This window comes from Mycobacterium sp. SMC-2 (assembly GCF_025263485.1).
Taxonomy (GTDB): domain Bacteria; phylum Actinomycetota; class Actinomycetes; order Mycobacteriales; family Mycobacteriaceae; genus Mycobacterium.
The window spans coordinates 2,521,551-2,577,818 of record NZ_CP079863.1 but is presented as its reverse complement, the minus strand read 5'-3'; the positions used below and the strand labels follow the sequence as shown (position 1 = coordinate 2,577,818).

Here is a 56,268-nt window from a genome sequence, read left to right as displayed (position 1 = left end):
AACAGACCGAAGGGGACGACCGGGTTTTCGGCGGTGCGCTCCACGATGATGAAGGCGAGCGCGGCGCCCATCGCCACCACGCCCGAGCCGATCGTGGTGAGCGAGACCCAGCCCTTCTCCGGCCCCATCGAGAAGGCGAACACGGCGGCGGTGCACGCCAGCGTGGCCAGCATGGCCCCGGTGGCGTCGAGCTTCATCCGCTCCCGGTTGGTCTCGCGCAGCGCGGTGCGGGCCAGGTAGATCATCACCAGCCCGATCGGTACGTTCACCAGGAAAGCCAGCCGCCAGGACACCTCGGTCAGCGCCCCGCCGACCACCAGGCCCATCACCGAGCCGATCGCCGTCATCGCGGCGAACACCGCCGTCGCGAAGTTACGCGCGGGCCCCTTGGGGAAGGTGGTCGCGACCAGGGCCAGCCCGGTCGGCGAGGCGATGGCCGACCCCACACCCTGCGAGAGCCGCGCGATAACCATGGTCGCCTCGTCCCAGGCCACCGCGCACAGGACCGAGGAAATGGTGAACAGCGCGACGCCGACGATGAAGGTGCGCTTGCGCCCGATGGTGTCGCCCAGCCGGCCACCCAGCAGCATCAGCCCGCCGAAGGTCAGCACGTAGGCGGTGATCACCCAACTCCGGCCGGCGTCGGACAGGCTCAGCTCGTTCTGGATCCTGGGAAGCGCGACGATGGCGACGGTGCTGTCCATGGTCGCCAGCAACTGCATGCCGCCGATGGCGATCACGGCTGCGATGAAACGACGAGACGGCAGCCAGGCCGGATAGTACTTGCTGATGCGATTGAAGGCGGTCTCCGCCGGGCGCGCGGAGCGCACCGGGGCCGGACGATCGGGGCGCGCGGACGTGAATTTCCGCACCGCGCGCTCTGAGTCGTTGAGAGCCGTCATAAAGGGTTACCTTACAGTAATCTTAAGAACCGTTTAAAGCCCGAAAGCCGCCACCGGCCCGATCACGATGATCGCGGGAGGTCGGATGCCCTCGGTGCGGATCTTTTCCGGCGTGTCGGCGAGAGTGGCCCGCAAAATGCGCTCCGCCGCAGTCGTCCCATGTTGGACCACCAGCACCGGCGTATCCGCAGGTCGCCCGCCCTTTATCAGCGCGTCGGCGAAAAGTCCGATGCGTTCGACGGCCATCAGCAAAACGATGGTGCCCGACATCGCGGCCAGCGCATTCCAATTCACTAACGATTCGGGATGATCGGGCGCCAGATGGCCGCTGACCACGACAAATTCGTGATTTACGGCGCGGTGTGTGACCGGAACGCCGGCCAGGGCGGGCACCCCTATGGCGCTTGTCACACCCGGCACCACGGTGACCGGTATCCCGGCGTCGACGCACGCCAGCACCTCCTCGTAGCCGCGGGCGAAGACGAAGGGATCGCCGCCCTTGAGGCGGACGACGAACTTTCCGGACCGGGCGCGGTCGATCATGACGTCGTTGATCGCGTCCTGGGCCATCGCCCGCCCGTAGGGGATCTTCGCCGCGTCGATGACCTCCACGTGCGGGGGCAGCTCGGCCAGCAATTCCGGCGGCGCGAGCCGGTCGGCGACCACGACGTCGGCGTGGGCCAGCAGCCGACGCCCGCGCACCGTGATCAGTTCGGGGTCGCCGGGGCCGCCGCCGACCAGCGCCACCCCACCGCGCACGACGTCGGAGCTCACCGCGCTGTCGAGGGTGATGACCCCGGTCTGCAGCGCCTCCCGGATGGCCGACCGGATGGCGGCCGACCGGCGGTGCTCGCCGCCGGCCAGCACCCCGACCGACAACCCTTCGTAGCTGAAGGACGCCGGGGTCACCGCGGTCCCCTCCACGGCGATGTCGGCGCGAACGCAGAACAGGTGGCGGCGTTCGGCCTCGGCGACCACCGCGGCGTTCACCGCGGGGTCGTTGGTGGCCGCGATCGCGTACCAGGCCCCGTCGAGGTCACCGTCGCGGTATTCGCGCAGGGACAACGTGATTCCGCTCATCGCCTCGACCGAGCGGGTGGCGCTGCGGGAGATGACGTGGACGTCGGCGCCGCTGGCGATGAGCAGGGGCAGCCGGCGCTGGGCAACCGAGCCGCCGCCGACCACGACGACCTTCTTGCCGGCCAGCCGCAGTCCGGCGAGGTAGGCGTTCTCGGTCACCGGGCAAGCCTAGTGGCGACCGCGAGCGCGGAGGTAACGCCGGGCGCTGCGGGTCGCCACCATCATGCCTAGTGGCGACCGCGAGCGCGGAGGTAACGCCGGGCGCTGCGGGTCGCCACCATCATGCCTAGTGGCGACCGCGAGCGCGGAGGTAACGCCGGGCGCTGCCACCATCATGCCTAGTGGCTATGCGTCAGCGCGGCGGGTCGCGGCATGCGCGACGAACCGGGCGACCGCGGCCGGCGCCGCGGCCGGATGGGTATGCAGATACGCGGCGTGCACGCCGCCGTGCACGACGCCGTCTCGCACGGTATCCGCTTCGTTGCCCCGGTACACCCAGGCGGGCTGGTAGCTGTCGGTGAAAGTGACTGTGGTCCGGTGGAATTCGTGTCCTACCGCCCGTTGGCCGGCGGAGTACAACGGCGAGTCGGCCACCGCGACGGCGTCGCGGTAGGCCAGCGTCAGGTCCGGGGTGAACCGCGCCGACCCGGCCAGCACCCCGCACATCGGGTGGCCGTCGAGTTCGGTGGCCAGATAGATGAGGCCGGCGCATTCGGCGTGTATCGGCGCGCCGGCGGCGGCCAGCTCGTTGATCTGCCGGCGCACGGCGTCGTTGGCCGAGAGCTCCGCGGTGAACTGTTCCGGGAAGCCGCCGGGCAGCAGCACCGCGTCCGTGCCGCCGGGCAATGGGTCGGCAAGAGGGTCGAATTCGACCACGTCGGCGCCGGCGGCCCGAAGCAGCTCGGCGTGCTCGGCGTAGGCGAAGCTGAACGCCTTCCCCGCCGCCACCGCCACGGTGGCCCCCTTGCCGGGTGTCTCCCCCACCGCGGTGACCGGATCCCAGGCCGGGCCGGCCCGGCTCGCGGCGACCGCCGCCACGGCCGCCAGGTCGACGTGACCGGCGACCAGGTCGGTCATCGCCTCGACCGCGAGCCGCGCCCGCTGCCCATACTCCACCGCGGTGACCAGGCCCAAATACCGTGTCGGGACCTCTAATTCGGCGACGCGCGGAATGGCGCCCAGCACCGCGACGCCGGCCTGTTCGCAGGCCTGGCGCAGCACGTGTTCGTGCCGGACAGAACCGACCCGGTTGAGGATCACGCCGCGGACCCGCGTCGCGGCGTCGAACGTCGAAAAGCCGTGCAGCAGAGCCGCGATGCTGTGGCTCTGGCCGCGCGCGTCGACGACCAGGATCACGGGCGCACCCAGTAGGCCGGCCACCTGGGCGGTGGAGCCTTGCGCGAGCCCGGCCGCGGAAGGCCCGATCCGCCCGTCGAAGAGCCCCATCACGCCCTCGATCACCGCGATGTCGGCGCCGCCGGAGCCGTGGGCGTACAGCGGGCCGACGAGTTCCTCGCCGACCAGCACCGGGTCCAGGTTGCGGCCGGGCCGGCCGGCGGCCAGGCCGTGGTAGCCGGGGTCGATGAAGTCCGGCCCGACCTTGAACGGCGCCACGGCATGGCCCGCGCGTCGCAGGGCGCCGATCAAACCCGTTGCGACGGTGGTCTTTCCGCTGCCCGACGCCGGTGCGGCGATGACGACCGCGGGGACACTCACCACTCGATGCCCTTCTGCCCCTTGCGGCCCGCGTCCATCGGGTGCTTGACCTTGATCATCTCGGTGACCAGGTCGGCGGCGTCGATCAACCGCTGCGGGGCATCGCGCCCGGTGATGACGACGTGCTGGTGGCCGGGCCGCGCCAGCAGCGCCTCCACCACCTCGTCGACATCCACCCATCCCCATTTCAGCGGGTAGGTGAACTCGTCCAGCACGTAGAAGTCGTGGCGCTGCTCGGCCAGCCGGCGCGAAATCTCCGCCCACCCGTCGGCCGCGGCGGCCGCGTGATCGAGTTCGCTGCCCGCCTTGCGCGACCAGGACCAGCCCGCACCCATCTTGTGCCATTCGACCGGCCCACCGACGTTGCGCTCTTGGTGCACCTGGCCGAGTTGAGCGAAGGCGGTCTCCTCGCCCACCTTCCATTTGGCGCTCTTGACGAACTGGAACACCGCGACGGAAAGCCCGACGTTCCACGCGCGCAACGCCATTCCGAACGCCGCCGTCGACTTCCCCTTGCCGGGGCCGGTGTGTACCGCCAGCACCGGCGTGTTGCGGCGGGCCTTGGTGCTCAGTCCGTCATCGGGCACCTGAAGTGGTCGGCCTTGTGGCATAGGCGGTTCCCTTTCTCAGGCCGCGTTGCGCACGGCGCGCGTCAAAGAGTCCGCGTGCAACTGCTCGAGGCGGACGGCCGGCGCCCCGAGGTGGTGGGCCAGTTGCTCGGCCAGCCCCAGCCGCACATAGGACGTTTCGCAGTCCACGACCACCGCGGCGGCGCCCTCGGCCACCAACCGGGCGGCCGCGATTCGGCTGCGGCCCAACGGGTCCGGCCCGGCGGTGGCCCGGCCGTCGGTGAGCACCACCACCAGGGAACGCCGGGCCCGATCGCGCGCCTTCTCGCGGACGATCAGTTCACGCGCGGCGAGCAGGCCTTCGGCCAGTGGAGTCTTGCCGCCGGTGTCGAACCGGGCCAGTCGCCGGCCGGCGATGTGCGCCGACGACGTCGGTGGCAGCAACAGCCGCGCCTCCTGCTGGCGGAACGTGATCACGGCGACCTTGTCGCGACGCTGATAGGCGTCGCGCAGCAGGGACATCGTCGCACCGCTTACCGCGGCCATCCGATCGCGCGCGGCCATCGAGCCCGACGCGTCCACGACGAAGATGACCAGGTTGCCTTCGCGGCCCTCGCGGATCGCCCGCCGCACGTCGTCCGGCCCGGGGCGCAACGGCCCGGCCCCGGCGCGCCCGGCGGCCGACAGCAGGGTGGCGAACAGGTGCAGCCCGTGCGCGCCTGAACTCGCGTCGTCGCCGTCGGCGGCCGCGATCACGCTACCGGTGGCGTTGCGGGCCCGCGACCGCCGCCCGGGCGCGCCCGCACCGACCCCGGGCACCGTCAGCGCCCGGGCGCGGAAGGTCTTCGACGGCGGCGCGCTGGGGCGCGGCGGCTGCGGCTTCGGCGACGTGGATGAATTATGCTGTCCCGCGGCATCTTCGGCGGACTGCCCACCGCCCGGCGGGTCGGGCTCGGGGTCGGGATCGTCGTCGCCGGCCTGCGCCAGCGCCTCGTCGAGCTGGTCGCGGTCGATGCCCGGGTCGTCGAACGGGTCGCGGCGGCGCCGATGCGGCAACGCCAGCTCGGCGGCCACCCGGACATCCTGCTCTTCGACGGACATGGCCCCGCGCCAGGCGGCGTGCGCGGCTGCGGTGCGGGCCACCACCAGGTCGGCCCGCATCCCGTCGACGTCGAACGTCGCGCACACCGCCGCGATGCGCCGTAACTCGTTGTCCGGCAACACCACCTCGCCGACCAGCGCCCGCGCCTCGGCGATGCGCCGGGCCAGCTCCGCTTCGGCGTCGGCGTACCGTTCGGCGAACGCGTCCGGGTCGGCCTCGTAGGCCATGCGCTGCCGGACGACCTCCACCCGCACGTCGACGTCGCGCGACGCGTGCACGTCGACGGTGAGACCGAACCGGTCCAGCAGTTGCGGGCGCAGTTCGCCCTCCTCCGGATTCATGGTTCCGATCAGCACGAAGCGGGCCTCATGGGAATGCGAGATGCCGTCGCGTTCGATGTGCACCCGGCCCATCGCCGCGGCGTCGAGCAGCACGTCCACCAGATGGTCGTGCAGCAGATTGACCTCGTCGACGTAGAGCACGCCGCCGTGCGCGCGGGCCAGCAGCCCCGGTGAGAACGCGTGCTCGCCGTCGCGCAGCACCCGTTGCAGGTCCAGCGAACCGATCACCCGGTCTTCGGTTGCGCCGAGCGGCATTTCGACGAGGCCGGGCCCGTCACTTTCGGTCGCGGCGGACAGCAACGCCGCCAGACCACGCACGGCCGTCGACTTGGCCGTGCCCTTCTCCCCCCGGATGAGCGCGCCGCCGATCTCCGGACGCACGGCGCACAGCAGCAGCGCCAGCCGCAACTGGTCGTGGCCGACGATCGCGCTGAACGGATACGGCTTCACGGCAGCTCCGTGAGACCGGAGCCGGGCTTGAGCATCGGGACGTGCGGAACACCGTCGTCGACGAAATCCTCGCCGTCGCGGACGAACCCGTGCTGGGCGTACATCTCGGCAAGGTATGTCTGCGCGTCGATCCGACACGGGTAGTCGCCCACCTCGGCCAGGGCGGCGCGCAGCAGCCGGGTGGTGTGGCCCTGCCCGCGCGCGCCGCGCTTGGTGCACAGCCGGCCGATGCGGAACGTCTTCCGGCCGCCGGCGTGCTCTTCCATCAACCGCAACGTGCAGATCACCTCGCCCTCGCGCCTCTCCAGCCAGAAGTGCCGGGTCTCGGCGAGCAGGTCGCGCCCGTCCAGCTCCGGGTACGGGCAGGCCTGCTCCACCACGAACACCTCCACCCGCAGCTTGAGAATCTCGTAAAGGGTCCGGGCGCCAAGGTCTTTCGCCCAGGCCCGCCGCAACGCTTCACTCATGACCGAACCCCCGAATCGGACTTCAACCCCAGCACCTCGGTGCCCCAGGACCACACCTCGTCGTACAACGCCGGCTCACGGGACAGTTCGACCCCCAGCGACGGCACCATCTCTTTGAGCGCCGGTAGCCACGAGCGGTAGCGGTCGGCGAAACACCGCGCAAGCACCTCGAGCATGGCCGCCACCGCCGTCGATGCTCCCGGCGAGCCACCTAGCAGCCCGGCGATGCTGCCATCGGCAGCGGCCAGCACGGTGGTGCTGAAGTCCAGCACCCCTCCCCTGCGCCTGTCCCGCCGGATGACTTGCACGCGCTGCCCGGCCACGGTCAATTCCCAGTCGGAATCCACTGCGCTGGGCGCGAATTCGCGCAGTGCATCGATGCGGTCCGGTTCGGACAGCCGCAGTTGGCCGAGCAGGTAGTTGACCAAGGCCAGCTGGCTGAGGCCGACACCGAGCATGGACAGCGCGTTGTCCGGTTTGACCGAGCGGGGCAGATCACTGAGGCGACCGTGTTTGAGGAACTTCGGCGACCAGCCGGCGTACGGCCCGAACACCAGCCACGACTTGCCGTTGACGAACCGCAGGTCGAGGTGCAACGCGCCGAGCGGCGGGGCTCCCGGCGCGGGAACCCCGTACACCTTGGCCCGGTGGGTGGCGGTGAGCGCCGGGTTGTCGGTGCGCAGAAACCGGCCGCCGATGGGGAACCCGGCGAAGCCCCTGACCTCCTTGATGCCCGACTTCTGCAGCAACGGCAGCGCGTCGCCGCCGGCGCCGACGAAGACGAATCTGGTATTCAGCCGGTGCTTTTCGCCGGTGCGGCGATTGCGGACCAGCAGCGTCCAGCTGCCGTCCGATTGCCGGGTCAGGCCGCGGACCTCGTGCCCGAACAGCGCGGTCGCGCCGCCCCGCACGCAGAAGCCGATGAGCTGGCGGGCCAGCGCGCCGAAGTCGACGTCGGTGCCGTGGGGGGCCCAGTTGAGCGCGGTCGGCTCGGAGAAGTCGCGCCTGGCGGCCATGAACGGCAGCCGGCGGGCGAACTCGCCCGGGTCGTCGATGAATTCGGTGCCGGCGAACAACGGGTTGGCAGCCAATGCCCGCTGCCGCCGGCGCAGGAACTCGACGCGCTGCGCCCCCCGCACGAAGCTCACATGCGGGAGCGGGTTGCAGAAGCCGGTGTCGGTCAGGATCTGGTTCTCGACGGCGTAGGCCCAGAATTGCCGGGTCACCTGGAACTGCTCGTTGATGCGCACCGCTTTGCTGATGTCGATCGAGCCGTCGGGGTTCTGCGGGGTGTAGTTGAGCTCGCACAGCGCGGAGTGTCCGGTGCCGGCGTTGTTCCAGGGACTGCTGCTTTCCGCAGCGACGGCGTCCAGCCGTTCCACTATGGTCATCGACCAGTCGGGCTGCAGCCGCCGCAGCAACGCACCCAGCGTGGCGCTCATGATGCCCGCGCCCACCAGCACGACGTCCGTCCGTGCGCTTCGGGCTAGCGATGACACCTGCTCGTGGTCCTTTCCTTGACTCTGCCGGTCCCCAGGCTATCCCGAAGCGAACCGGCCCCGAACGGCATGCGTCCCCCCATGACCAGCAAAAGCTCTAAGCTGGCCTCGTGACTGGCTGGGTGCCCGATGTCCTGCCCGGTTATTGGCAGCGCATCATCCCCCTCGGCCCCGACCCCGTCGGTGAGGGCGAGATCGTCGCGACGCTGATCCGGCGCGGTGAGCCCGCCGGACCCTCCGGGGCCGACCACGCGGTCCTGGCCGTGCACGGCTACACCGACTACTTCTTCAACACGGCGCTGGCCGATCACTTCGCCAGTCGCGGCTTCGCCTTCTACGCGCTGGACCTCCAGAAATGCGGCCGGTCGCGCCGCGACGGTCAGACGCCGCACTTCATCACCAACCTCGAGGACTACGACGCCGAACTCGACCGCGCCCTGGCGGCCATTCGCGACCAGGACCGACCCGGCAAGGTCCTGGTGTACGGCCACTCCTCCGGCGGGCTCATCGTGTCGTTATGGCTGGACCGGCTTCGCCGCCGCGACGCCGGGGCGCACGCCGGCATCGGGGGTTTGGTGCTCAACAGCCCGTTCCTGGACCTGCACGGCCCGGCGGTCCTGCGCCATCCGGTGACCTCGGCGCTGATCGCGGGCCTGTCCCGGGTGCGGTCCAGGGGGGTGGTGCGGGCACCCACCGAGGGTGGTTACGGCACCACGCTACATCGCGACTACCACGGCGAGTTCGATTACGACCTGCGGTTGAAACCGGTGGGTGGCTTCCCCATCACGCTCGGCTGGCTGCACGCCATCCGCCGCGGCCACGCCCGGCTGCACCGCGGGCTCGACGTCGGGGTGCCCAACCTGATCCTGCGTTCGGATCACACCGTGCGGGAAACCAGCGACGCGGCGTCCATGCACTGCGGCGACGCGGTTCTCGACGTCACCCTGATCGCCAGGCGGGCCGGCTGCATCGGGAATCGCAGCACCATCGTTCCGATCGACGACGCCAAACACGATGTGTTCCTGTCGCTGCCGCGGCCGCGGCAGGCGGCTTATCGTCAGCTCGACCTCTGGCTGGACGACTACCTGAACGCCGATCGCACGTCTTCGAAGAAGGGGTGACGGCGTGGAGACCTACGACATCGCGATCATCGGAACCGGTTCGGGCAACAGCGTTCTCGATGATCGCTTCATTGACAAGCGGGTGGCGCTGTGCGAGCACGGCACGTTCGGTGGCACCTGCCTCAACGTCGGGTGCATCCCGACCAAGATGTTCGTCTACGCCGCCGAAGTCGCCGCGACGATCCGGGACGCGCAGCGCTACGGGGTCGACGCGCACGTCGACCGCGTGCGCTGGGACGACATCGTTTCGCGCATCTTCGGACGGATCGACCCGATCTCGATGAGCGGTGAAGACTACCGGCGCTCGTCACCCAACGTCGACGTGTACGGCCAGCACACCCGTTTCGGGCCGGTTCAGCCCGATGGGCGCTACCTGTTGCGCACCGATGCCGGTGACGAATTCACCGCCGATCAGGTGGTGATCGCCGCGGGGTCGCGCCCGGTGATCCCGCCTGCCATCCTCGACTGCGGCGTCGCCTATCACACCAGCGACACGATCATGCGGATCCCGGAGCTGCCGGAGCACCTCGTGATCGTCGGAAGTGGCTTCGTGGCAGCGGAATTCGCCCACGTCTTCTCGGCGCTGGGCGTGCGGGTAACCCTGGTGATCCGTGGCGGCACGCTGCTGCGGCACTGCGATGACACCCTCTGCAAACGCTTCACCCGCATCGCCGCGGCCAAATGGGAACTGCGCACGCACCGCAACGTTGTTGGCGGGTCCAACCGCGGCTCAGGCGTCGCACTGCGGCTCGACGACGGGTCGACGCTGAACGCCGACCTGCTGCTGGTCGCGACCGGGCGCGTGTCCAACGCCGACCTGCTGGACGCCGACCAGGCCGGTGTCGAGGTCGAGGGTGGCCGGGTGGTGGTCGACGAATACCAACGCACCTCGGCCCGTGACGTTTTCGCGCTCGGCGACGTTTCCTCGCCGTACCAGCTCAAGCACGTCGCCAACCACGAGGCCCGGGTGGTGCGGCACAACATTCTCTGCGACTGGGACGACACCGAGTCGATGGTCACGACCGATCACCGGTACGTGCCGTCGGCGGTGTTCACCGACCCCCAGCTGGCGGCCGTCGGTCTGACCGAAACTCAGGCCATGGCAAAGGGATTCGAAATCTCGGTCGCGATACACGACTACGGTGACGTCGCCTACGGTTGGGCGATGGAGGACACCACCGGGATCGTCAAGCTGATCGCCGAGCGGAGCACGGCGCGCCTGCTGGGCGCGCACATCATGGGCCCCCAGGCGTCGTCGATCATCCAGCCGCTGATCCAGGCGATGAGCTTCGGGCTGACCGCCCCCGAGATGGCCCGCGGCCAATACTGGATCCATCCGGCCCTGCCCGAAGTGGTCGAGAACGCGCTGCTGGATCTGTACTGAGTCAGCGCCCCTGGCACTGCGGGCACAGCCCGCGCAGCGTGAGGCCCGCGGCCTCGGACAGCGCGAAGGAACTGCCCGCCATCGCATGTTCGAGCGCCGAACTGAGCTGCCGGGCGGGTACCTCGATGATCGAGCCGCATTCCGTGCAGACGGCGTGGTGGTGCGGCGCGGTGGCCATCCCGTAGGTGGTGATGCCGCCGTCGAGGGTCAGCGTGTGCAGCATCCCCTGCTCCACCAGGGTGGTCACCGTGCGATAGATGGTTGCCACGTCGGGAACGTGGGCGCCGTGCGGCAGGCACGCCTGCACCCGCTTGTGGATTTCCGCCACCGGCAGGTGCCCGTCGACCGGCTCGAGCACCGCCAGCACCTGGATCCGCGAGGACATCCGCCGCAACCCCCGGACGCGCAGGAGATCGCCGATCCGCGCGGCGGCGGAGGGGTCCAGTGCCGACGGCTTGGGCGTCACCCGCCCAGTGTCATGCCGCGGCGCCGGCCGCGCCAGTCTTCGGCCGAATTCGCCCCGGTAGCGGCCACGGTGATCCTGCAACCCACTTGCATCTGGTCGCCGACGGCACATACAGTCGTGCCGGTTGTTTCCCGCACAATGCTGGAAGGACCCCAGTGGCCAGCACTGAGCTCGACTGGCGCCCGTCATGGACGGCCAAGCTTCGCGGCGCCTTGGCGCCGGCGGAGTGGTGGCGGCTGGCGTCGATGTCGGCGATCATCGTCGCGCTCCATGTGGTCGGCTGGTTCACCCTGGTGGCGTTGGTGGCGCCGGCGCAATTCAGCTTCGGCGGCAAGGCGTTTGGCGTCGGCATCGGGCTGACGGCCTACACCCTGGGCATGCGGCACGCGTTCGACGCCGACCACATCGCCGCCATCGACAACACCACCCGCAAGCTGATGAACGACGGGCAGCGCCCGCTCGCCGTCGGATTCTTCTTCTCGCTGGGGCATTCCACGGTTGTCTTCGGGCTGGCGGTCATGCTGGCGTCCGGGGTCAGGACCATCGTCGGACCGGTCCGGGACGACTCCTCGAAACTGCACCACTACACGGGGCTGATCGGCGGGGGCGTCTCCGGTGTCCTCCTCTATGCGATCGCCCTCCTCAACGTCGTCGTGCTGGTGGGCATCCTGCGGGTGTTCGCCCGGCTGCGCCGCGGCGACTACGACCCCGAAACCGACGGGGCCGAACTGGAACGGCAGTTGGACAACCGGGGCCTGATGAACCGATTCCTCGGCCGCTTCACCAAGTCGATCACCAAGTCGTGGCACTCCTACCCCGTCGGGGTGCTCTTCGGCCTCGGCTTCGACACGGCCACCGAGATCGCGCTGCTGGTCCTGGCGGGCACCAGCGCGGCCGCCGGGTTGCCGTGGTACGCCATCCTGTGTCTGCCCGTGCTGTTTACCGCGGGCATGTGCCTGCTGGACACCATCGACGGCTCGTTCATGAATTTCGTCTACGGCTGGGCGTTTTCCAACCCGCTGCGCAAGATCTACTACAACATCACCATCACCGCCCTGTCGGTGGTCGTCGCGGTGCTGATCGGCAGCGTCGAACTACTCACCCTGTTCGCCGAGCAGTTCGGCTGGCGGGGGGCGTTCTGGAGCTGGGTCGGCGGGCTCGACCTCAACGCCGCCGGCTTCTTCATCGTCGGCGCGTTCGTCATCACCTGGGCGGTCGCCCTGATCGTCTGGCGCTACGGTCGCCTCGAACAGAAGTGGAATCCTCAGTTGCCCTGACACTGCTGCGCATCCGGGGCGTTCGGGTGTAGAACGGTGCTCATGGGCCTGGCAGTGGGCGGACGCCGGTGATCGGCGGTGCATGAGTTGTCGCTGTGCGAAGCGATCGCCGGTGTGGTCAAGACGCATGCCGACGGTCGGCGCGTCGACGTGGTGCGGGTGCGGATCGGGGCGCTTCGCCAGGTGGTGCCCGAGGCGCTGTCGTTCTGCTGGACGCTCGTGCGCGACGCCGAGGACATGCCGGAGGCCGAGCTGGAACTCGAGTGCGTCGGCGCCGAGGTGAGCTGCCGCGCGTGCGGCCGGCGATCGGAGATCACGTCGGCCTGGTCGATCTGGTGCCCGCAGTGCGACAGTTCCGACGTCGAGGTGCTGCGCGGAAACGAATTCCTGGTGACGTCGCTGGATGTCTCATGAAAAGCGCTTGGCCCGAACGGATTTGACCATGGGTAGATTTCACCGGCATGACGACGGGACCGTGCACGTCCACGAGCACGACGACCCGGATCACCGGCACGGTGATCACGGCCAGTACCGGACGGGCAAGCAGCGGGTCGACGTGCTGGAGGCGATCTTCGCGGAGAACGACCTGCTCGCCGATGCCAACCGGGCGGCGTTCGAGAGCAACGGGGTGCGCACCCTGAACCTGATGAGTTCGCCGGGATCCGGCAAGACGACCGTCTTGCAGGCCACCCTGGACGAGCTCGCCGGTGAGCTTGCCATCGGGGTGATCGAAGGCGACATCGCCACCGACCTGGACGCGGCCAAGCTCAGCGGGCGCGGCGCCCAGATCTCACTGCTGAACACCAGCAACGGTTTTGGCGGCGAGTGCCATCTCGACGCGCCTATGGTGAGCCGCGCGCTGCCGGGGCTGGACCTGGCCGCACTGGACCTGGTGATCATCGAGAACGTCGGCAACTTGGTGTGCCCGGCGGAGTTCGACGTCGGCGAGCACGGCAAGGCCATGGTGTATTCCGTGACCGAGGGCGAGGACAAACCACTGAAGTACCCGGTGATGTTCCGGTCGGTGGATGTGGTGTTACTCAACAAGATTGACCTGGTTCCCTACCTCGACGTCGACGTCGACACGTACATCGCCCACGTGCGCGAGGTCAATGCGACGGCGGCGATCCTGCCGCTCAGTGCGCGCACCGGGGCCGGGATGGGCGCCTGGTTTGGCTGGCTGCGACGATTCGCCGCGGAGGCGCCGGCCTGACGGGATCGCGCACGCCGCGCGGCGAAATACTATGCAACGGTTATCTAACTAGTTGGTGCCGCGGAACCGTTGACACGCTCGGCGGCGAGGAGTAGACCCAAAAATTAGCGCCGCGCAAGTGGGCCGACGGTCGACTCCGGCGGTGCAGGAGCCTCAGCCCGGCTCCGGAGAGCTGCAGCATGCCAACAGAAGCAGCAGTCAAAGCGGAAGAAACATTGATCCATGTGCTCTGGATTAATGCGGGGCTCAGTTGTGACGGCGATTCGGTGGCGCTGACTGCCGCCACCCAACCCAGTGTCGAGGAGATTGCCCTGGGGGCATTGCCCGGGCTTCCGAAGGTCGCCGTGCATTGGCCGCTCATCGATTTCGAGTGCGGACCCAGCGGAGGGGCGGACGACTTTCTGTCGTGGTTCTTCAAAGCCGACCGCGGCGAGCTGGAACCTTTCGTGCTCGTCGTCGAGGGATCCATCCCCAACGAGAAAATCAAGGACGAGGGCTACTGGTGCGGGTTTGGCAACAACCCCGCCACCGGCCAGCCGATGACCACCAGCGAGTGGCTCGACCGGCTGGCACCCAAGGCCACCGCGGTCGTCGCGGTCGGGACCTGCGCCACCTACGGTGGAATCCACGCCATGGCCGGCAACCCGACCGGAGCGATGGGGGTGCCCGACTACCTCGGGTGGGACTGGAAGAGCAAAGCCGGCATTCCCATTGTGTGCGTGCCGGGTTGCCCGATCCATCCCGACAACCTCTCGGAGACCCTGACCTACTTGCTCTACATGGCGACCGGTCAGGCACCGATGATCCCGCTCGACGACGCGCTGCGCCCCAAGTGGTTGTTCGGCGCCACCGTCCACGAGGGGTGTGACCGGGCCGGATACTACGAGCAGGGCAACTTTGCCACCGAATACGGGTCGCCGAAATGCATTGTCAAACTTGGCTGTTGGGGGCCCGTGGTCAAATGCAACGTGCCCAAACGCGGGTGGATCAACGGTGTCGGCGGCTGCCCGAACGTGGGCGGAATCTGCATCGGCTGCACCATGCCGGGCTTCCCGGACAAGTTCATGCCGTTCATGGACGAGCCGCCGGGCGGCAAGGTCTCGACAAACGCGGTCGGTCTGTACGGCACCGTGATTCGCAATTTGAGGGGTATCACGGCGCGCACCGTCGACAAGGAGCCGCGGTGGCGCCACAAAGGTGATCAACTAACCACCGGAGCGCGCCGCACCTGGTAGGTCAGCTCACCTACCGGGCCGGCGCGCTTCGTTCTCATCACTGGAGCCCTCGGGGCGGAGAGCGGTATTGCAATGGCAACCATCACCCCAGAACCCTTGCACGCCAAGCGTGAACCCAGCCAACTGGTCGACATGGCCTGGGACCCCATCACCAGAATCGTCGGCAGCCTGGGCATCTACACCAAGATCGACTTCGAGAACCGGCAAGTCGTCGAGTGCCACAGCACCTCGTCGATCTTCCGCGGCTACTCGATCTTCATGAAGGGCAAGGACCCGCGCGACGCGCACTTCATCACCAGCCGCATCTGCGGCATCTGCGGCGACAACCACTGCACGTGTTCGTGTTACGCGCAGCAGATGGCCTACGGGGTGAAGCCGCCGCACCTCGCCGAGTGGATCGTCAACCTCGGCGAGGCCGCGGAATACATGTTCGACCACAACATCTTCCAGGAGAACCTGGTCGGCGTGGACTTCTGCGAGAAGATGGTCTCCGAGACCAACCCGAGCGTGCTCTCCCTGGCGGAGAAGACGCCGGCGCCACAGGCCGGCGCGCACGGCTACCGGACGATCGCCGACATCATGCGCTCGCTCAACCCTTTCAGCGGCGAGTTCTACCGCGAGGCGCTGGCGGTCAGCCGCTGGACGCGAGAGATGTTCTGCCTCATGGAGGGTCGCCACGTGCACCCGTCCACGCTGTACCCCGGCGGGGTCGGCACCGTCGCGACCATCCAGCTGATGACCGACTACATGACGCGGCTGATGCGCTATGTGGAGTTCATGAAGAAGGTCGTGCCCATGCACGACGACCTGTTCGACTTCTTCTACACCGCGCTGCCCGGTTACGAGAACGTGGGGCTGCGCCGCACCCTGCTCGGCTGCTGGGGCTCCTTCCAGGACCCCGAGGTGTGCAACTTCGCGTACAAGGACATGGAGCGCTGGGGTAACGCGATGTTCGTCACCCCGGGCGTGGTGGTCGACGGCAAGCTGCTCACGCACTCGCTGGTGGACATCAACCTCGGCATCCGGATCCTTTTGGGCAGTTCGTATTACGACGACTGGACCGACCAGGAGATGTTCGTCAAGACCGATCCGCTCGGCAACGCCGTGGACCGGCGCCACCCATGGAACCAGCACACCAACCCGCACCCGCAGAAGCGCGACCTGGAGGGCGGCAAGTACAGCTGGGTGATGTCGCCGCGCTGGTTCGACGGCAAGGACCACCTGGCGCTGGACACCGGCGGCGGCCCGCTGGCCCGGTTGTGGGCGACCGCCCTGGCCGGCCTGGTCGACATCGGCTACGTCAAGGCGACCGGCAACAGCGTCAAGATCAACCTGCCCAAGACCGCGCTCAAGGGTCCGGTGGAGTTCGAGTGGAAGGTGCCCGAGCACGGCAGCAACACGATCGAACGTGACCGCGCGCGCACCTATTTCCAGGCCTACGCGGCGGCGTGCGGGTTGTACTTCGCCGAGAAGGCGCTCGAGGAGATCCGCGCCGGGCGCACCAAGACGTGGGAGCGCTTCGAGGTGCCCGACGAGGCCATCGGGTGCGGGTTCACCGAGGCGGTGCGCGGTGTGCTCAGCCACCACCTGGTGATCCGGGACGGCAAGATCGCCAACTACCACCCGTACCCGCCCACCCCGTGGAACGCCAACCCGCGCGACAGCTTCGGCACGCCGGGGCCGTACGAGGATGCGGTGCAGGGTCAGCCGATCTTCGAGGAGAACGGTCGGGAGAACTTCAAGGGCATCGACGTGATGCGCACGGTGCGCAGTTTCGATCCGTGCCTGCCCTGCGGCGTACACATGTACCTGGGCAAGGGCAAGACCCTCGACAGACTGCACACACCGACACAGTCGCCCGTCGGAGAGTGATGATCGCAAGCTCGGGGAAGCCGGGCGCTGGGGGTACCTCCCGCTTGCGGGGGACGGGTCATCGCCATCAAGAGAGTGAGGCGATGGTGGATCGCCCGGAAACCGTTGACGACAGTGAAGCGCGATGGCGCTCAGCGGGCGATCGGATCCAGTCCCTGCTGGATTCCTGCGCGGCAAGTGGGCCGGCCGCCCAGGATCGCGCGAGGGAGTTGGTCCGCGAGGTGGTCGGGCTCTACGGGGCCGGGCTGGAACGGATCATGCGGCTCGGGGACGGCGCGCTGGCCGAGCGGCTGGCCACCGACGACCTGGTGGCCAGCCTGCTCCTTGTCCACGGCCTGCACCCGCATGACGTGCACCGCCGGGTGTCCGAAGCGCTCGATCGCGTGCGCCCGTACCTGGGCTCGCACGGCGGGGACGTCGAGCTCATCGGAGTCGACGGCGATACCGTGCGGTTGGCCTTCACCGGCAGCTGTAGGAGCTGCCCGTCGTCGGCGGTGACGCTGGAGTTGGCGGTCGAGGACGCGGTGTCCGCCGCGGCGCCCGAAGTCTCGTCGATCGAGGTGGTCACCGCCCCAAACGGAAAGGCCGCCAGCGTGATCCCGGCGGAATCGCTGATGGCGCACGTGAAGTCGAACGGGCACGCCGGTGCCTGGCACCCGGTGCCCGAGGTGGCCGAGCTGGAGCCCGGCGAGGTTGCGGGGTTCCTGGTCTCGGACACCACGCTTGTGGTGTGCCGCGTCGGCGACCTGCCACTGGCCTACCGCGACCATTGTCCGGTGTGTGACGACTCGTTGGCGGGTGCGCAACTGCGCGAGACGCTGCTGGGCTGCCCACGCTGCGGCACGCAGTTCGACATCGTGCGCGCGGGTGCCGGCGCAGGCGGAACGCACCTCGAGCCACTCCCCCTGCTGCTTCGCGACGGGGTGCCATCGGTAGCGCTGCCCGAACGGACAAGAGCCGGCGCATGACGACCCCCTACGACGTCCTCACCCGCTTCCGCAGCGACCGGCCGGCTCCCGCACCGGCCGGCGAGCGGTGCGAGATGTGCGCGGAATCGATCGCCGACGAACACCAGCACGTGGTCAATGTGGCCGAGCGGCAGCTCATGTGCGTGTGCCGCGCGTGCTATCTGCTGTTCACCGACTCGAAGGCGGAGCTGCGCTACCGCGCGGTGCCCGACCGGTATCTGTCGTTCCCGGACTTCGCGCTGGACCGGCGCGCCTGGGAGGCGCTGCAGATTCCGGTGGGCGTCGCGTTCTTCTTCACCAACTCCGCCGTCGGGCGCACCGTCGCCTTCTACCCGGGACCGGCCGGCGCGTGCGAATCCGCGCTCGCGCTGGACGTTTGGGACACGCTGAGCGGCGCCGACGCGCGGGTGGGCCTGCTGGCCGACGATGTGGAGGCGCTCCTGGTCCGCGTCCCCGAATCCGGTGCGCCACAAAGCTATCTGGTCCCCATCGACGCCTGCTACGAATTCGTCGGGCGGCTGCGCATGCTGTGGCGCGGGTTCGACGGAGGGCGGGAGGCGCGCGAGTTCGTCGACGGCTTCTTTTCCCGCCTCGAAGCCCACGCCGCGAAAATCCCCTACGGAACACCGCCATGATGGACATCGACTTCAGGGTCCTCGACGTGGCGCCCGAACCGTACACCGTCAGCCCGGTGCTCACCGCGCGCGTCGCCATCGCCACCGGCGGTGACTCCGATGTGGGCGACCCGGTGCACGCGATCGCCCTGCGCTGCCAGGTCCGCATCGAGCCGCGGCGACGGTCCTACTCCGACGACGAAGCCGCCGGGCTGACCGACCTGTTCGGCCCGCCCGAACGCTGGGCGAGCACCCAACGCAGCTTCCTCTGGCAGCACTGCACCGCGATGGTGCCGGGATTCACCGGCAACACGACGGCGGCGCTGCCCCTGGATTGCAGCTACGACTTCGAGGTCGCCGCCGCCAAATACCTGCACGCGTTGCGCGACGGCGCGCTGCCCCTCCAATTTCTCTTCAGCGGAACAATTTTCGCCATATCCGAACGCGGCCTCTCCGTCCAGCAGGTCCCGTGGGACTGCGAGCACCGCTACGACATGCCGGTCACGGTTTGGCGGCAGCTGATCGCCCAGCACTATCCGAACGCCGGCTGGCTGCGGCTCGGTCACGAAACCATCGCCGCGCTGGCGGCCTACAAGTCGGCGCACGGCCTGCTCGACCTGGACCACGCGATCACCTCGCTGTTGGACACGGACCGGGAGACAGCGCGGTGACCGGGGATCGGGACCGGGCCCGCGCCGTCGCCGACGCGGTGCTCTACGAGGGCTACTTGCTCTACCCGTACCGCGGAACGTCGACCAAGAACCAGTCCCGCTGGCAATTCGGCGTCCTGGGACCGCCCGGGGCCGCGGCCGCGGGTCTGGGCGAGGACGACACCCTGGCGGCGCAGTTCCTGGTCGACGGGGCCCGGGAGCTGCGGCTGGTGGTGCGGTTCCTGCAGTTGCAGCACCGCCGGGCCGAGCGCGAAGTCGCCCCCGGCCGATACGAGCCGGTCGACGAACTGACGACGGCGGGCGGCGCGTGGCTCACCTGGGACGAGGCGGTCGAATGCGAAAGGCCCTTCGGCCCTGTCGCGTTGGACGGCCGGCCGTGGACACTGTCGGTGACGGCGGACGCGGGCACCGACGTCGAATTCCTCGATGGCGGGCGCCTCGTGCGCCAACGACGGGAGGTACGTGGCGTGTTGACGGTCGCCAGCGAGGCGGACGGCGACCTGCGCCGCGTGTCAGTGCGGGTCAGCAACATCGGCGACGGCGCAGTTGACAAGAACGACTCGATCGCGCGGTCCATGATCGGCACGCACCTCGTCGCCGAACTCGACCGCGGGCGGTTCGTTTCGCTGCTCGAGCCGCCGCCGGCTGCCACCGGCGCGGTGTCCCGGTGCAGCCAGCACCGCTGCTTCCCGGTGCTGGCCGGCCCACCCGGCGCCCGCGACTCGCTGCTGATCTCGCCGATCATCCTTTATGACCACCCCGAGGTCGCCGAACAGAGCGACACCGCGCTGTACGACTGCACGGAGATCGACGAGATTCTCACCCTGCGCGTGATGACCATGACCGACGAGGAGAAGGCGCAGGCCCGGGCCACCGATCCGCGGGCGGCGCGGATCATCGACGATTGCGACGCAATGTCCCCCGAGGCGATGGCGCGCCTGCACGGTGTGCTGCGCGACCCCCACGCGATGCGGGGCCTGGTCCCGGAGATCCCCGAGGGGGTCGATTGGTGGGATCCGCTGGCCGACAACGCCGTCCGCCCGGAGATCGATGCGGTGCTGGTGAACGGGGTCCGGGTGGCGCGCGGCAGCCAGGTCCGGTTGCGGCCGAGGCGCAACGCCGACGCCCAGGACATCTTCGTCGCCGGCAAGACCGCCCGTGTCACCTCGGTGCACTCCGACGTCGAGGGCAACACGCACGTCGCGGTGGTCGTCGACGACGACCCGGCCGCCGACTTGCACGACTGGTACGGCCGCTACCTGTACTTTTCCCCCGACGAAATCGAGCCTTTGGCAGCTCAACGCAGCCCGGCAAAATCGTGAAAGGAGTGCGATATGGAGGTCATGGGTTGGATATTCGTCGCGATCATCGCGTTGGTGCTCGCGATAGGGTTGGCGCTGGGGGTGGCGTCCCTGCCCGACGCCCGCCGCTACCTCAAGCTGAGGCGGATGTAGCCGGCACGGAGATGACAGCACGCATCCTGGTAGCGGGTATCGGCAACATCTTCCTGGGTGACGACGGATTCGGGTCCGAGGTGATCCGCAACGCCGAGATCCCGCGGGACGACCCGAGGGTCCGCGTCACCGACTACGGCATCAGTGGCATGCACCTGGCCTACGACCTGCTCGAGGAGTGGGACACGCTGGTCCTCGTCGACGCGGTCCCCAGCCGCGGCAACCCGGGAACGCTACATATCTTCCAGGCCGATCATGAATCGGCTTCGGCTTCAATGGGTTTCGATGGCCACAGCATGGATCCGGCCGCCGTGTTCGCCAGCCTGCGCGCGCTGGGCGGCAACCCGCCCTACACGGTCGTCGTCGGGTGCGAGGCGGGCAGCGTCGAGGAGGGCATCGGGCTCACCGAACCCGTGGCCAGGGCGGTTCCCCGCGCCGCGCGGGCCGTCGAGGAGATCGTCGCGGCGCTACGGGCGCACTCGGTCAGCCGAGGGGACACCGAACCATGTGCCTAGGGATCCCCGGCCAAGTGATCCGGATGCTGGACGGCTTCGAAGGACAGCTCGCCCTGGTCGACGTCAACGGCGAAGCGCGCAGGGTCAACGTCGGCATGCTGGCCGAAGAGACGTTCGCCCCGGGTGACTGGATCATCATCCACATGGGCTTCGCCGTCGAGAGGACGGACCGCGCGGGCGCCGAGCAGGCGATGGCCGGCCTCGAGCTGATGGGCAGGGGCCGCACGGACGGGTTCGACCTCCCGGAGGGCGGCTGAGATGACGCAGTTCCCCCTGCTGCTGCGGCAAGGCTCCGATTGTGCCCGGGTTCGGCAGCGCTTCACCGTGACCGGTGTCGTGCAGGGGGTTGGCTTCCGGCCCTTCGTCCACCGCATCGCGACCGAGCTCGGCCTGTCCGGCTTCGTCGGCAACGATTCCGGCGCCGTCTTCCTCGAGGTGCAGGGCGAGCGCGCCCGCCTGGTCGCATTCGGCCGGCGCCTGCGCGCCGAGGCGCCCCCGCTGGCCCGGATCAACGACGTCACAATCCGTGAGCTCGCCGCCGACGCCGGCTGCGCACGCGAGTTCCGGATTGTGGCCAGCCGGGCCGTCCCCGGCGGTACGACGCCGATTCCGCCCGACATCGCGGTGTGCGACGACTGCGTCGCCGAACTCTTCGACCCGCGCGACCGGCGCTACCGCCACCCGTTCGTCACCTGCACCAACTGCGGGCCGCGATTCACCCTCATCCGCGAGTTGCCGTATGACCGCCCCGCCACCACCATGTCGGGGTTCGCCATGTGTGAGCGCTGCGCCGCCGAATACCACGACCCGGCGGATCGCCGGTTCCACGCGCAGCCGATCGCCTGCCCCGATTGCGGGCCGTCCCTGTGGTTCCGGTCAGCGGCCGGGCGCGTCGATGCAACCGACGCCGCGCTGGCGGCCACCCAACGCGCGCTGGCCGCGGGTGCGGTGGTCGCCGTCAAGGGCGTCGGCGGCTACCACCTGGCCTGCACCGTCACCGACGGCGCGGCGCTCGCCGGGCTGCGCACCCGGAAAGCCCGCGGCGCCAAGCCGTTTGCCATGCTGGTCCGTGATCTCGAGGTCGCGCGCCGCTACGCCCACGTCGACGACGCCGAGGCCGCGGTGCTGTCCAGTCCGGCGCGCCCGATCGTGCTGCTGCGCCGGCGCCACGGCGCGCCCGTCGCCGACGCCGTCGCCCCGGGCAGCCCGCTGCTCGGCCTGATGCTGCCGTACTCCCCCATTCATCACCTGCTGCTGGCGCCCGTGCCCGGCGCGGCCGCGCCAGTCCCCGCCGCACTGGTGCTCACCAGCGCCAACCGATCCGACGAGCCCATCTGCTTCACCGAGGACGATGCGGCCCAGCGACTTCCGGCGCTCTGCGACGCGGCCCTCGACCACGACCGCCCGATCCACGTGCCCTGTGACGACTCCGTGGTGCGCGTCGTCAACGGTCGCGAGCTGCCGATCCGCCGGTCCCGTGGTTACGCGCCGCTGCCGGTCGACTTGAACGTCGGGGGGCCGGCGGTGCTGGCGGTCGGCGGGGAATTGAAAAACACCTTCTGCCTCAGCGACGGCTCGCGCGCCTACATGTCCGGGCACATCGGCGACATGGGCGCCTTGGAGACGCTGCGCGCATTTGAGCGGGCGGTGCGCCAGCTCAGCGAGATACGCGGCGAGCCCGCCCGTTTGGCCGCCGACCTGCATCCCGGTTATCACACCCGAAGCTGGGCGGAGCGCCGCGCGGACGGTCGCCCGCTGGACCTCGTTCAGCACCACCACGCGCACGTGGTGTCGCTGCTGGCCGAGCACGGACGCCTCGGCGAGCCCGTTATCGGAGTGTCCTTCGACGGCACGGGTTACGGATGCGACCAGACCATCTGGGGCGGGGAGATTCTGCGGCTCGGCACCGACAGCCACCGATTTGTCCGCGCCGGCCACCTGTTGCCGGTGCCGCTGCCCGGCGGCGATGCGGCGGTGCGCAACCCGTGGCGGATGGCGCTGTCCCAGTTGCGGTCCGCGCACATCGACTGGACACCCGACCTGGCGCCCGTCGCCGCGGCCACGCCGGACGAATTGCGCGTCACCCGTGCGCAATTGGAGACGGGCACCGGATGCGTACCCTGTTCAAGTATGGGCCGCCTGTTCGACGCCGTCGCCTCGCTGCTCGGCGTGCGGCACCGCATCGACTACGAAGGCCAGGCCGCCATCGAGCTGGAGGCGCTGGCGGAGTCGGTGGCCGGGCGCGCCGGGCCGTCGCTGCCGCTCACGGTGGGCGCCGACGGGGTCATCGATCCGGCCCCCATGGTGCAGACGATGGTGTCGGCGCTGTACGCCGGCACGCGGCCCGCGGTGCTGGCCGCCGCGTTTCACGAGGCGGTCGCGGACGCCGTCGTCAACGTGGTCGGTCGGGTCGCCGGCGCCACCCGGCTGGTGGGCCTCACCGGCGGGGTGTTCCAGAACGTTTTGCTGCTGAGAGCGTGTCAAGAGCGGTTGCAGCTGGCCGGATTCGAGGTGCTGACCCATCACACCGTTCCGCCGAACGACGGTGGACTGGCCCTGGGGCAGGCCGCGATCTCCATGCTGACCGCGCAAGAGGAGGGCTGAGCATGACCACCACGGCCATCGACCGCGGGCTTGACGCCGAGCTGGCCGAAGACCTCGCGGCCACCGCGTTCACACTCGCCAGGCGATTCGCCGCGGGCGCCACCATGTGGTCCATCGCGCCATCGTGGGAACCGCACGCCCTGCACATCGCGGTCGAATTCGTGCACCCGGTGATCATGGGCAAACGGGCCCTGCCCGCGGTGGCGCTGACCGGACCGGACCTGGTGGATCTGGTGCGCGTGTCCGTGCGGCCCGGGGACATCGTGATCGCGGTCTCCGGAGCCGACGACGCGCAGGTCCGCTCGGTGATGCGGCGCGCCCCCGCATGGGGCGCCACCACGATCTGGATCGGCAGCGGCGAGCGCCGCCCGGAGGGGGGCTTCAAAGCTAGCGCAGCCGATCACGTGCTGTGGCTGGACGACCCCGATCCGCGCGTGCCCGCGACCGGTGGCTTTGTGCTGTTCTACCACCTGCTGTGGGAGCTGACCCACGTGTGTTTCGAGCACCCGGGCCTGCTCAAACCCGAGCCCTCGGAGCCGGTTTGCGTCACCTGCAGCGACGAGGGGCGCCCGGGTGAGGCGGTGACGGCGTCGGCCGACGGGCACGCCGCGGTGCGCACCGCCCGGGGCATCGAGAACGTGGTGACCACACTCATAGACCCCGTCGCCGCCGGGGACCTGATGCTGGTGCACGCCGGCACGGCGATCGGCCGACTGGACCAGGAAGAAGGCGAATGACCAACGCCGACGAGCCCACGAACTTCCTGTACCCCTTCATCGATGCCCAGGAGGACGATGCAAGGTCGCTGCTGGCCGACCTGGCCGCGTCGGCGCAGGCGAAGGCGGCCGAAAGTCTGGCGCTGCGGCGCTCGACGCTGGAGGCCAACGCCGCGCTGCTCGGTCAGGCCGCCGCGGAACTCGCGCGGCGTTTCGCGGCGGGCGGGCGCATGTTCGCCTTCGGAAACGGCGGAAGTTGCACCGATTCCACCACCCTGGCAAGGCTGTTCGCCCGGCCGCCGGTCGGCAAGCCGTTGCCCGCCTGGCCGTTGACCGCCGATCAGGCGATCCTGACGGCGTTGGGCAACGACGTTGGATTCGAGTTGGTGTTCGCCCGGCAGTTGATCGCCCGCGCCACGGCCGGCGACATCGCGATCGCCATGTCGACCAGTGGCGGTTCGCCCAACTTGCTCGCCGCGCTCGCGGAGGCGCGCCAACGTGGTTTGTACACCATCGGATTCGCCGGCTACGACGGCGGCGCGTTCGCCAACAACCCGAACGTGGACGCCTGCTTCGTCGTTCGTTCGCAAAGCGTGCACCGGATCCAGGAAGCGCAAGCGTTGCTCGGCTATCAGCTGTGGCTGAGCGTGCATCGACAGCTCGGCGGTGAACAGGGCTTGGGGGCGGCATGAATAACCCAGCGGCTGAATACCTTTCGTCGGGGCCGCGGTTCGCCGAGGCCGAGGTGATCGAACGGATCGAGTCGTTCCGGCGGCGCCGGCCCCGCCTGCTCGACGACCACGTGACGCTGGCGCACGGCGCGGGCGGCAAGGCCTCGGCGGCGCTGGTGGACGCGGTGTTCGTGGAGGCGTTTCGCAACCCGCTGCTGGAGTCACTCGGTGACAGCGCGGTCCTGACCCTGCCCGGCGGCGAACGCCTGGCGATGTCCACGGATTCATTCGTGGTGCAGCCCAGGCGCTTTCCGGGCGGCTCGATCGGCGCGCTCGCGGTGCACGGCACCTGCAACGACCTCGCCATGGCCGGCGCCGTGCCGTCGTGGATCTCGGCGGCGTTCGTGCTCGAGGAGGGTTTTCCCATCGGCGAACTGAAAGACATCGTCGCCGATATGGCGGCGGCGGCCACCGCGGCGGGTGTGCGGATCGTCACCGGCGACACCAAGGTGGTGCCCAGGGGCGCCGCCGACGGCATGTTCATCACCACCGCCGGGGCGGGTGCCATTCCCGCGGGACGCGCGCTGTCCGCGGCGTCGGTGCGGCCCGGCGACAAGGTGCTGCTCTCCGGGTCGATGGGCGACCACGGCATGGCGGTCATGCTCGCGCGCGGCGACCTGGCCATCGAGGCCGACATTCAGTCCGACACCGCGTGCCTCAGCCCGCTGGTGGAGCTGTTGATGGCGGCCGCGCCGTCGACCCGCTGGCTGCGCGATGCGACGAGGGGCGGGGTGGGCACCGTCTGCAACGAACTGGCCCAGGCCTGTGGTCTGGGGGTGTTGCTCGAAGAGGAGCGACTCCCCGTGGCGCCCATGGTGAACGGCGCGTGCGAACTGCTGGGCATCGACCCGTTGTACGTCGCCAACGAGGGCAAGTTCGTCGCCGTCGTCGCGCCGGAGGAAGCGCGGGCCGGGCTGGACGCGCTGCGGTCGCATCCGTTGGGCGCCGATGCGGCCGAGGTCGGCGAGATCGTCACCGAGCCAGCCGAAAGCGTGGTGCTGTGTACCGGCTTCGGCGGCACCCGAATCGTCGACATGCTCGTCGGGGACCCGCTGCCGAGGATCTGCTGAGGCGTGGCGATCGCAAGCGCGGCGAAGCCGGGCGTTGGGGGTCGCCACTAGAAAGGAGGGAAAGCTCATGTGCCTTGGGATTCCGGGCCGGATCGTCGAGATCACCGATCCCGCAAACTATTTGGCCAAGGTCGACGTCAGCGGGGTGCAGCGCACCATCAGCGTGCGGCTGTTGGAAGACGACATGCCCGGGCCCGACGACTGGGTGCTGGTCCACGTCGGGTTCGCGATGGCCAAGATCGACGAGACCGAGGCGTTGCTCACCCTGGCCGCCATCAAGAAGCTCGGCGAGGCTTACACCACGGAGATGGAAGCCTTCGACTCGTCGGCCATCGTATGACTGGGAGTGGCAATGAAATTCGTTGACGAATTCCGCGATCCGGCCGCCGCCCGCAAGCTGCTGGGCGCCATCGAACGCCTCGCCGGAACCGGCGATGACCGGTTCAAGTTCATGGAGGTGTGCGGCGGGCACACACACACGATCTACCGGCACGGCATCGAGCACCTGCTGCCCGACAACGTCGAACTGGTGCACGGCCCCGGCTGCCCCGTCTGCGTGATCCCGATGGGCCGCATCGATGACGCCATGTGGCTGGCCGGCCGGCCCGACGTGATCTTCACCTGCTTCGGCGACATGATGCGGGTGCCCGGATCGAACGGCAGCCTGCTGGACGCCAAGGCGCGCGGCGCCGACGTTCGGTTCGTCTACTCCCCGCTGGATGCGCTGAAGATCGCGGTCGACAACCCCGACAAGCAGGTGGTGTTCTTCGCCATCGGTTTCGAGACCACCGCCCCGTCTACGGCGGTGACGCTGGTGCGGGCGCGCGATCTGGGCCTGAGAAATTTCAGCGTGTTCTGCAACCACGTGATGATCGTGCCCCCGATCAAGGCCATCCTGGAGTCACCGGACCTGCGGCTGTCGGGCTTCATCGGCCCCGGGCACGTGTCGACCGTGGTCGGCAACCGGCCCTACCGGTTCGTGCCCGAGGTGTACCGAAAGCCGTTGGTGGTGGCCGGCTTTGAGCCGCTGGACATCCTGGCGGCGGTCGCGATGCTGCTGACCCAGATCCGCGAGGGCCGCTGCGAGGTGGAGAACCAATACACGCGCGTGGTGCCCGAGCGGGGCAACCCGACCGCATTGGCGTTGATGGGCAGAGTTTTTGCGCTGCGTCCCCACTTCGAGTGGCGCGGCCTGGGCTTCATCTCCCAAAGCGCGCTGCGGCTGCACGACGATTTCGCCGAATTCGACGCCGAACTGCGGTTCGCGATGCCGGGCGTGCGGGTCGCCGACCCCAAGGCGTGCCAGTGCGGCGAGGTGCTCAAGGGTGTGCTCAAGCCCTGGGAATGCAAGGTTTTCGGCACCGCGTGCACCCCGGAGACCCCGATCGGCACGTGCATGGTGTCCCCCGAAGGGGCCTGCGCGGCCTACTACAACTTCGGCCGCATGCACAGGGACGCGGTCAAGCTGGTGGGGCGCGCTTGACCGGTGACACCAGCGGCCCGGACATGTTCGCGCGCTACGCCTACGCACCGAACGCGCTGGGTTATTGCGGTCCCCCGCTCGGGGCCACCTTGCGCGACGGTTCGGTCGACGAGGTGCGGCGGGCGGCGGCGAAATTCTCCGGGGCCTGGCCGTACCTGCGGGTGCTGTCGACGCTGACCGGCATCGCCGACCCGCTGGATCATCGGCTCGTCGAGTCGTACTGGCTGGGCGGCGGCGTCGGTGCCGCCCTGGACCCCCGGGACTTCTTGGACGCGTTGCTCGCGATCATCGGCCCGCAGGCGGGCCGCTACTGGGCGCACCTGACACCGCAGCTCGCCCACGAGGCCGCCGCCAACCATTGCTTCCACGTGTTCGGCGTCTACCCGTGGACGCGGTTTCTCGGCCGGGGTATGGACGAACATCCACTGACCGTCCTCGACAACTGCCGCATCACCTGGGGAACCGTGCTTACCCGCGACCAAGACCGGATCGAGGTGCTGTGCCGGAAACTGGTGCTCGACGGTGACGCGCTGACGCTGTCCGAACCGTCGTCCCGGGGGTTCGGGGTCTGGGCCGACGGGTACAGCGCAGTGCCCGATGTGGCCGCCGGCGACCGGGTCGCCCTGCACTGGGGGCGGCTGTGCGGCCGGCTGTCGCCGCGGCAGGTCCGCGCCCTCGCCGAGGCAACCGAGCGGCAACTGCGCGTGACGAGCCGCCGGCTGGCGCACGTCCAGCGGTGATCGCGAGCGCGGCCGCGCCGGGCGGAGTCCCCCCAGGTCGCCGCCATCGCGGGTCGCCCCGTGCCAGACTGGCCCCGTGCCCGGTTCCCTGTGCGACGTGCTGCCCGCCGCCGGCGCACTCCTCGGCGCACCGGGTGCCGTCGACAAGCTGGGTTTGGCCGAGTGCGTCGGCGGAGCCGATCGGATCGATCGCGTCGCCGTCGTCCTGGTGGACGGACTGGGCTGGCACCTGCTTGGCGAGCTGGCCGGCAGCGCGCCGCTGCTGGCCTCGGTGCTTGCCGGCCAGACCGGGTGTCTCACAGAGCTCACCTGCACCTTCCCGTCGACCACCCCGACCAGCCTGGTCTCTCTGGGCACCGGGGCGCAGCCGGGCGAGCACGGGATTCTGGGCTTCACGCTCAACGTGCCCGGCACCGACCGGGTGATCAATCACATCCTGTGGCGCGACGACCCACCGCACACCGAGTGGCAGCCGCTGCCGACCTGGTTCGGGCGGCTCAACGAAGCCGGCGTCAGCGCGCGTGCCGTGTTGCCCGCCGCGTTCATGGGTAGTGGGCTGACCGAGGCGGCGTACCGGGGCGCCGAATTCCGCCCGATCCAGCGGACCGACGACAACGCGCAGACGGTGGCCGAGGAGCTGCGGGCGGCGCCGGGCCTGGTCTACGGCTACACCGCCGCCCTGGACACCGCGGCCCATGCGTTCGGGGTCGGATCGTCCCAGTGGCACGAAGCGGCGGTCCAGGTTGATCTGCTGCTGGCCGGGCTGGTCGACACGCTGCCGCCGACCGCGGCACTGGTGGTGACCGCCGACCACGGCGGTTTCAACGTTCCACCCGGCGCGCGGGTCGACCTCGACACCGACCCGCGGTTGGCCGCCGGGGTCCGTGTGGTCGCCGGCGAGCCGCGGGTGCGCTACCTGCACACCGAACCCGGCGCCGCGGCGGACGTGCGGGCGGCGTGGGCCGAGATACTCGGGGGCAGGGCGGACGTCTACAGCCGGGAGCAGGCGGTGGCCACCGGGATGTTCGGGCCGGTCGCCCCAGCGCACCTGCCGCGAATCGGTGACGTCGTCGCCGTTTGCACCGGCGATTCCGCCCTGCTGGCAACCGCGCACGAGCCGCCGGAAACGGCCCGCCTCATCGGGTTTCACGGCGCGGCGACGCCCGCCGAAATGGCCATCCCGCTCATCGTTTTCCAATCCCCTGCCGCCGCCCACTAGTCACCCCGGCGAGACGATCACAGCCGAAATCGGCTACCTTTAAGCATTTTCATAGGACCGTCGCCGGGCCGCCGCTCGCCCGCGCTGTTACCGTGGCCTCATTGTGGGTTACCGGGGTGCGGGCAGATCTGCGCGATGGCCACGACGCCAGTCGGCTCTGGCCGTGTTTGCTGCGCTGTCCCTTTTCGCTGCTGCTTTTGGATTCTGGGCGGTGCAGGTTGGGACGGCAGCCGGTGCGCCGCAACCGGCGGCGGCCGGGCCGCTGCAATTGCGGGACGGCTCGGCACCGCACAGCCATTCCGACTTCGGCTCCACCCTGAACGATGACAAGGCGTTCAAGAGCGCGGGATTGAAGCGCGATCGGCCGACGACTTTTTGGCTGTCCGTGCCGCGGTCGTCGTGGACGCCGTCGTCACTCGCCTCGGTTATTGGAGCGCAGCGGCCCATCGACGCCTGCACGCCGCGGGCTCCCTCGACTGTCGTTACCGGTCAAGACCTTTTGACCAAGCTCTGCGTGTCTCGTCGCTGAGCGGCGCATCGACCCACTCGTAGCCATCTCTGGCCCCGGTACCGCGCGCCGGCCGGAAGCCGACCGCGTCAGCCGAAGCGCCCGCGTTCGCGAATTCCCGCTCGCACCGACCATGAATGTCGGTCGCCACCCAAACCAAGGAAGTCATGTTTGCAGCCAACCCCGCCCTGCGCGCCGGTGCTACCGCGCACCGCCCCACCGCGACAGGGGGCAGATAGCCATGGATTTCGGGACCCTTCCCCCGGAGATCAACACCGCACGAATGTATTCGGGCCCCGGCGCCGGATCGCTGGTGACCGCCGCCGCGACATGGCGGAGGCTGGCCGCCCACCTCCACGACACCGCGACCAAGTGCCTCATTTCCGCGGGGCTGGTGGACGGATTGCGCGGCCCCGACGCGGCGCCGATGGGCGACACGATGGCACCGTATGTGGGGTGGCTGCAGGCCACCGCCGCAATGGCCGAGCAAACCGCCGCCCGCGCCGGCGCCGCCGCCGAGGCTTATGAGCGGGCGCTGGCCGCGACCGTTCCACCGCCGACCCTGGTCGCCAACCGGTTATTGCGGCAGGCGTTGGCCGCGACGAACGGGCTGCGGCAAAACACCCCGGCCATTGCGGCCACGGAGGGCCAGTACGACCAGATGTGGGCGCAGAACGCCGCCACCATGTACGCCTACGCCGACGCCTGTGCGGCGGCCTCGACCATGACGCCATTCACGTCCCCGCACGCCGCTGCGGGCGGGGACGAGGTGATATCGGCTGGCGCCGAGCTGGTTTCGATGCTGCCCGCTGCGCTGCAGGGGCTGTCCTCGGGGTCATCCTGGCGGTTCCGTGCGGCCGCGCTGTCGATGTCGTCATCGCTGTCGAAGCTGAGTTCTCTGCGCACCGGGTTCGCGAGGCAGGCCAGCGTCCCGATCGCCGTGGCCATCGGCGCCGCGGCGGCGAACGCGGGCAGAGCCGGCCGCGCCGCAGTGACGGCGGACCTCGGGCGCGGCAGCGCCATCGGGGGGTTGTCGGTGCCGCAGGCGTGGTCGTCCGCGGCGAAGCCGAAACCCGTGGGCACCGTGTTCCCCAGCGCCGCCGCCGCGACCGGGCGAAGGGCTAGCGGGCAGCTGCATCCCGGCGCCTCGTAGGGCGGGTTAGTGCGAACGCACACCGGACTTTGATCGTTTTCACAGCTCGCACGCCTTGCCGGCCAAGCCTGCTGTTGTAAATTCGGGCCACTGTGACAGTCGGAGCCACCCGCGGAGTTCGACGATGGCGGACAGCCATCGCGATCGTTGCGGCGCTCGGCCTGTTCTGCGCGGTCACCGCAGGCTGGGCGTCGCGCGGGGCCGCGGTCGCCGGGGTCGGGTGGCCGCAGCCGGCGGCCCTGTCCCAGCAGACCGTGCATGCATCGGGCCCTTCATCCGGCTCCTCGCCGACGCATCGCATAACCACCAAGAATGCGTGGATGACGCGGGATCGTCCGCCAACGTGGCCCCGCTCGTCGCCGCCGTCGGTGGGGTCACCCCTACCGATTTCGTTTGCTGCCACGGCATTTCGGCTAGCACGCGCATCGTCCCGTCCGCCCGGGATGGTTCCACCCGGCCGGGATCTGTTGACGCGGCTCTGCGTCGCCCGCTGCTGACGGCCCCCGCGGCGGCCGCCGTCGTTGCACTGCCGCACTCGAAAGTAGGCCTGTAACCCCCATGCCTACGTCCCAACACAAGGGTCCATGTTCCCGCGAGGGATCGAACCGAGCTCATACCGCCGTCGTTAGGCAGATAGCAATGAATTTCACCACGCTCCCACCGGAAGTCATTTCCGGTCAACTCCATGGCGGCCCCGGCTCGGGGTCGATGGCCGACGCCGCGGCGGCCTGGACCCGCCTGGCCACTCGCCTGCACACCGCGGTCGCGGACTACCGGGCGGTGAGCGCCAAGCTCGCGCAAGGCGTTGCCCCCTACGTCGATTGGCTCGAGGCGACCGCGCTGCGCGCCGAGCGGGCGGCCAGCCAGGCGGCCGCGGCGGCGGGCGCGCACCAAGCGGCGCTGGCGGCGACGGTGCCGCCGCCGGTCCTCGAGGCAAACCGTGCGCGGCGCCAGTCGCTGGTCTTGGGCGACCCCTTGGGACGGGGCGGCCCGGCCATCGCCGACATCGAGGCGGACTACGAACGGATGTGGGCGCAGGACGCCGCGGCCATGTACGCCTACGCCAGGGCCTCGGCCGACGCCGCGGCCGTCACGCCGTTCACCTTGCCGCCCAGCGGCCCGAACCAAGGCTCGCGGGCGCTGCAGTCGGCGGCTGAAGTGGTGTCGGCCGGCCGGCAGTTGATCTCGGCAGCCCCCGGGGCGCTGCGGGCGCTGTCTGTGTCCCCCCTGGTCACGTTCGACGTTTCCCTGGCCTCGGTGACCTGCCCGCTGTCGAAACTGAGCTCTCTGACGGCGCCGTCGGATGTCGCGATCGCCCACCTGAACTCGCTCAACAAGGCGGCGGCGCTGCGGTGCCTGCTGCCCAACCAGCGTGGTGTCCGGGCCGCGGCCATCAGCGTGAGGGTCGGTCGCGCAACGCCGGTCGGGGCGTTGTCGGTGCCACGCACCTGGACGGCGGCCGCGACGCCGATGGCGGTCTGTCGCGGAACCGTCGCGTGACGCGCGTCAGCTTGCGCGCCCGGCGTACGACCGCGCGGCGTCGACGATCGCAGCGAAGAGGCGCAAGTCGTCCAGGGATTGTTCCGGATGCCATTGCACCGCAAGCACAAAGCTGTCCCCGGGCAGCTCCACCGCCTCGATCACGCCGTCGGGGTCCCTGGCGCTGACCACCAGGCCCTCACCGATTTCGTCGATCGCCTGGTGGTGATAGCACGGCGCGGTGGTGGACTCCCCGACCAGCGCGGCCAGCCGGCTACCCGCGACGGTGCGCACCGGCAACCTGGTGAACACGCCATTGCCCGCGCGATGCCCGTCGTGCCCGAGGACGTCGGGCAGGTGCTGGTGCAGGGTCCCGCCGAGCGCCACGTTGAGCACCTGCGCGCCGCGGCAGATGCCCAGCACCGGCAGGCCCCGGTCCAGCGCGCCGCGGAGCAACGCGAACTCCCAGGCGTCGCGGGCGGAGCGCGGCGAATCGCTGCTCGGGTGCGGTTGCTGGCCATACGCGGCGGGGTCCACGTCGTAGCCGCCGGTGATCACCAGCGCGTGCAGGTTGTCGAGGATAGAGCCGACCGTCTCCGGTTCCGCCGGTTGCGGCGGGAGCAGCACCGCGGCACCCCCGGCCAGCACGACCCCCTGGAAGTAATCGGCTGGCAGATAACCCGCGGGCATGTCGAAGATCCCGGCCTGCACCCGCTCCAGGTAGGAGGTCAGGCCCACCACCGGGCGCCCAGAGGCGTTCACCACCGCGCATCCTTTCCCGATCGATGATCGCCACCGACTCCCCTCCCCGCTCGACACGCTACCGCCTCGCCACGATCCCTGCCGCCCGCGGCGAACCGCTTGTGCGAGTTGGGGTTCGGTGTGCCAGTCGGCGACTACCAGGTACTGGTGCGCAACACGATCTCGGCGGCCAACTGTGCCGTCGACTCCTGCACCGTGCGCCTGCCCAGGTGCACCACGCGGTATTCGGCGTAGACATGCTGCTGGCTGGCGCGGGCCACCGCACGCGCCGCCGGGGAGCTCACCAGGACCGTGGTGCCGATCTCCACCGGGGGGCAGTGTTCGTCGTGAACCACGCCGTCGCGGTCGGCCACCCGCGGGTGCCCGCGGTCGATCACCACCAGGCCCACGAACCGGCCCAGCTTGGTCGCCGCCAGTTCCCAGGCCAATTCGCCGCCCGCACGGTCGCCCACCACCACGGCCCACCCGATTCCCAGTGCGTCGAGGATGCCGATCACCGACTTCGGCGTCAGGCGCGGCTCGAGCCCGATGACGACCGTCCGAAGCGACGCGGTGTGCAGACGCTCGCAGACCGCGTCGTACGCGGCGGGAACTCGGTCTTCGTCCCCCAGGATCACGACCACCACGCCCTGCTCCGGACCAGCCACGGCTACCGGGACGGGGAAACCGTCCAGCGTGGTCATCATCGAGGGCATTGATGCACGCTACCGCCAATCGGCCTGCGCGCGCGACGATTTTCTCGAATTGTACGCGCGCCCAACGGGTTTTGCGTCACCGTCAATTCGACCCGCACGCCGACGCGGCCCGGCGAATCCCCTAGGGCCGCAACCGACTTGCGATGCGCGGCCGGCGCGGCGGCGGACCGTCGAGCAGGCCCAGAACCGCGTCGACGTCGAGATGGGAAGCCAGCAGGTCGGCGATCGTGTCCAGCTGCGCGTCGCGTCGCGCGGAGACGTCGGTGTCGGCGACGACGAACCCGTCGCGGCCGGCCGCGGCCGCAACGCGGATGAGCCATGCGCGGCGGAAGTCGTCGTTGTCGAGCAGGCCGTGCCAGTGGGTGCCGAAGACCGCGCCGCGGACCAGACCGTCGCGCCCACCCTGCGCGCCGAACCAGCTCTCCTCGGCGCACCGCGCCACCCGGCCGTGGTGGATTTCGTATCCGGCGAGCGGCGGCGGCCAGCGGCGCAGAATTTTGGGCTCGCCGAAGACGATGTCGGCGTCCAGCAGCCCCAGCCCGGCGACTTCGCCGCACCCGGATTCCACCCTGTCGTCGATGCGCCGGCACAGCATCTGAAAGCCGCCGCAGATACCCAGCACCGGCTTGCCGGCTGCGGCGTGCCCGGTGATCGCCTCGGCCAGGCCGTGATCGCGCAACCAGGACAGGTCGGCGACGGTGGCCCTGCTCCCGGGAATGACAATCAGGTCCGTGTCAGCCAGGTCGGCGGGGTCGGTGACCCAGCGCACCAGAACGCCGGGCTCACACGCCAGCGCCTCGACATCGGTGGAGTTGGAGATCCGGGGCAGGCGGATCGCGGCCACCCGCAGCCACTCGTCGCCGCGCGGCGGCGCCGGGGTGCCGACGACGCGGTGCGCCACCACCGACAGCGAGTCCTCCGCGTCGAGCCAGAGCTCGTCGGCGTAGGGCAGCACCCCGTAGGTCGGACGGCCGGTCATCGCCTGCAGTTGCCGCAGTCCGGGTTCCAGCAGGGCGGGGTCGCCGCGGAACTTGTTGACCACGAAGCCGGCGATCAGCGCCTGGTCGTCGGGCTCGAGCACCGCGACCGTCCCGAACAGATGGGCGAGCAGCCCGCCGCGGTCGATGTCACCCACCACGATCACGGGTAGGTTCGCGGCCCTGGCCAATCCCATGTTCGCCAAATCCGTGGCACGCAAATTGATTTCGGCGGGCGAGCCAGCCCCCTCACAGATGACGGCATCGAATTCGCCACGCAAGCAAGACAATTCGTCTGCAACGATGGCCGCGAGGCGGTCGCGGTGCCGCACATAGCTTGCCGCCGTGACCGAATCGGCGACCTGCCCCCGGATCACCAGTTGCGAGGCCCGGTCGCTGCCCGGCTTGAGCAGGATCGGGTTGAACCGGACGCTGGGCTCCAACCCCGCCGCCCGCGCCTGCAGCGCCTGGGCCCGGCCGATTTCGCCGCCTTCGACGGTGACCACGGAATTGTTGGACATGTTCTGCGCCTTGAACGGCGCCACCCGAACCCCGCGGCTCGCCAACAACCGGCACAAGCCCGCGACCACCACCGACTTCCCGGCGTCGGAACTGGTGCCGGCGACCAGCAGCGCCCCGCTCACCGATTCACGGCGAGCAGACGCAAAAGCGTCCCAATTTGGGGTCCAAATGTGAGCTTTTGCGTCTGCTCGCCTCCGAGCGTCACGGCAGCGTGAGGATCTCGACGCCGGTGTCGGTCACCAGCAGGGTGTGCTCGAACTGCGCGGTCCACTTGCGGTCCTTGGTGACCACGGTCCAGCCGTCGTCCCAGATCTCGTAGTCCAGGCCGCCGAGGTTGACCATCGGTTCGATGGTGAACGTCATCCCCGGCTGCATGATGGTCGTGACCGAGGGCTGGTCGTAGTGCAGCACGACCAGGCCGTTGTGGAACGTGGTGCCGATGCCGTGACCGGTGAAGTCGCGAACCACGTTGTAGCCGAACCGGTTCGCGTACGCCTCGATCACGCGGCCGACGACCGACAGCGCCCGCCCCGGCTTGACGGCGTTGATCGCGCGCATCGTCGCCTCTCGGGTCCGCTCGACGAGCAGCCGGTGCTCTTGCGCGACGTCGCCGGCCAGGAACGTCGCGTTGGTGTCGCCGTGCACCCCGTCGATGTAGGCGGTGACGTCGATGTTGACGATGTCGCCGTCTTCGATCACCGTCGAGTCCGGGATGCCGTGGCAGATGACCTCGTTGAGCGACGTGCAGCACGACTTCGGGTAGCCCTTGTAGCCCAGGGTCGACGGGTAGGCACCGTGGTCGACCATGTACTCGTGGGCGATCCGGTCCAGTTCGTCGGTCGTCACCCCGGGCGCCACCGCTTTGCCCGCCTCGGCCAGCGCGCCGGCCGCGATCCGGCCGGCGACCCGCATCTTCTCGATCACCTCCGGTGTCTGCACCCACGGCTCGCTGCCCTCGCGCACGCTCGCCTTCCAGGCGTATTCCGGACGGGGGATGCGCGCGGGCACCGGCAGAGTCGGGGACAACTCTCCGGGGGAAAGCGCGGTGCGAGCAGGCATGGCGACCAGCTTAATCAGCCGGCTCGATCAGCCGAAGCGGCCGCGGATCAACGAGCGCCGCGGCCCCCGGATGATCACCGAGCCGCACACCACTCGTCCCGTCAGCACGACGTGCGGGCGCCCTTCGCCCGGCGCGGCCTTGCGGCGGTCGCGGGCGCTGCCCACGTAGACCTCCACGTCGTCGATCGACGCGCTGGCGCCGTCGGGCAATCGGATGTCCACCGAGCCGAACCGCATGTCGAGTTCGATGACCACGACCGGGCCCGCAAACCGGGCCTTGGTGAGGTCCAGTTCGATGGAGCCCAGCCGGCGGACCAGCGCCAGGCGGGTGGGCACCGTCCATTCCCCGTGGCGTTTGAGCGAGCCGGCCCAGCCACGCAGCTCGACCCGGTCAGCCGCGGACGTGACGATCGCGCCCGGGCCGGGCAGGTCGCCGACCAGCCCGTCCAGCTCTAACCGGGTGCGCGCGTAGGACACCTGCGACGAACGCTGCTCGAACTCGTCGATGTCGATCAGCCCGAGCGCGACGGCGTTGTGCAGTCGCCGCATCGTGCCGTTGCGGTCGGCGTCCGAGACCCGCAACGCCACCATCTCTTCCCCGGACTCGCTCACTCTCGCAATTTACCGCCGCCGCGGGCCGCGCGAGCGTCCGTGTTTGTACGGCGACACGCCGTTGCGGGCGGCATTCTGCGGACGCTCGGCCGACCGCGCCGGCGTCAGGCCAGGAAATCCGGCGGCAGCGACTCGAACATCACCTTGGTCATCCGAACCGCGTATTCCGAGCTGCCGCCGCCGACGATCAGCGAGGCGAACGCCAGGTCGCCGCGGTATCCGGCGAACCAGGAATGCGATCCGCCCGGGAACTCGGCCTCACCGGTTTTCCCGTAGACCGCGCCGCACCCGGCGATCTCCTTGGCGGTCCCATTGGTCACCACCAGCCGCATCATGGGCCGCAGCGCGTCCACCATCTTCGGGCTGATCGGCGTGGTGTCGCCCTGCACCGCGGTCGGCCGGCCCGCGATGAGCTGCGGTGTCGGGGTCTTGCCGGCGGCCACGGTCGCCGCCACCAGCGCCATGCCGAACGGACTCGCCAGCACCTTGCCCTGGCCGAAGCCGTCTTCGGTGCGCTCGGCGAGGTCCACCGTCGGCGGCACCGACCCGGTCACCGTGGTGATGCCGTCGACCTCATAGTCCAGCCCGATCCCGTACCGGGTGGCCGCCTGCGTCAGACCGCGGGGCGGCATCCTGCTGCTGAGCTCGGCGAAGGTGGTGTTGCAGGAGCTGGCGAACGCCCGCGACATCGGCACCACGCCGAGGTCGAAGCCACCGTAGTTGGGGATGGTGCGGTGCCCGATGTCGAGATGGCCCGGGCAGCCCAGCATCGTGTTGGGGGTGGCCATGTCGCGGTCGACGGCCGCGCCCGCGGTCACCATCTTGAACGTCGACCCCGGCGGGAACAGCCCGGTGGTGGCCAGCAGGCCGTCCGCGTCAGCACCCGCGTTCTGCGCGATCGCCAGGATCTCCCCGGTCGACGGCTTGATCACGACCATCATCGCCTTGCCGCCGCGGGTGTCCACCGCGCGCTGGGCGGCGTTTTGCACCACCCGGTCCAACGTGATCGAGATCGAGGGCGCCGGTGCGGCCGGCACCTCGTGCAGCACTTCGACCTCGACGCCGTTCTGGTTGACGCTGACCACCCGCCAGCCCGCCTCGCCGTCGAGGCGGTCGACCACGGCCTTCTTCACCTCGGACAGCACCGCCGACGCGAAATGCGGGTCCGTCGGCAGAATCTCGGGCTGGGGCGTGACCACCACGCCGGGCAGCCGGCCGATCGCCGGAAAGACCTTGTCGTTGTCGTCGGGATGCAGCGTCACCAGGTCCACCGGCTGAGTCGCCGAGCTGGCCTGTTCGGCGAGCAGCTGCGGATCGTTCAGCGCGCCGTCGAAGGGATGCAGGACGTCCACGACCGCGTGCGCCGTTCCGATCAGGGCCGATCCGGATCCGGCCTGGGTGGCGTCCAGCGTGTAGTGGTACAGGTAGCCCGGCACCAGCACGTCGCTGCCGCCGAGTTCGTTCACCGAGGCGCGCCGCGGCGCATCGGCCCGCAGCGCGAACGTCTGGTGCTCGCCCAGTTTGGGGTGCAGTCCGGTGGTGGTCCACCGGACCTCCCACCGCCCCTCGTCGCGCGCCATCTTCAGGTGGCCGTCATAGGTCCAGGTCCGGTTCTTGGGCAGGTGCCAGGTGAAGCGATAGCCGACCGTGCCGGTGTCCTCGGCGTACTTGGTGTTGAGGATCTGCGTGTCGAGGTGACTCGCCTGCAGCCCCGCCCACGCCGCGTTGAGCGCTTCGCGGGCCTCGTTGGGGTTGTCGCTGAGTTGGGCGGCCGTGGCGGTGTCGCCGATGGCCAGGGCGGCGAAGAACTTTTCGGCCGCCGGGCCGGGCCCGTCGGGCCGCGGCGTGCAGCCGGACATCGCGACGGCCGCGAGGAGTAATCCGGCCGCGCCGATTACCAATGGGGTTTTTGTGACCATTGGTACAGATGTTATGAAGCCTGGCTCTCCGCAACGGTGTCGACACACCGAGACGCGATCGTTACGCCCGCGCGCGTAACGCCACGGCGGAAAAGGCGGCCGAAAACCGCCGCCACGTTACGCCCGCGAACGTGCCGACCGACTTAGTCGAGCAACACCGTCGCGAAGGTGCCCACCTCGGCGAAGCCGACTCGGGCGTACGCCGCACGGGCCACCGTGTTGAAGCTGTTCACGTACAGGCTGGCGGTGCGCCCGCTCCCGACGATCACGGCGGCCACGGTCGCGGTGCCGGCGGTGCCCAGGCCCAGGCCCCGCCACTCCGGGTGCACCCAGACGCCCTGGATCTGGCCGACGCCCGGCGACTGCGAGCCGACCTCGGCCTTGAAGACGACCTGCCCGTGCTCGAAGCGGGCCCACGCGCGGCCTGCCGCGATGAGGCTGGCCACCCGTCGCCGGTAGCCCCGACCGCCGTCGCCGAGCCGGGGGTCGACGCCCACCTCGCCGATGAACATGTCCACGGCGGCCACCAGGTAAGCGTCCAGCTCGTCCGGCCGGACCTGCCGAACCCCTGTGTCGATGTCGCAGTTGGGGTGCCTCGACAGCGCCAGCAGCGGCTGATGATCGCGCACGTCACGGGCCGGCCCCCAGGCCGACTCGAGCCGCTCCCACATCCGCATGACCAGGTCGGCCCTGCCGACCAGTGAGGAACAGCGGCGCGTTCCGCTCATCGCCTCGTCGGCGAAGGCGTCCATGTCCCCCGGCGCGCCGCGCAGCGGGATCAGGTTCGCTCCGGCGAAGCACAGCGACTCCTCCGCGCCGCGCAGGGTCCACAGCTCCCCGCCGATGGAGTTCGGGTCGATGCCGTGGTCGGCCACCCGGGCCGCAACCATGCACGATCCGACCGGATCCTCGTCGAACACCCGCCAGACGGCGGCGGCGTCGCGCACCACCGACACTCGTCGCTCGCCGACAAGGCGGAACAGGGGCGGAGCCGACATCTGGCGAACTCTCTGTGCTGCGAACTATCGGACCGGCAAGAGGGAACCGGCCCCCATCAGCTTACGGTCACGATCGGCGAACCGCTGGATGTTGTGTCAGGACCGTGACCGGCCGCCATCTCCGCGGCGAGCCGCTGGGCCTCTTCGATCAGCGTCTCGACGATCTGGCTTTCCGGCACCGTCTTGATCACTTCGCCGCGAACGAAGATCTGCCCCTTGCCATTTCCCGACGCGACGCCCAGGTCGGCCTCGCGCGCCTCGCCCGGACCGTTCACCACGCAGCCCATCACCGCGACCCGCAGCGGGACGTCGAGGCCCTGCAGCCCGGCGGTGACCTCGTTGGCCAGGGTGTAGACGTCGACCTGCGCGCGACCGCAGGACGGGCACGACACGATCTCCAGCCCGCGCGGCCGCAGGTTCAGCGACTCGAGGATCTGGATGCCGACCTTGACCTCTTCGACCGGCGGCGCGGACAGCGACACCCGGATGGTGTCGCCGATCCCCCGCGACAGCAACGCGCCGAAGGCCACCGCGGACTTGATGGTGCCCTGGAAGGCCGGACCGGCCTCGGTGACGCCGAGGTGCAGCGGGTAGTCGCACTGGGCGGCCAGCTGCTCGTAGGCGGCGACCATCACGACGGGGTCGTTGTGCTTGACGCTGATCTTGATGTCGCCGAAGCCGTGTTCCTCGAACAGCGACGCCTCCCACAGCGCCGATTCGACCAGCGCCTCGGGGGTGGCCTTGCCGTGCTTCTCCAGGAACCGCTTGTCCAGCGAGCCGGCATTGACGCCGATGCGGATCGGGATGCCGGCGGCGGAAGCGGCCTTGGCGACCTCGCCGACCCGGCCGTCGAACTCCTTGATGTTGCCGGGGTTCACCCGCACCGCGGCGCATCCCGCGTCGATGGCGGCGAAGATGTACTTCGGCTGGAAGTGGATGTCGGCGATCACCGGGATCTGACTGTGCCGGGCGATCTCGGCCAGCGCGTCGGCGTCCTCCTGACGCGGGCACGCCACCCGGACGATGTCGCAGCCGGCGGCGGTCAGTTCCGCGATCTGCTGCAGCGTCGTGTTGACGTCATGGGTTTTGGTGGTGCACATCGACTGCACCGAAATCGGATACTCGCTGCCCACCCCGACGTCGCGGACCATGAGTTGGCGCGTCTTGCGCCGGGTGGCGAGCGTGGGCGCCGGAGCGTCCGGCATGCCCAGGCCAATGGTCACTGTTCTAATTCCTTCAACTATTGGAAGAGCCTGATCGGATTGACCAGATCAGCGGTCACGGTCAGCAACATGTACCCGACCACGAACACCAGCACCACGTAGGTGGCGGGCATCAGCTTGAGATAGTTCACCGGTGCGGCCGCGACCATGCCGCGCGCCGACCGGACGAGGTTGCGGACCTTCTCGAACACGGCGATGGCGATGTGGCCGCCGTCGAAGGGCAGCAGCGGCAGCAGGTTGATCGCGCCCAGGATCAGGTTCAGCTGGGCCAGGAAGAACCAGAACGCCACCCACAGCCCATGGTCGACGGTGTCGCCGCCGATGATGCTGGCGCCGACCACGCTCATCGGGGTCTGCGGGTCACGCTCGCCGCCGCCGATGGCGTGCATCAGCGCCCCCACCTTGGTCGGGATGGTGACCAGCGCCTTGCCCACCTCGCCGGTCAGGTCGCCGGCGAAGGCGAAGGTGGCCGGCACCGCGGAGAGCACCCCGTAGTGCGTCGGCGGCGTCTTGACGGCGCCGACGCCGATGGCGCCGACCGTCGCGGGTGCCGCCTGAGCGCCCTGCCCGCTGTCCCCGTTGGTCAGGAAGCGCTGGGTGGGCGTGACGTCGACGTACGTGGTGAGCGTGTCGCCGCCCCGCTCGACGACGACCGGAACGGTGCCGTGCATCTTGCGGATCGTGGCGGCCATGTCATCGAAGGTGGACACCGGGGTGTCGCCGACCCTGACCACGACGTCGCCGGCGCGGATTCCGGCCAACGCGGCCGGACCGGGACCGGTGCAGTCCGCGACCTTCCCTGGTGTCACTTCCGGTGCGACACAAGCGGTTTCGCCGATCACCGCCCTGGTCGGCGGGTGCAGGTTCGGCAACCCCCAGACCAAGGCGATGCCGTAGATCAGCACCAGGCAGATGACGAAGTTCATGGCCGGACCGGCGAACAGCACAGCGATCCGCTTCCAGGGGGCCTGTTTGTACATCGCGCGGTCGGTTTCGTCGGGAGCCAACTCCTCGACCGTGGTCATCCCGGCGATGTCGCAGAAGCCGCCCAGCGGGACGGCCTTGAGGCCGTACTCGGTTTCGCCCCGCCGCGTCGACCACAGCGTGGGCCCGAACCCGACGAAATAGCGACGGACCTTCATCCCGGTGGCGCGGGCGACCCACATGTGGCCGCACTCGTGCAAGGCCACCGAGATCAGGATGGCAAGGGCGAACAGCACAATGCCGATAACGAACATCATCTCCGCTGCAGGACCTTTCTCACACCATTCCGGAGGCGTTGACGGGGGCCTCGCCGGGCCGTGCGTGTCCGACGGCGCGCCGCGCCCGCTCCCGCGCCCAGCGCTGCGCGTCCAGTACCTCATCCACGTTAGCGGGTGAAACCGCCCATTGGTCTGCGGCGTGCAGCACGTCGGCAATGGTTTCGACGATCACGGGGAATCCCGCCCGGCCTTGGAGGAAGGCCTCCGCGGCTTCCTCATTGGCCGCGTTGTACACGGCAGGCAGGCAGCCGCCGGCCTGGCCGGCGTACCGGGCCAGCTCGACGGCGGGGAAAACCTCGCTGTCCAGCGGCTCGAATTCCCAGCTGGATGCGGTGCCGAAGTCGCAGGACGCCGCCACGCCGGGCACCCGGGCCGGCCAGCCCAGGGCCAACGAGATGGGCAACTTCATGTCGGGGGGGCTGGCCTGGGCCAGGGTCGAGCCGTCGACGAAGGTGACCATCGAATGAACAATCGACTGCGGGTGCACGACGACCTCGATGCGGTCGTACGGGATGCCGAACAGCAGGTGGGTTTCGATGAGTTCGAGACCCTTGTTGACCAGCGAGGCCGAGTTCAAGGTGTTCATCGGGCCCATCGACCAGGTCGGGTGGGCGCCGGCCTGTTCGGGGGTGACGCCCTCGAGCTGCGCGGCGGTCCAGCCGCGAAACGGCCCGCCGGAGGCGGTCAGCACCAGCTTGGCGACTTCCTCGGGGGCGCCGCCGCGCAGGCACTGGGCCAGCGCGGAGTGTTCGGAGTCGACGGGCACGATCTGGCCCGACCGCGCCGCCCGCAAGACCAGCGGACCGCCCGCGACCAGGGATTCCTTGTTGGCCAGCGCCAGCCGGGCACCCGATTCCAGCGCAGCCAGCGTCGGCCGCAGGCCCAGGGCGCCCACCAGCGCGTTGAGGACTACGTCGGCCTCAGTGTCTTCCACCAGGCGGGTCACCGCTTCGGGGCCGCGGTAGGGGACGTCGGCGATCTGCGCCGCGCGTTCGTCGGCGACGGCGATCTTGGTGACCCCGGTCTCGGCGCGCTGGCGCAGCAGGGTGTCCAGGTTCGCGCCCCCCGCGGCAAGGCCGACGACCTCGAAGCGGTCCGGGTGGGCCGCGATGACCTCCAGCGCCTGGGTGCCGATCGAGCCGGTGCTGCCCAGCACCAGCACACGCAGGCGGCCTTGGGGTGTCGCGGTTGTCACCCACTCATTGTGCCCCGCCGGGCGACGATTGCGATGGCCGCGGGACGTCGCCACGGGTATGCCAGAATCGCTGGGAGAAGCGAGGAAAGGGATTCACGTGGCCAGTACCGAGGTGGAACAGTTCACCGGCGTCGACACCGTCGAGGTGCCATCGGCGACGTGGGGTTGGAGCCGGATCAATCACCGCACCTGGCGCATCACCGGCCTGGGCATCATCGTGTTCCTGCTGGCCATGCTGCGCGGTAACCACGTCGGCCACATCGAGAACTGGTTCCTGATCGGGTTCGCCGCGTTGGCGCTCGTCGTCCTGGTCCGCGACCTATGGGGCCGCCGGCGCGGCTGGATCAGGTAGCCGTCAGCTACCCGCCCTCGGCGGCCAGCTGTCCGCAGGCGGCGCTGATCTCCCGTCCGCGCGTGTCCCGGACCGTGCACGCAACCCCCTGCGCGCGGACCCGCCGAACGAACTGGCGCTCCACGGCCTTGGGGCTGGCGTCCCACTCGCTGCCCGGCGTCGGGTTGAGCGGGATCAGATTCACGTGCACCAGCGGGCCGAGCGCCCGATGCAGGCGTTTGCCCAGCAGATCGGCCCGCCACGGCTGGTCGTTGACGTCGCGGATCAACGCATACTCCACCGATACCCGGCGGCCGGTGAGGTCGGCGTAGTAGCGGGCGGCGTCGAGCGCCTCGGTGATCTTCCAGCGGTTGTTGACCGGCACCAGCGTGTCGCGCAGTTCGTCGTCGGGCGCGTGCAGTGATAGCGCCAGCGTCACCCCGAGCCGTTCGTCGGCCAGTTTGCGGATGGCCGGGGCCAGCCCGACCGTCGACACGGTGACCGCGCGGGCCGAAATGCCGAAACCGTGCGGCGGCGGTTCGGTGATGCGCCGCACCGCGGCCAGCATCCTGGCGTAGTTGGCCAGCGGCTCCCCCATGCCCATGAACACGACGTTGGAGAGCCGATCGCCGAAATCGTCGCGCAGGGCGACGGCGGCGGACCGGACTTGTTCCAGGATTTCCGCGGTCGACAGGTTGCGGGTGAGTCCGCCCTGCCCGGTCGCACAGAACGGGCAGGCCATGCCGCAGCCGGCCTGCGACGAGATGCACACGGTGTTGCGCTGCGGGTAGCGCATCAGGACCGACTCGAAGGTGGTCCCATCGGCGCCGCGCCACAACGTCTTTCGGGTTTGCCCGGCGTCGCAGCTGACCTCGGCGGCCGGGGTGAGCAGGTGCGGGAACATCGCATCAGCGATCCGATCCCGCACGGTCGCCGGAAGGTCTGTCATCTCCCGGGGGTCGGCGATCAGGCGGCCGTAGTACTGATGCGCGAGTTGCTTGGCGCGGAACGGCGGCAGGCCCAACGCGGCGACCGCCGACGCGCGGCCTTCCGCGTCGAGGTCGGCCAGGTGCCGCGGCGGCCTGCTGGGGCGGGGTTCGGAGAAAACCAGTTCTTGGACCATGTCCAGTCCAGTATCGGCCCTGTCAGGCTACGAGTGTCAGCACCGTCCATGCGGCGACCGCCGACGGGAGCACGCCGTCGAGCCGGTCCATCAGACCGCCGTGGCCGGGCAGTAGGCGGCCCATGTCTTTGATGCCGAGGTCGCGCTTGACCTGGGACTCGACCAGGTCGCCAAGCGTGCAGGTGAGCACCAGGACCACACCCAGCAGCGCACCGATCCAGGGCGGTTTGCCGGCCAGGAAGGTCGCGGTCAGGATCGCCGCGGTGATGCCGAAGACGAGCGAACCGGCGAAGCCCTCCCACGATTTCTTGGGACTGATCGCGGGAACCATCGGGTGCTTGCCGAGCAGCACGCCCACGGCATACCCGCCCACGTCGGAGGCGACGACGGTGACCATCAGGCAGAACACCCGGCCCGCCCCGTCCTTGGGGTAGACCAGCATGGCACCAAATGAGGCGAACAGCGGCACCCACGCGGCCAGGAACACCGTCGCTGAGGCGTCGCGCAGGTAGTTGGCGGACGGGGACCCGGCGAACGGCTCGGGTCGCTTGCTGTTGTCCTGCATGAACAGGCGCCAGACGTTGCAGACCACGACGGTGGCGCCGAAGCCGGCCAGGGCGCCGGCGGCATGGAACGGCCACGTCAGCCAGACGGTGACCTGCCCGCCGACCAGCAACGGGATGAGCGGGATGATGTATCCGGCCTCGCGCAGGCGTCGCACCACCTCGTGGGTGGCGACGAGGATGGCAGCCGCGACGATGGCGACCCAGAAGCGCGGCGCGAAGACCAGCGTCACGATGAGCGTCCCGCCGATCCCCGCGCCCACGGCGATGGCGGCGCGCAGGTCGCGCCCCGCGCGGGACGTCTTCTTGGCCGGCTGCCGCATGGTGTTCTTGGCCTCACGCGCCGGCTCGTCGGGTTGGCTGGCTGCGCCGGAGGTTGCCACGAGTCTGGGTGTACTTGGCTGCTGAGAGGCCGCTAGACCTCCAGCAGCTCGCCTTCTTTGTGCTTGACCAGGTCTTCGATCTGGGTGATGTACTGATGCGTCGTCTTGTCCAGGTCCTTCTCGGCGCGGCCGACCTCGTCCTCGCCGGCCTCGCCGTCCTTGCGGATGCGGTGCAACTCCTCCATCGCCTTGCGGCGGATGTTGCGCACCGACACCTTGGCGTCTTCCCCTTTGCCCCTGGCCTGTTTGACAAGCTCGCGGCGCCGCTCTTCGGTGAGTTGCGGCACCGCCACCCGGATGAGGGTGCCGTCGTTGGTCGGGTTGACGCCCAGATCGGAGTTGCGGATCGCCGTTTCGATCGCGCCGAGCTGACCCGCTTCGTAGGGCTTGATGACGACGAGCCGGGCCTCGGGCACGTTGATGCTGGCCAGCTGCGTGATGGGGGTGGTGGCGCCGTAGTAGTCGATGACAATCCGGGAGAACATGCCCGGGTTGGCCCGGCCGGTTCGGATGGTTGACAGGTCGTCACGGGCCACCGCTACGGCCTTCTCCATTTTCTCTTCCGCGTCGAAGAGAGCCTCGTCAATCATTTGCGCTCATCCCCTCAGGTGGTGACCAGTGTCCCGATCTTCTCACCGGCGACCGCGCGGGCGATATTGCCATTGGTCAGCAGGTTGAACACCAGGATCGGCATGCCATTGTCCATGCACAGGCTGAACGCGGTGGCATCGGCCACTCGCAGCCCCCGATCGATGACCTCCCGATGGCTGATCGCGGTGATCAGCTCGGCTTGCGGATTCTGCCGCGGATCCGCGGAGAACACCCCGTCGACCGCCTTGGCCATCAGCACCACCTCCGCGCCGATCTCCAGCGCCCGCTGCGCGGCCGTGGTGTCGGTGGAGAAGTACGGCAGCCCCATGCCGGCCCCGAAGATCACCACGCGTCCCTTCTCCAGGTGACGGACGGCGCGCAGCGGCAGGTAGGGCTCGGCGACCTGACCCATGGTGATCGCGGTCTGGACGCGGGTGACGATGCCTTCCTTTTCCAAGAAGTCCTGCAGCGCCAGGCTGTTCATGACGGTGCCGAGCATGCCCATGTAGTCGGAACGTGTGCGTTCCATTCCGCGCTGCTGCAGCTGCGCGCCGCGGAAGAAGTTGCCGCCTCCGATGACGACGGCGACCTGGACGCCATCGCGAACCACCTCGGCGATCTGGCGGGCCACCCGCGCCACGACATCCGGATCCAGACCCACCTGGCCCCCGCCGAACATTTCGCCGCCCAGCTTGAGCAACACCCTGGAGTATCGGGGCCGCACTCGCGGCTGCCCGGCAGTCGAACCATTCTCCGGTGCCGTCGGCTCCGGCTTCCGGGCCGCCGCGGCGGCGGCTTGGGGCTCCCTGGACTCCGTCATCAGGCTCCTCGCATGAGAGTGCCATCCCGGACTGACCTCATCCGGAACGGCATTTCACATCCTGCCTCATCGCAGCACAACGCGGCACCGGCGGGGTGCATTATGCGCAGAGTTGGCGATCCGGACGGCATTTGGCGGCGATCGTCCACGGCGAGGCCCAGGGCCGCCCGGGTTTCCTCCCCTTCCGACCCTTCCGACCCTTCTGTCGGCGGATGTTTGAGCCCTGGCCGACACGGGGAATCCGCAGCATCGCGGTGGGAAATTCGCGGTCTTGAGAACAAGGGCCAGCCTCGCCGTATGACCAGACCGATCGCCCCGTCGATCGGCAGTGAGCGCGATCGCTCAAGGTACGCCTACGAGGAGGAACTGATCCATGGCGGACAACAACTCGGGACCTGCTGAAGCTGTCAAGGGCGTCGTTGAGGACGTCAAGGGCAAGGCCAAAGAGGCCGTCGGCGCGGTGACCGGTCGTGACGACCTGACCCGCGAGGGCCAGGCCCAGCAGGACAAGGCGGAAGCTCAGCGCGACGCAGCCAAGAAGGAAGCCGAGGCCGAGGCGGCCCGAGGCGGCGCCGAGGCCGCCGAGGAGCGCCAGAAGGCCAATCAGTAGCTTGCCGGGAAGATGGGTCCGGTCCGTGGAAACGGGCCGGGCCCATCGATTTTTCCGGGTCGGCGCCATCGCGCCCGGTTAGCCGTGTCGGACACGCTCCGGGGGCACGGAAAAAAGTGTGCATAGTTTCGCGGCGAGTGGGTAACCAGCGCTGCGCTCGCAGACATCTCCCGGGAGGTGCCTAAAGGGCCGGGACGAGATTCACACCTTCGGGGGATGGCATTGGACGTTCTACTGCTGACCGACGCGGACGACTTCGATCACGCTCTGCCGCCACCGACTTCGTTTGTGCGGACCATGCGGCGCGCGCCCCTTACCGGTGATGGCCACGGGCCGGCGCATTCCGGCGACGTGGCGATCGTCGATGCCCGCCACGACCTCGCCGCGGCCCGGGCCGCCTGTCGGCGCCTGACGACCGATGACCCCGCGCTCGCCGTGGTGGCCCTTGTGGCACCGACCGACGGCGTGACGGTCGACGACGACTGGAACGCCGACGATGTCATGCCGCTGGGCACCGATGCGGACGAACTACGGGAACGGCTGGGGCGGGCGATCGCGCGCCGGCGCAGCGCCGTCGACGGCGGTCTGAGGTTCGGCGCCCTGCTGCTGCACCCGACAAGCTTCACGGGGTCGTTGGAAGGCAGGGACCTGGGTCTCACGTTGACTGAGTTCAAACTGCTGAGTTTCCTTGTGCAGCATGCCGGTCGGCCGTTCACCCGGACCCGCCTGATGCACGAGGTGTGGGGTTATGACTGCAACGGTCGGGTCCGTTCGGTCGATGTCCACGTTCGGCGGCTGCGCGCCAAGCTCGGCCCGCAACATCAGTCGATGGTCGACACCGTCCGGGGCGTGGGTTACATGGCGGCGACCCCACCGCACCCGGAATGGATCGTCAGTGAGTCGACGCTGATGCCGATGTGGGCGACGACGGCGTCGGCCCCGCACCCCGTGGCGCATTGACGCCGACGGCGCTAATCACCTTGTCCCTCAACGGATTGCGGATCGTTCAGCCGAAAAGCGGGAAGGCGCGCTTGCGCGCGAGCGCGTCCATTCCGTCCTGGATCGCGTCCTGGATCTCGCGGTACTTACGGTCGACATAGGCTTCGTCGTCCGCGCGCGCGGGGTCGTGGTCGAGCTGGACGGCCGGCATGAACCGGGTCCTGATCTTGGCCGGTAGCGGCAGCTGTGGAAGCGCCGCCGGCGCGATCCCCCACGGCAGTGAGATCGCCAAGGGGAACACTTTGAGGCGCAGCAGGCGGTCCAGCTGCAGGGCCTTCGACAGCTTGTCACCGCGGATCAGCACCGGCATGGCGTCGGCACCGCCGACCGTGGCGATCGGCACGACTGGCACACCGGCCCGAATCGCCATCTTCACGAAGCCTTTTCGGCCCGCCAGGTTCGCCCGGTCACGCTCGGTCCACGGGCGCAGCGAGTCCACCTCCCCACCGGGCCACAGCGCAACGTCACGACCTTCGGCCAGGGCGGTGGCGATCGCGTCCGGGGCGGCCGGCAGCACACCCATCGACCGGAAGTAGCGGCCGATCAGCGGAATGGCCATCAACGCGTCGTGGGCCGTGCCGTGCAGCGGGCGTTCCTGACCGAAGCGCCGCCACCATTGCAGACCCACAGTCCAGGCGTCCCAGACGAAGGGGGCGCCGGAGTGGATCCCCACCAGCAGCGCCGGCGGCGGCGGTATGTTCTCCCAGCCGTCGATCTCCATGCGAAACCAGTAGTCCACCAGCACATTCCACAGATATTTCTGCCGCTGCAGCGTGGCCTCGTCCTGGCCGCTGAGATCCCACCTGCCGGCGCGCTCGGCGACCCAGCCTGCGACGCCGCCGTCCTGCTTGGCGCGCCGCTCTTCCATGCTCACTCGCGCCCGCGTGGCCTGGCGTTTCGCTTGCGCACGTACTTCGGCTGGCCTGTGATCGGGATTACTCATGTCTGTCGCATACCCGATTCGGGCGCGCGGGATTCCCCATATGCAAATCTCCCCGCGCCATGGGGTGGCGCGGGGAGATTTTTGCAGCCGATTACGTGTGCGGTGCCGGGGCGGGCGGAGCGCCCGGTGCCGGGCTCGCGTTCGACGGTGCGCCCGGTGCGGCGCCACCCGGCACGTTGGACGTCCAGATCAGGATGTCCTGCAATCCGTCGTTGTAGACGACGCCATTCGGCGGCGCGCCGGTCACGTCGAAGTACAGGGTGCCGGTCGATTCGCTACCCTGCGGAATCGGCGCCGGGTTCAGGGCGTTCGGTGCCCCGGCCTTATCGATCAGCTTGTAGGTCTGACCGTTGGGCCCGCGGGCGCTGAAGTCCTTGACCATCGGGGTAACGAGCCCGCCGTCCGACCTGGCGGTGATGTCCGCCTGGTAGAGCGTCCCCTTCGGCGTGTAACCCGGAATCGAGACATTGCTCGGCTGCAGGTTGCTCACCGTGTAGTTGGTGACCATGGGCCCGTCGACGAGTTGTTCGCTGGTGCCGAAGCCCTGAATGTTGGGCGCGGCAGACGCCGGTATTGCGGCGAAGACGCTTGCGGCCGCTATCCCGCCGGCAGCGACAGCCGTCTTAATCGCCCTCTTGGTGACCTTCATTGCTCATTTCCTTTCGTGTTGAACAATCGCCCCCCGGAAGGGCAATTCCGCACATAGGCCGGAGATAACCACGCACCAGCCGCTTTAAACATCTGCGCGGGCGTCATGGCAATTTCCGGGTCCGTTAGCTGCACAAACGAGTTTTCTTTTGCCGGGCAGCGACTTTCGCCTCAGTTCTTTACATGCGTACCGCCGGGTTACTGAGGCAACGCCAACCACGGCGGGCTCAGACGAGCGATCAGCCACCGCGGGTCCGGTGACGCGCGAGCCCTGAAGCCGGCGTTGCCCGCTACCAATTCTCGACACGAATAGAGGACACACATGGCTTTGCGCCTCAACAACAAACCGCCCCGGGTGTGCAGGCCCGGATGAACCCCGTTCCCGACTGCGGCGAAAACAGTTACCGGGCTCGGGCAAACTCACCGGCAAAAGGGCGATCATCACTGGCGGCGATAGCGGCATCGGCCGCGCGGTCGCAATCGCTTTCGCCCGCGAAGGCGCCGACGTGCCGATCTCGTACCTCAACGAGGACGACGACGCCCGCGACGTGGCCCGCTATGTGGAAGATGCCGGGCGCAGATGCGTACTGGTTTCCGGCGACCTCTCCGACGCGGCACATTGCCGCACCGTCGTCGACCGGGCCGTCGGAGAATTCCGCGGCATCGACATCCTGGTCAACAACGCCGCCTACCAGATGATGCACCACAGCCTGGACGAGATCAGCGGTGAGGAATGGGATTACACGTTCCGGCTCAACGTCGGCGCATACTTTTGCCTCACCAAGGCGGCCGTGCCGCACATGAACCCCGGGGCGTCGATCATCGGCAGTTCATCGGTCAACTCCGACACGCCGAACCCCACCCTGGCGCCCTACGCGGCGACCAAGGCCGCCATCGCCAACTTCTCGGCCAGCCTCGCTCAACTGCTGGGCGACAAGGGAATTCGGGTGAACAGCGTGGCGCCAGGCCCGATATGGACACCGCTGATTCCCTCGACCATGCCGCCGGACAGCGTGGAATCGTTCGGCGACAACGTGCCGCTGGGCCGCGCCGGCCAACCCGTCGAGCTGGCCCCCATCTATGTGCTGTTGGCCTCCGACGACGCGAGTACATCTCCGGCGCACGGGTGGCCATGACCGGCGGCCGGCCGATCCTTTAAACCGCGCGCCTCGTCAGTCAGGGACGGAACGGGCACACCATGCCGGGAGTCCAGCCGAGTGGGACGGACGGGTTGGAGGGATCCGGCGGGCAGACCCGGTAGCACTGCGTGCCCCCGAAGCCCAACACCGAGACGCTGACGCAGTGGTCGTAGCTGCCGTCGGGGTCGCGATCGTCGGCGATGGTGACCGACGCGGTGACCTGGTCGGCGTCGTTGTAGGTGTCGGGCGGGATGCCCGGCGGCCGCGGCTCCAAACCGGGCCCGGGTGATGTCTGGCTCACATCGGTGCGGCCGACGGGCGCGGCTCTCAGCGGCCGCGGACGCGCCGATTGTGCTTCTTGATCGCGTCGACCAGCTCCGACTTGTTCATCGTCGACCTGCCGCGCACGTCGAGCCGGCGCGCCACATCGAGCAGGTGTTTTTTGCTCGCGTTCGCGTCGACGCCCTCGGCCGTCTGACCGCTGGCGCGCGGCCCACCGCTTTTCGCGCGCTCGTCGGAGGGGCCCTTCTTGTCTTTGGGCTCCCAATGGTCGTCGACCTTTTCGAAACTGTGCTTGAGGGCGGAATAGGCCACCCGGTGGGCGCGCTCTTCGCTGCCGTATTCGTCGGCGGCCGAATCGTGCGTTTTCGCGAATGTGCGTTGCGCTTTGGCGCTGGAGCGCTGCAAGGTGCTCGGCAACTCTCCCTTCTTCGGCGTGCCGTCCTTGGTAGTCTTCGGCATGGAACCTCCCGATAAGCCCGTGCTGGTGACGTTTTATCGGTGTCGGTTACCCCTTCGACGGGCCGGCAATCACGACTTCGCGCTCGGAACTGGACGTCCCGACACCGCAAATATGTCAAGATCGTTGACATGGTTCAGGCCGAAGACGCCCCGCTTGGTTACCTGCTCTACCGGGTGATGAGCCTGCTGCGCCCCGAGGTTTCCGCCGTGTTGGGCCCGCTCGGCCTGACGCTGCCCGAATTCGTCTGCCTGCGTATGCTTTCCATGTTCCCGGGGATGTCGAGCGCCGAACTGTCCCGGCAGGCGGGCGTGACACCGCAGGCGATGAACACGGTTCTGCGCAAGCTGGAAGACATTGGCGCCGTGGCACGCCCGACATCGGTGTCCAGCGGCCGCGCGCTACCCGCCACGCTGACCGGTCAGGGCCGCGCCCTGCTCAAGCGCGCGGAGGGCGCGGTGCGGACTGCCGATGCTCGCATCCTGGCCAAGCTGACGGAACCCCAGCAGCGCGAGTTCAAGCGGATGCTCGACAAGCTCGGCTCCGATTAGCTCACGAGGTGTGGATCCGGGCCCAGGGCCGGGCCTCCTCCAATTCGTAGGCCAGCTCGAGCAGCAGCGCCTCCTGCCCGACGTCGGCCGAGATCATCATGCCCACCGGCATGCCTTCGGAGGACTGCGCCAACGGCAGCGAGATCGCCGGCTCGCCGGTGACGTTCTGCAGCGGGGTGAAGGAAACCCAGTCGATCAGCCGATCCAGCACCTGCCGGTAGTCGGTGGGGGCGAGAAAGCCGATGCGCGGCGTCTCGTCGGCCACGGTCGGGGTGAGCACCGCGTCGTAGGTGCCGAAGAACCGCGCGGTGCGCCTGCGGGTCCGGCGCAGTCGCATGATCGCCAACGGAAGCCGGTGAAAGTTGCGGGCCGCGTGCCGTTCTAGGCCGAGGGTCAGGTTGTCCAGCCGCGCGCGATCGAACGTTTTGCCGAACATGTGCCGCCCGCTGCGCACCTGGGCCAGCGCGAGGAATCCCCAATACAGGATGAAATCTTCGACGAAGCTAACCGGCACCGGCGGCTCGTCGACGCGCTCGACGCGGTGGCCCAATTCTTCGAGCAGCCCGGCCGACTTCAGCGTCAGTTCCCGCATCTGGGGACTGCACTCCCGCTGGACCGAGCGGGTCACCACCGCGATCCGCAACCGCTGCCTGCCCGGCCCGCTGACGTCGCCGACCGGCGCCAGCCTGGGGTTACGCCAGATCCGCTCGGCCTCCCGGTAGAACGCCGCGGTGTCGCGCACCGAACGGGTCAGCACGCCGTTGGCGACGACGCCCACCGGCATCCGGCGCAGCGTCGGGTCCAGCGGCAACCGCCCGCGCGACGGCTTGAGCCCGACCAGCCCGTTGCAGGCGGCCGGGATGCGGATGGAGCCGCCGCCGTCGTTGGCGTGCGCGATCGGCACCACGCCGGCGGCGACGAACGCGCCCGAGCCCGACGACGAGGCGCCCGCGGTGTAGTCGGTGTTCCATGGGTTGCGGACCGGCCCCAGCCGGGGGTGTTCCGCGGAGGCGCTGAACCCGAACTCCGAGAGCTGCGTCTTGCCGATCGACGTCAGGCCGGTGCCCAGGTACACCCGCGCGAATTCGCTGTCCGCCACGGCATGCCACGGCGCCCAGGCGTCGCTGCCGTGCATGGTGGGCTGGCCGGCGACGTCGACGTTGTCCTTGACGAAGGTGGGGACGCCGTCGAAAAAGCCGTTCGCCGCCGCGGCGGTACGCGCCTGCGTAAAGGCGGCATACGCCAGGCCGTTGAGGACCGGATCGACGGCCTCGGTGCGGGCGATGGCGGCCTCGACCACCTCAGCCCTGCTGACCCAGCCGGCCTGGATCGCGTGGGCCAGGCCCACCGCGTCCAGATCACCGAGGGCGTCGTCGCCGAACGCGTGCACGTGTTGCATGGATCGACGCTAGCTCGCCCCCGCGCGGGGCTTAGGCCTGGCCCACTTCGAAGCGCACGAACCGTGTCACGGTTACGCCGGCCTCGTCGAGCAGGGCCTTGACCGTCTTCTTGCTGTCGGACACCGACGGCTGCTCCAGCAGCACCGCGTCCTTGAAGAAACCGTTCAACCGGCCCTCGACGATCTTGGGCAACGCCTGCTCGGGCTTGCCCTCCGCCTTGGCCGTTTCCTCGGCGATGCGGCGCTCGCTGGCCACCACGTCTTCGGGCACGTCGTCGCGGGACAGGTAGCGCGCCTTGAGGGCCGCGATCTGCAGCGCGACGGAATGCGCGGCATCGGAGTCCGAGCCGGTGTACTCGACCAGCACGCCGACGGCCGGCGGCAGGTCGGCCGCCCGCTTGTGCAGGTAGGCCTCGACGGTGCCGTCGAAGTACGCCACGCGGCGCAGCTCGAGCTTCTCACCGATCTTGGCCGACAGGTCGGCGATGGCCTGCTCGACCGTCGTGTCGCCGGCCTTCGCGGCCTTGAGCGCGTCGACGTCGGTGGCCTTGGCGCCCAGCGCGGCGTCCACGATCTGGTCGGCCAGAGCCTGGAACTCGGCGTTCTTGGCGACGAAGTCGGTCTCGGAGTTGAGCTCGATCAGCGCGCCGCCCTTGGCCGCGACCAGACCCTCGGCCGTGGCGCGCTCGGCGCGCTTGCCGACGTCCTTGGCGCCCTTGATGCGCAACGCCTCGACGGCCTTGTCGAAGTCGCCGTCACTTTCGGCCAGCGCGTTCTTGCAGTCGAGCATGCCGGCGCCGGTGAGTTCCCGAAGCTTCTTGACGTCGGCGGCGGTGAAGTTGGCCATATTAGCCTTCCGTGGGGGTTGATTCGGGTGCGCCCCCAGCGGCTTCGGTGGGGGCGGCAGCAGCAGCGGAGGCCAGCAGTTCCTGCTCCCATTCGGGCAGCGGCTCGGCGGCTTCCGCCTCGGGCTTGCCATCGCCGCGGCCGACTCCGGCGCGGGCCTGCAGGCCCTCGGCAACCGCGGAGGCGATCACCTTGGTCAGCAGCGCGGCCGAGCGGATCGCGTCGTCGTTGCCCGGGATCGGGTAGTCCACCTCGTCGGGGTCGCAGTTGGTGTCCAGGATCGCGATGACCGGGATACCGAGCTTGCGGGCCTCGCCGACGGCGATGTGCTCCTTGTTGGTGTCGACGACCCAGATCGCCGACGGCACTTTGGCCATGTCGCGGATACCGCCCAGGCTGCGCTCCAGCTTGTTCTTCTCCCGGGTCAGCATCAAGATTTCCTTCTTGGTGCGGCCCTCGAAGCCGCCGGTCTGCTCCATCGCCTCGAGCTCCTTGAGGCGCTGCAGCCGCTTGTGCACCGTGGAGAAGTTGGTCAGCATCCCGCCCAGCCAGCGCTGGTTCACGTACGGCATGCCGACACGGGTCGCCTCGGCCGCGACCGATTCCTGCGCCTGCTTCTTGGTGCCGACGAACAGCACCGACCCTCCGTGGGCGACGGTCTCCTTGACGAACTCGTACGCCTTGTCGATGAAGGTCAGCGTCTGCTGCAGGTCGATGATGTAGATGCCGTTGCGGTCGGT

The 56,268-nt window shown here is 69.2% G+C and carries 58 protein-coding genes and 1 pseudogene (2 of these 59 running past the window's edge); 30 read left to right on the top strand and 29 right to left on the bottom strand.

The window, feature by feature from the left end:
* The 7 genes from KXD96_RS12240 to mqo all read right to left on the bottom strand — a co-directional run.
* Positions 1-902 carry the 5' portion of an MFS transporter gene (locus tag KXD96_RS12240; RefSeq protein ID WP_260744800.1) on the bottom strand. 691 nt of this gene lie to the left of the window's left edge, so 902 of the gene's 1,593 nt are visible here — the first part of the coding sequence; its start codon is at positions 900-902; its stop codon lies beyond the left edge, outside the window.
* Between the two features lie 33 nt (positions 903-935).
* Positions 936-2,141, bottom strand: a complete 1,206-nt coding sequence (cobA, locus tag KXD96_RS12235; protein ID WP_260744799.1) for a uroporphyrinogen-III C-methyltransferase — start codon at positions 2,139-2,141, stop codon at positions 936-938.
* Positions 2,142-2,327: 186 nt separating this feature from the next.
* Positions 2,328-3,698, bottom strand: coding sequence for a cobyrinate a,c-diamide synthase (locus KXD96_RS12230; protein WP_260744798.1), 1,371 nt, complete (start codon positions 3,696-3,698; stop codon positions 2,328-2,330).
* Entirely contained in the window at positions 3,695-4,309 is a 615-nt protein-coding gene (gene cobO / locus KXD96_RS12225) for a cob(I)yrinic acid a,c-diamide adenosyltransferase (protein WP_260744797.1), read from the bottom strand. Before cobO ends, KXD96_RS12230 begins: the two co-directional genes overlap by 4 nt.
* 15 nt (positions 4,310-4,324) lie before the next feature.
* Complete coding sequence (locus KXD96_RS12220; protein ID WP_260744796.1) at positions 4,325-6,160, bottom strand: magnesium chelatase subunit D family protein; 1,836 nt, start codon at positions 6,158-6,160, stop codon at positions 4,325-4,327.
* A complete protein-coding gene (locus KXD96_RS12215) occupies positions 6,157-6,627 on the bottom strand; it encodes a GNAT family N-acetyltransferase (RefSeq protein ID WP_260744795.1) in 471 nt (156 codons plus the stop codon). The genes KXD96_RS12220 and KXD96_RS12215 overlap by 4 nt, the downstream gene beginning before the upstream one ends.
* The gene (gene mqo, locus KXD96_RS12210) at positions 6,624-8,069 is read right to left on the bottom strand and encodes a malate dehydrogenase (quinone) (protein ID WP_260745343.1); all 1,446 of its coding nucleotides are present in this window, start codon (positions 8,067-8,069) and stop codon (positions 6,624-6,626) included. The genes KXD96_RS12215 and mqo overlap by 4 nt, the downstream gene beginning before the upstream one ends.
* A 167-nt stretch (positions 8,070-8,236) precedes the next feature.
* Between mqo and KXD96_RS12205 the strand changes: the two genes are divergently transcribed.
* Both KXD96_RS12205 and mtr read left to right on the top strand, forming a co-directional pair.
* A complete protein-coding gene (locus KXD96_RS12205) occupies positions 8,237-9,247 on the top strand; it encodes an alpha/beta hydrolase (protein ID WP_260744794.1) in 1,011 nt (336 codons plus the stop codon).
* 4 nt (positions 9,248-9,251) lie between these two features.
* Positions 9,252-10,631, top strand: coding sequence for a mycothione reductase (gene mtr / locus KXD96_RS12200; RefSeq protein ID WP_260744793.1), 1,380 nt, complete (start codon positions 9,252-9,254; stop codon positions 10,629-10,631).
* A gap of 1 nt (position 10,632) precedes the next feature.
* On the opposite strand, the gene KXD96_RS12195 is transcribed toward mtr, so the two are convergent.
* Positions 10,633-11,097: a Fur family transcriptional regulator gene (locus KXD96_RS12195; protein WP_260744792.1), complete on the bottom strand. Its 465-nt coding sequence runs from the start codon at positions 11,095-11,097 to the stop codon at positions 10,633-10,635.
* Between the two features lie 155 nt (positions 11,098-11,252).
* On the opposite strand from KXD96_RS12195, the gene KXD96_RS12190 reads away from it, so the two are divergent.
* From KXD96_RS12190 to KXD96_RS12080, 23 genes are all read left to right on the top strand, one after another.
* A complete protein-coding gene (locus KXD96_RS12190) occupies positions 11,253-12,374 on the top strand; it encodes a HoxN/HupN/NixA family nickel/cobalt transporter (protein ID WP_260744791.1) in 1,122 nt (373 codons plus the stop codon).
* Positions 12,375-12,452: 78 nt separating this feature from the next.
* Positions 12,453-12,788, top strand: coding sequence for a hydrogenase maturation nickel metallochaperone HypA (locus KXD96_RS12185; protein ID WP_260744790.1), 336 nt, complete (start codon positions 12,453-12,455; stop codon positions 12,786-12,788).
* Between the two features lie 28 nt (positions 12,789-12,816).
* Positions 12,817-13,587 carry a hydrogenase nickel incorporation protein HypB gene (gene hypB / locus KXD96_RS12180; protein WP_260744789.1) on the top strand — a complete coding sequence of 257 codons (771 nt, stop codon included), beginning with the start codon at positions 12,817-12,819 and terminating at the stop codon, positions 13,585-13,587.
* 179 nt (positions 13,588-13,766) lie between these two features.
* Complete coding sequence (locus tag KXD96_RS12175; protein WP_260744788.1) at positions 13,767-14,822, top strand: hydrogenase expression protein HypE; 1,056 nt, start codon at positions 13,767-13,769, stop codon at positions 14,820-14,822.
* 72 nt (positions 14,823-14,894) lie between these two features.
* On the top strand, positions 14,895-16,694 hold the full coding sequence (locus KXD96_RS12170) for a nickel-dependent hydrogenase large subunit (protein ID WP_260744787.1): 1,800 nt from the start codon (positions 14,895-14,897) through the stop codon (positions 16,692-16,694).
* Positions 16,695-16,777: 83 nt separating this feature from the next.
* The gene (locus KXD96_RS12160; protein ID WP_260744786.1) at positions 16,778-17,662 is read left to right on the top strand and encodes a NifU family protein; all 885 of its coding nucleotides are present in this window, start codon (positions 16,778-16,780) and stop codon (positions 17,660-17,662) included.
* Positions 17,659-18,297: a DUF5947 family protein gene (locus KXD96_RS12155; protein WP_260744785.1), complete on the top strand. Its 639-nt coding sequence runs from the start codon at positions 17,659-17,661 to the stop codon at positions 18,295-18,297. Before KXD96_RS12160 ends, KXD96_RS12155 begins: the two co-directional genes overlap by 4 nt.
* Entirely contained in the window at positions 18,294-18,947 is a 654-nt protein-coding gene (locus tag KXD96_RS12150) for a DUF6084 family protein (protein ID WP_260744784.1), read from the top strand. Before KXD96_RS12155 ends, KXD96_RS12150 begins: the two co-directional genes overlap by 4 nt.
* Positions 18,944-20,269 carry a hypothetical protein gene (locus KXD96_RS12145; RefSeq protein WP_260744783.1) on the top strand — a complete coding sequence of 442 codons (1,326 nt, stop codon included), beginning with the start codon at positions 18,944-18,946 and terminating at the stop codon, positions 20,267-20,269. Before KXD96_RS12150 ends, KXD96_RS12145 begins: the two co-directional genes overlap by 4 nt.
* Positions 20,270-20,281: 12 nt before the next feature.
* Complete coding sequence (locus tag KXD96_RS28775) at positions 20,282-20,401, top strand: DUF6893 family small protein (RefSeq protein WP_396878513.1); 120 nt, start codon at positions 20,282-20,284, stop codon at positions 20,399-20,401.
* A gap of 11 nt (positions 20,402-20,412) precedes the next feature.
* Positions 20,413-20,916 carry a hydrogenase maturation protease gene (locus KXD96_RS12140; protein WP_260744782.1) on the top strand — a complete coding sequence of 168 codons (504 nt, stop codon included), beginning with the start codon at positions 20,413-20,415 and terminating at the stop codon, positions 20,914-20,916.
* Complete coding sequence (locus KXD96_RS12135; protein ID WP_260744781.1) at positions 20,907-21,173, top strand: HypC/HybG/HupF family hydrogenase formation chaperone; 267 nt, start codon at positions 20,907-20,909, stop codon at positions 21,171-21,173. Before KXD96_RS12140 ends, KXD96_RS12135 begins: the two co-directional genes overlap by 10 nt.
* Before the next feature lies 1 nt (position 21,174).
* A complete protein-coding gene (gene hypF, locus KXD96_RS12130) occupies positions 21,175-23,520 on the top strand; it encodes a carbamoyltransferase HypF (RefSeq protein ID WP_260744780.1) in 2,346 nt (781 codons plus the stop codon).
* 2 nt (positions 23,521-23,522) lie between these two features.
* The gene (locus tag KXD96_RS12125; protein WP_260744779.1) at positions 23,523-24,257 is read left to right on the top strand and encodes a HypC/HybG/HupF family hydrogenase formation chaperone; all 735 of its coding nucleotides are present in this window, start codon (positions 23,523-23,525) and stop codon (positions 24,255-24,257) included.
* Complete coding sequence (locus KXD96_RS12120) at positions 24,254-24,928, top strand: SIS domain-containing protein (RefSeq protein WP_260744778.1); 675 nt, start codon at positions 24,254-24,256, stop codon at positions 24,926-24,928. Before KXD96_RS12125 ends, KXD96_RS12120 begins: the two co-directional genes overlap by 4 nt.
* Positions 24,925-26,037 carry a hydrogenase expression/formation protein HypE gene (gene hypE / locus KXD96_RS12115; protein WP_260744777.1) on the top strand — a complete coding sequence of 371 codons (1,113 nt, stop codon included), beginning with the start codon at positions 24,925-24,927 and terminating at the stop codon, positions 26,035-26,037. The genes KXD96_RS12120 and hypE overlap by 4 nt, the downstream gene beginning before the upstream one ends.
* A 67-nt stretch (positions 26,038-26,104) precedes the next feature.
* A complete protein-coding gene (locus tag KXD96_RS12110; RefSeq protein ID WP_260744776.1) occupies positions 26,105-26,377 on the top strand; it encodes a HypC/HybG/HupF family hydrogenase formation chaperone in 273 nt (90 codons plus the stop codon).
* A 12-nt stretch (positions 26,378-26,389) separates the two neighbouring features.
* Positions 26,390-27,520: a hydrogenase formation protein HypD gene (gene hypD, locus KXD96_RS12105; RefSeq protein ID WP_260744775.1), complete on the top strand. Its 1,131-nt coding sequence runs from the start codon at positions 26,390-26,392 to the stop codon at positions 27,518-27,520.
* A gap of 23 nt (positions 27,521-27,543) precedes the next feature.
* On the top strand, positions 27,544-28,260 hold the full coding sequence (locus KXD96_RS12100; protein WP_260745342.1) for a DUF6390 family protein: 717 nt from the start codon (positions 27,544-27,546) through the stop codon (positions 28,258-28,260).
* Positions 28,261-28,336: 76 nt separating this feature from the next.
* Positions 28,337-29,479, top strand: coding sequence for an alkaline phosphatase family protein (locus KXD96_RS12095; RefSeq protein ID WP_260744774.1), 1,143 nt, complete (start codon positions 28,337-28,339; stop codon positions 29,477-29,479).
* Between the two features lie 163 nt (positions 29,480-29,642).
* The gene (locus tag KXD96_RS12090; RefSeq protein ID WP_260744773.1) at positions 29,643-30,008 is read left to right on the top strand and encodes a hypothetical protein; all 366 of its coding nucleotides are present in this window, start codon (positions 29,643-29,645) and stop codon (positions 30,006-30,008) included.
* 220 nt (positions 30,009-30,228) lie between these two features.
* The gene (locus KXD96_RS12085) at positions 30,229-31,140 is read left to right on the top strand and encodes a PPE family protein (protein ID WP_260744772.1); all 912 of its coding nucleotides are present in this window, start codon (positions 30,229-30,231) and stop codon (positions 31,138-31,140) included.
* Positions 31,141-31,779: 639 nt separating this feature from the next.
* Entirely contained in the window at positions 31,780-32,640 is an 861-nt protein-coding gene (locus tag KXD96_RS12080; RefSeq protein ID WP_260744771.1) for a PPE family protein, read from the top strand.
* 6 nt (positions 32,641-32,646) lie between these two features.
* Here the strand turns inward: KXD96_RS12080 and KXD96_RS12075 are convergent, their stop codons facing one another.
* The 10 genes from KXD96_RS12075 to dxr all read right to left on the bottom strand — a co-directional run bounded on the left by KXD96_RS12075 (position 32,647) and on the right by dxr (position 43,843).
* Positions 32,647-33,438 carry a gamma-glutamyl-gamma-aminobutyrate hydrolase family protein gene (locus KXD96_RS12075; protein WP_396878506.1) on the bottom strand — a complete coding sequence of 264 codons (792 nt, stop codon included), beginning with the start codon at positions 33,436-33,438 and terminating at the stop codon, positions 32,647-32,649.
* Positions 33,439-33,515: 77 nt separating this feature from the next.
* On the bottom strand, positions 33,516-34,076 hold the full coding sequence (locus tag KXD96_RS12070) for an alpha/beta hydrolase (RefSeq protein WP_260744770.1): 561 nt from the start codon (positions 34,074-34,076) through the stop codon (positions 33,516-33,518).
* Between the two features lie 121 nt (positions 34,077-34,197).
* Positions 34,198-35,697: a cobyric acid synthase gene (locus KXD96_RS12065; protein ID WP_260744769.1), complete on the bottom strand. Its 1,500-nt coding sequence runs from the start codon at positions 35,695-35,697 to the stop codon at positions 34,198-34,200.
* 79 nt (positions 35,698-35,776) lie between these two features.
* Complete coding sequence (gene map, locus KXD96_RS12060) at positions 35,777-36,634, bottom strand: type I methionyl aminopeptidase (RefSeq protein ID WP_260744768.1); 858 nt, start codon at positions 36,632-36,634, stop codon at positions 35,777-35,779.
* A 27-nt stretch (positions 36,635-36,661) separates the two neighbouring features.
* On the bottom strand, positions 36,662-37,225 hold the full coding sequence (locus KXD96_RS12055) for a DUF1707 domain-containing protein (protein WP_396878784.1): 564 nt from the start codon (positions 37,223-37,225) through the stop codon (positions 36,662-36,664).
* 125 nt (positions 37,226-37,350) lie between these two features.
* A complete protein-coding gene (locus KXD96_RS12050; protein WP_260744766.1) occupies positions 37,351-39,165 on the bottom strand; it encodes a penicillin-binding transpeptidase domain-containing protein in 1,815 nt (604 codons plus the stop codon).
* Positions 39,166-39,308: 143 nt separating this feature from the next.
* Positions 39,309-40,163 (bottom strand): GNAT family N-acetyltransferase, encoded by an 855-nt coding sequence (locus tag KXD96_RS12045; protein WP_260744765.1) that lies wholly within the window; start codon positions 40,161-40,163, stop codon positions 39,309-39,311.
* A gap of 56 nt (positions 40,164-40,219) precedes the next feature.
* Positions 40,220-41,386: a flavodoxin-dependent (E)-4-hydroxy-3-methylbut-2-enyl-diphosphate synthase gene (gene ispG, locus KXD96_RS12040; RefSeq protein WP_260744764.1), complete on the bottom strand. Its 1,167-nt coding sequence runs from the start codon at positions 41,384-41,386 to the stop codon at positions 40,220-40,222.
* Positions 41,387-41,403: 17 nt separating this feature from the next.
* On the bottom strand, positions 41,404-42,627 hold the full coding sequence (locus tag KXD96_RS12035; protein ID WP_260744763.1) for an RIP metalloprotease: 1,224 nt from the start codon (positions 42,625-42,627) through the stop codon (positions 41,404-41,406).
* A gap of 19 nt (positions 42,628-42,646) precedes the next feature.
* Positions 42,647-43,843, bottom strand: coding sequence for a 1-deoxy-D-xylulose-5-phosphate reductoisomerase (gene dxr, locus KXD96_RS12030; RefSeq protein WP_260744762.1), 1,197 nt, complete (start codon positions 43,841-43,843; stop codon positions 42,647-42,649).
* A 97-nt stretch (positions 43,844-43,940) separates the two neighbouring features.
* Here dxr and KXD96_RS12025 point away from each other — a divergent pair, with 97 nt between their 5' ends.
* Positions 43,941-44,195: a DUF2631 domain-containing protein gene (locus KXD96_RS12025; protein WP_260744761.1), complete on the top strand. Its 255-nt coding sequence runs from the start codon at positions 43,941-43,943 to the stop codon at positions 44,193-44,195.
* Between the two features lie 7 nt (positions 44,196-44,202).
* Here KXD96_RS12025 and rlmN read toward each other — a convergent pair whose 3' ends face one another.
* The 4 genes from rlmN to pyrH form a co-directional block, all read right to left on the bottom strand.
* A complete protein-coding gene (gene rlmN / locus KXD96_RS12020) occupies positions 44,203-45,297 on the bottom strand; it encodes a 23S rRNA (adenine(2503)-C(2))-methyltransferase RlmN (protein ID WP_260744760.1) in 1,095 nt (364 codons plus the stop codon).
* A gap of 22 nt (positions 45,298-45,319) precedes the next feature.
* Positions 45,320-46,183: a phosphatidate cytidylyltransferase gene (locus KXD96_RS12015; RefSeq protein WP_260745340.1), complete on the bottom strand. Its 864-nt coding sequence runs from the start codon at positions 46,181-46,183 to the stop codon at positions 45,320-45,322.
* Positions 46,184-46,275: 92 nt separating this feature from the next.
* Positions 46,276-46,833: a ribosome recycling factor gene (frr, locus tag KXD96_RS12010; protein ID WP_260744759.1), complete on the bottom strand. Its 558-nt coding sequence runs from the start codon at positions 46,831-46,833 to the stop codon at positions 46,276-46,278.
* Between the two features lie 14 nt (positions 46,834-46,847).
* A complete protein-coding gene (gene pyrH, locus KXD96_RS12005) occupies positions 46,848-47,654 on the bottom strand; it encodes a UMP kinase (RefSeq protein WP_260744758.1) in 807 nt (268 codons plus the stop codon).
* 373 nt (positions 47,655-48,027) lie between these two features.
* Here pyrH and KXD96_RS12000 point away from each other — a divergent pair, with 373 nt between their 5' ends.
* The gene (locus KXD96_RS12000; protein WP_260744757.1) at positions 48,028-48,264 is read left to right on the top strand and encodes a CsbD family protein; all 237 of its coding nucleotides are present in this window, start codon (positions 48,028-48,030) and stop codon (positions 48,262-48,264) included.
* Between the two features lie 216 nt (positions 48,265-48,480).
* Positions 48,481-49,224, top strand: a complete 744-nt coding sequence (locus tag KXD96_RS11995; protein ID WP_260744756.1) for a response regulator transcription factor — start codon at positions 48,481-48,483, stop codon at positions 49,222-49,224.
* Between the two features lie 46 nt (positions 49,225-49,270).
* Here the strand turns inward: KXD96_RS11995 and KXD96_RS11990 are convergent, their stop codons facing one another.
* Both KXD96_RS11990 and KXD96_RS11985 read right to left on the bottom strand, forming a co-directional pair.
* The gene (locus tag KXD96_RS11990) at positions 49,271-50,206 is read right to left on the bottom strand and encodes a lysophospholipid acyltransferase family protein (RefSeq protein WP_260744755.1); all 936 of its coding nucleotides are present in this window, start codon (positions 50,204-50,206) and stop codon (positions 49,271-49,273) included.
* A gap of 91 nt (positions 50,207-50,297) precedes the next feature.
* A complete protein-coding gene (locus KXD96_RS11985; RefSeq protein ID WP_260744754.1) occupies positions 50,298-50,855 on the bottom strand; it encodes an MPT63 family protein in 558 nt (185 codons plus the stop codon).
* Positions 50,856-51,223: 368 nt separating this feature from the next.
* Here KXD96_RS11985 and KXD96_RS11980 point away from each other — a divergent pair.
* Positions 51,224-52,013, top strand: a pseudogene (locus KXD96_RS11980) (SDR family oxidoreductase).
* 17 nt (positions 52,014-52,030) lie between these two features.
* Here the strand turns inward: KXD96_RS11980 and KXD96_RS11975 are convergent.
* On the bottom strand, positions 52,031-52,294 hold the full coding sequence (locus KXD96_RS11975) for a hypothetical protein (protein WP_260744753.1): 264 nt from the start codon (positions 52,292-52,294) through the stop codon (positions 52,031-52,033).
* 26 nt (positions 52,295-52,320) lie between these two features.
* Positions 52,321-52,734: a ChaB family protein gene (locus KXD96_RS11970; RefSeq protein WP_260744752.1), complete on the bottom strand. Its 414-nt coding sequence runs from the start codon at positions 52,732-52,734 to the stop codon at positions 52,321-52,323.
* A gap of 129 nt (positions 52,735-52,863) precedes the next feature.
* Here KXD96_RS11970 and KXD96_RS11965 point away from each other — a divergent pair, with 129 nt between their 5' ends.
* Positions 52,864-53,283, top strand: a complete 420-nt coding sequence (locus KXD96_RS11965; protein WP_260744751.1) for a MarR family winged helix-turn-helix transcriptional regulator — start codon at positions 52,864-52,866, stop codon at positions 53,281-53,283.
* Between the two features lies 1 nt (position 53,284).
* Here KXD96_RS11965 and KXD96_RS11960 read toward each other — a convergent pair whose 3' ends face one another.
* The 3 genes in view from KXD96_RS11960 to rpsB are tightly spaced (at most 31 nt apart) and all read right to left on the bottom strand, a layout consistent with a single transcriptional unit that may run on beyond the window.
* Positions 53,285-54,682 (bottom strand): amidase, encoded by a 1,398-nt coding sequence (locus KXD96_RS11960; RefSeq protein WP_260744750.1) that lies wholly within the window; start codon positions 54,680-54,682, stop codon positions 53,285-53,287.
* 31 nt (positions 54,683-54,713) lie between these two features.
* The gene (gene tsf / locus KXD96_RS11955; RefSeq protein WP_260744749.1) at positions 54,714-55,529 is read right to left on the bottom strand and encodes a translation elongation factor Ts; all 816 of its coding nucleotides are present in this window, start codon (positions 55,527-55,529) and stop codon (positions 54,714-54,716) included.
* A 1-nt stretch (position 55,530) separates the two neighbouring features.
* Positions 55,531-56,268, bottom strand: the 3' portion of a protein-coding gene (gene rpsB, locus KXD96_RS11950) for a 30S ribosomal protein S2 (RefSeq protein ID WP_260744748.1). 96 nt of this gene lie beyond the right edge of the window; only the last 738 of its 834 coding nucleotides appear in the window; its start codon lies beyond the right edge, outside the window; the stop codon is at positions 55,531-55,533.

What these genes read in the sequence shown, in the direction of transcription:
- KXD96_RS11985 (WP_260744754.1), bottom strand. Translation starts at nt 50,855, where the DNA reads ATGAAGGTCACCAAGAGGGCGATTAAGACGGCTGTCGCTGCCGGCGGG.
- map (WP_260744768.1), bottom strand. Translation starts at nt 36,634, where the DNA reads ATGCCTGCTCGCACCGCGCTTTCCCCCGGAGAGTTGTCCCCGACTCTG.
- tsf (WP_260744749.1), bottom strand. Translation starts at nt 55,529, where the DNA reads ATGGCCAACTTCACCGCCGCCGACGTCAAGAAGCTTCGGGAACTCACC.
- KXD96_RS12160 (WP_260744786.1), top strand. Translation starts at nt 16,778, where the DNA reads ATGGTGGATCGCCCGGAAACCGTTGACGACAGTGAAGCGCGATGGCGC.
- KXD96_RS12110 (WP_260744776.1), top strand. Translation starts at nt 26,105, where the DNA reads ATGTGCCTTGGGATTCCGGGCCGGATCGTCGAGATCACCGATCCCGCA.
- KXD96_RS12155 (WP_260744785.1), top strand. Translation starts at nt 17,659, where the DNA reads ATGACGACCCCCTACGACGTCCTCACCCGCTTCCGCAGCGACCGGCCG.
- KXD96_RS11990 (WP_260744755.1), bottom strand. Translation starts at nt 50,206, where the DNA reads ATGAGTAATCCCGATCACAGGCCAGCCGAAGTACGTGCGCAAGCGAAA.
- KXD96_RS12055 (WP_396878784.1), bottom strand. Translation starts at nt 37,225, where the DNA reads ATGGTGGCGTTGCGGGTCTCGGACGCCGACCGCAACGGCACGATGCGG.
- KXD96_RS12135 (WP_260744781.1), top strand. Translation starts at nt 20,907, where the DNA reads ATGTGCCTAGGGATCCCCGGCCAAGTGATCCGGATGCTGGACGGCTTC.
- KXD96_RS12175 (WP_260744788.1), top strand. Translation starts at nt 13,767, where the DNA reads ATGCCAACAGAAGCAGCAGTCAAAGCGGAAGAAACATTGATCCATGTG.
- KXD96_RS11965 (WP_260744751.1), top strand. Translation starts at nt 52,864, where the DNA reads ATGGTTCAGGCCGAAGACGCCCCGCTTGGTTACCTGCTCTACCGGGTG.
- KXD96_RS12080 (WP_260744771.1), top strand. Translation starts at nt 31,780, where the DNA reads ATGAATTTCACCACGCTCCCACCGGAAGTCATTTCCGGTCAACTCCAT.
- hypD (WP_260744775.1), top strand. Translation starts at nt 26,390, where the DNA reads ATGAAATTCGTTGACGAATTCCGCGATCCGGCCGCCGCCCGCAAGCTG.
- KXD96_RS11970 (WP_260744752.1), bottom strand. Translation starts at nt 52,734, where the DNA reads ATGCCGAAGACTACCAAGGACGGCACGCCGAAGAAGGGAGAGTTGCCG.
- mqo (WP_260745343.1), bottom strand. Translation starts at nt 8,069, where the DNA reads ATGAGCGCCACGCTGGGTGCGTTGCTGCGGCGGCTGCAGCCCGACTGG.
- KXD96_RS12000 (WP_260744757.1), top strand. Translation starts at nt 48,028, where the DNA reads ATGGCGGACAACAACTCGGGACCTGCTGAAGCTGTCAAGGGCGTCGTT.
- KXD96_RS12125 (WP_260744779.1), top strand. Translation starts at nt 23,523, where the DNA reads ATGACCACCACGGCCATCGACCGCGGGCTTGACGCCGAGCTGGCCGAA.
- KXD96_RS12170 (WP_260744787.1), top strand. Translation starts at nt 14,895, where the DNA reads ATGGCAACCATCACCCCAGAACCCTTGCACGCCAAGCGTGAACCCAGC.
- KXD96_RS12120 (WP_260744778.1), top strand. Translation starts at nt 24,254, where the DNA reads ATGACCAACGCCGACGAGCCCACGAACTTCCTGTACCCCTTCATCGAT.
- KXD96_RS12215 (WP_260744795.1), bottom strand. Translation starts at nt 6,627, where the DNA reads ATGAGTGAAGCGTTGCGGCGGGCCTGGGCGAAAGACCTTGGCGCCCGG.
- hypE (WP_260744777.1), top strand. Translation starts at nt 24,925, where the DNA reads ATGAATAACCCAGCGGCTGAATACCTTTCGTCGGGGCCGCGGTTCGCC.
- KXD96_RS12050 (WP_260744766.1), bottom strand. Translation starts at nt 39,165, where the DNA reads ATGGTCACAAAAACCCCATTGGTAATCGGCGCGGCCGGATTACTCCTC.
- KXD96_RS12140 (WP_260744782.1), top strand. Translation starts at nt 20,413, where the DNA reads ATGACAGCACGCATCCTGGTAGCGGGTATCGGCAACATCTTCCTGGGT.
- KXD96_RS12085 (WP_260744772.1), top strand. Translation starts at nt 30,229, where the DNA reads ATGGATTTCGGGACCCTTCCCCCGGAGATCAACACCGCACGAATGTAT.
- KXD96_RS12070 (WP_260744770.1), bottom strand. Translation starts at nt 34,076, where the DNA reads ATGCCCTCGATGATGACCACGCTGGACGGTTTCCCCGTCCCGGTAGCC.
- KXD96_RS12045 (WP_260744765.1), bottom strand. Translation starts at nt 40,163, where the DNA reads ATGTCGGCTCCGCCCCTGTTCCGCCTTGTCGGCGAGCGACGAGTGTCG.
- pyrH (WP_260744758.1), bottom strand. Translation starts at nt 47,654, where the DNA reads ATGACGGAGTCCAGGGAGCCCCAAGCCGCCGCCGCGGCGGCCCGGAAG.
- frr (WP_260744759.1), bottom strand. Translation starts at nt 46,833, where the DNA reads ATGATTGACGAGGCTCTCTTCGACGCGGAAGAGAAAATGGAGAAGGCC.
- KXD96_RS12035 (WP_260744763.1), bottom strand. Translation starts at nt 42,627, where the DNA reads ATGATGTTCGTTATCGGCATTGTGCTGTTCGCCCTTGCCATCCTGATC.
- KXD96_RS12015 (WP_260745340.1), bottom strand. Translation starts at nt 46,183, where the DNA reads ATGCGGCAGCCGGCCAAGAAGACGTCCCGCGCGGGGCGCGACCTGCGC.
- KXD96_RS11960 (WP_260744750.1), bottom strand. Translation starts at nt 54,682, where the DNA reads ATGCAACACGTGCACGCGTTCGGCGACGACGCCCTCGGTGATCTGGAC.
- rlmN (WP_260744760.1), bottom strand. Translation starts at nt 45,297, where the DNA reads ATGGTCCAAGAACTGGTTTTCTCCGAACCCCGCCCCAGCAGGCCGCCG.
- hypF (WP_260744780.1), top strand. Translation starts at nt 21,175, where the DNA reads ATGACGCAGTTCCCCCTGCTGCTGCGGCAAGGCTCCGATTGTGCCCGG.
- KXD96_RS12100 (WP_260745342.1), top strand. Translation starts at nt 27,544, where the DNA reads ATGTTCGCGCGCTACGCCTACGCACCGAACGCGCTGGGTTATTGCGGT.
- KXD96_RS28775 (WP_396878513.1), top strand. Translation starts at nt 20,282, where the DNA reads ATGGAGGTCATGGGTTGGATATTCGTCGCGATCATCGCGTTGGTGCTC.
- KXD96_RS11995 (WP_260744756.1), top strand. Translation starts at nt 48,481, where the DNA reads ATGGCATTGGACGTTCTACTGCTGACCGACGCGGACGACTTCGATCAC.
- cobO (WP_260744797.1), bottom strand. Translation starts at nt 4,309, where the DNA reads ATGCCACAAGGCCGACCACTTCAGGTGCCCGATGACGGACTGAGCACC.
- KXD96_RS12150 (WP_260744784.1), top strand. Translation starts at nt 18,294, where the DNA reads ATGATGGACATCGACTTCAGGGTCCTCGACGTGGCGCCCGAACCGTAC.
- hypB (WP_260744789.1), top strand. Translation starts at nt 12,817, where the DNA reads ATGGGTAGATTTCACCGGCATGACGACGGGACCGTGCACGTCCACGAG.